A 57,671-nucleotide genomic window follows, 5' to 3' on the forward strand; every position below is an offset into this window, starting at 1 on the left:
ATCCGGGGATGCCGCGGCCGCAGCCGTTCCATGGCGGACCTACTTCACGGTCGCCTTGTTGAAGTTCGAACCGCTGTTGCCGTCGGGCCGGTAGTTCTTCTCGACGTTGCCGGACGAGTCGACCGAGAACCAGTTGATCTTCGTGCCGGCGGGCACGGTCAGCGTCTCAGCGCCCTCGCGGACGCCTGCGCTGCCGTACATCGTCGACTCGAAGGTCGGCTTCGAGCCGTCGAGGGTGTAGAACACCGATGCGGGCTCGGAGGTCTCGAACGTGACGTCGACCATGCCGGCCTCAGCGCTCGGTACGGCCGTGACCGTGCTCACCGGGCGCTGGTGATCCTTCTCGTGGTCGACCGCGACCTGGAGGAGTGCGATGAGCCCGTTCGAGAACTCCTGCGACTCGGCATGCGCCGATCCGCCGGTGGGGTCCTCGTTCTCGAACGGCGGCTGGAACGACGTGCCGACCTCGAAGTCCCACGCGTTGATCCCGTACTTGTACCAGAGCATGTCGCCCGAGTTGCCGGCGGCCGAGTACAGCACGTCAGCGACGGGGCCGGTTCGTGCCGGCGTCACCGACATGCCGCGGTACTCCTTGATCGCGGTCAGGATCCGCGACGAGGCGCCCCAGAAGAACGACTCCTCCTCGAGCGTCGGACGCGGCGCCGTGAGGCGGTCGCTCGACCGGTAGGCGCCCGGCGACCACATGAAGTAGTTGCCCGAGCTGTGCAGGTTCATCGAGAACGTGATGTTCGGGTTGTTCGCGGCGATCCAGTCGATGTTCCGGCTCTCCGACTCGCTCAACTCGCTCGGCCCGGAGTAGGTCCCACCGGTGCACGAGGTGCCGCCGCCGCTGAAGCCGTCGAACAGGCTGTACTCGTCGTAGTTGCGGTTGACGTCGACGCCCCAGGAGTTGCGGCCGTTGAAGTCGGCGTTGCCGGTGATCGGGCAGTAGTTCACCATGTTCTTCCGCTGCGAGGCGAAGTCGTAGAACGAGTACGTGCCGCCGTCGGGGTTCGTCGTCGGGACGATCCAGATCTCCAGGTTGTTCACGAGCTTCTTCGTCTCGGCGTCCGACGCGTAGTTGCGGAGCAGGCGCTCCGCGGTCTCGATCGTGACGAGCGGCGGAACCCACTCGCGCGCGTGCTCCTGGGCGTAGAAGAGCACGCCCGGCTTCGAGCCGTCGCGGACCTTGCCGATCTGCAGCGCGTACACCGACTGGGGTCCGCGCGCCACGCTCTCGGGCGCGTTGAGCCCGTCGTCGAGCGTCGCGGTCGCCGGCGCCACCGCACCCGTGCCCGCGTTCCCGCGGTAGGTGTAGGCGAAGACGAGGGCGGATGCCTCGGGCGAGGCGTTGATCGCGGAGACGACCTGGGCTGCGGTGCTGGTGACGGCGCCGCCCGCGTCCGTCGACAGGCCCACGGTGATCGCCGAGCCGGCGACCGAGACCGACAACGGTGCGTTCGCGGCGCCGGTCGAGGTCAGCGCGACGGTGACGTCGTTGCCGCCCTCATGGCCCCAGGCCTTCGAGTCGATCCCCACGCGGTTCTGGTTCGCGTTGCCGAGGACGGCCTGCGCATGACGCTGGTAGCCCGCGGTCTGGTTCGGCATCTCGACGATCTCGGCGAGGTCGGGGAACTCGGCCGCCAGCGACTGGATCCGAGCGGTGAGCTCCTGCGGCGTGAGGTACGACGTGATGAAGTCGCGCTGGTAGCTCGGGTCCGAGCTCTCCTCGCCGTCGAGCGGCAGCCAGTCGGTGACCTTCGCGGTGGCGACGTCGCCGGTCGGGCTGGTGATCTGGATCGTGTCCGGCCGGACGGCGACTTGTGCGGCGCCGCGGTGGTAGAGGTACACGCCCGCGTCGACGAAGCGGGTGATGTTCTGCGTGCCGCCCGACCCGCGCTCGGTTCCGGAGCCGCTGTCGCGGACGACCGTCAGGGGAGCGGTGCTGGTCTGGCCGTCCGCGAACTTCGCCTCGACCGAGAGGTATCCGACCCCGAAGGAGGTGTAGTAGTCGGCACGGATGATCCTCACGTCGGACGCATCGGCGGCGGCCTCCGCGGCGAACGTCGTGTTCGCCTGCTCCGCGGCCGCGATGGTCGCGGTGCGGTCGTCCATGACGGCAGCACTGTCGTTCTCGTCGTACAGCGTTTCGCCGACCGTGAATCCGCGGGCGCGCAGCCCGTCGGCTTCGCCGTCGCTGATGATCGCCTGCGCGGTCAGCGTGCCGTCCTCGTTCTGCCGGACGCCGTGATCGAGGTCGATGCCGGTGTCGACGAGTCGATCGAGTTCCGTGTGGTCGGCGACGATCACCTCGACGACGGCGACCGCTTCATCGGCGTCGTGGGTGAGATCGGGCAGCACCTCGGTGCCGGCCGCCGGGCTGAACGGTGTGAGCGTGGTGAGTGCCAGGCCTGCGAGTGCGGCGATGACCGCCGACCTGCCGAGCAGCCGAGTACGTTTCGATGTTGCCATCAGTGGTTCCCTCCTCGTTGAGTTGCATGATCGTGCAATCGAGCCGGAGCCGTGCGAGGGGGGTGGAGCTGGTACCTGGGGACTTCACTCCGACGGCACCGACACAGCGGGGATTGCCGGGTCGGTGCTTCGCTCTGTCTAGCGGGTGCCGAGACCACAAGTCAATACGTATGCAACGTACTTGCCAGAATGCGCAGTGTGACACATCACCGTGTGCGCGAAGTATGCATTTTCGAGGCGTTCGCCCGCCTGGAGCGGCACGCACTCGCCCGGTTCGCCCTGAAGAACTACGTGCGCGACGCCGGCAGCCGGATCGGCGAGGTGAGCGCCACTTCTTCGGAGAAGTCGGCGGGTACGAGGCGGTCGTTCGGCACGGTCGGCACGAGCTCGCGGTCCGCCTCACGATCCCGGCCGAATTCCCGTTCGAACTGGTCGACCCGCAGGGTCGGCACGGCCTGCGTGGTGACGGCCGCGATCGCGGCGGTCGGGGCATCCGCGAATCGTACGACGGGCCGCCAGGCGTATTCCGGATGCCGCGCGAGCCGCATTCCCCGTGACACCACGAGCCAGCCGGCGCCGATGAGGGCAGCGACGGTCGCCGCGACGGCCGCGAGGCCGAGCGCCCAGCGCGGACCCAAGCCGTCGGCGACGGCGCCCACGATCGGGGCACCGATCGGCGTGCCGCCCGCGAGGATCGCCATGTACAGCGCCATCACGCGGCCGCGGAGCTCGGGTTTCGTGGTGGTCTGCACGTAGCCGTTCGCGGTCGTGAGGATCGTCACCGCGCCGAGCCCGATGAGGATCGTGGAGGCGGCGAAGGTCCAGTAGTCGGGCATGAGCGCGGCGGTCAGCGTGGCGAAGCCGAGGAAGGCGCAGGCCAGGATGATCACCCGGATGCGGGCACGCTCGCGACGTGCCGCGAGGAGTGCTCCGGTCAGCGACCCGATCGCGAGGATCGACGACAACAGTCCGTACTCGCCGGCGCCGCGGCCGAACTCGACCGCCATCGTCGAGGAGAAGATCGGGAAGTTCATGCCGAAGGCGCCGATGAGGAAGACCATGACGAACACGACGACGAGATCGGGCCGCCCCAGTACGTAGCGGAAGCCCGCGACGAACTCCCCTCGGGCACGTGTGGCCCGGGGCATCCGCTGCAATTGCCGTCCGCGAAGCATCGCGAGCGCACCGAGCACGGCCAGGAAGCTGATCGCGTTGATGACGAACACCCAGCCCGAGCCGACGAGCACGATGAGCAGGCCCGCGACGGCCGGGCCGATCATGCGGGCGGTGTTGAACGACGCCGAGTTCAGGGCCACCGCGTTCGACATGTCGGCGTTCGAGACGAGGTCGGAGACGAAGGTCTGCCGTGCGGGGTTGTCGACGGCGTTCACGAGGCCGAACGCGAACGCGAAGAGGTAGAGGTGCCAGAGCTCGGCGTGGCCGAGGATGAGCAGGAGTCCGAGCGCGAGTCCGAGCAGCATGAGCAGGGACTGCGTGATCATGAGGATCTTGCGGCGGTCGAAGCGATCGGCGATGAGGCCGGTGATGGGCACGAGCAGCAGCTGCGGTGCGAACTGCAGGGCCATGGTGATGCCGACGGCGAAGGCGTCGTTGTCGGTGAGTTCGGTGAGCACCACCCAGTTCTGGGCGGTGGCCTGCATCCACGCGCCGACGTTCGAGACGAGGGCCCCGATGAACCAGATGCGGTAGTTGCGGTGAGAGAGGGAGCGGAACATTGCACTCACTGGGTGATGAGCCTCCTGAGGATGGTCGTGGCGGCGGTGAGGGTCTCGCGCTCGTCGGGCGTGAGGGCGGCGAAGCGCTTGGCGAGCCAGGCGTCGCGGCGTCGGCGGGTGGCGAGCACGATCGATTCGCCGGTGTCGGTGGCCGTGACGATGACCTTGCGGCCGTCGTCGGGGGATGCGGTGCGCGCGGCGTAGCCGGCGTCGACGAGGCAGTTGACGGTGCGGTTCATCGACGGCGCGGTGACCCGCTCGAGCTCGGCGAGGCGGCCGATCGTGAGCGGGCCCTCGCTTGCGATCCAGCCGAGGGTTGAGAACTGCGAGCCGCTGAGCTCGGTCTCGGTGCGCTCCTGCCGGAGCCGACGGGCGAGGCGCATGATCGCGATGCGCAGCTCGGTGCTCTGTTCGGCGAGCGTCTGACGGCGAGCGGATGTCGCGCGCGCAGGCGACTCTTCGGCAGGCGCCCCGGGTGCCGCTCGTTCGATCGAGGCAGTGGTCGAGGCATCCGTCATATTGCTTAGTCTAACAAATTAGCCATGCTAATTACCTGTGTAAATCGGGATGGGATCACCTCACGGGCCCGAGGGCAGGCCTGCCGGCGCGGGAGCAGGCCTGCCATGATGTCGGAATGGCGACCTTCACCGACGCGCACGGGGTCCGGATCCACTACGAGTCGTGGCGGGTGCCCGACGCGAGCGCGGTGATCCAGCTCGCGCACGGCGTCGGCGAGCACATCGGGCGCTACACCGAGCTCATCGAGGCGCTGAACGCCGCCGGGTACTCGGTGTGGGCCGACGATCACCGCGGGCACGGGCAGACCGGGTTCGAGCAGCACGGCGGCGACCTGACGCGCATGGGCCGTCTCGGCCCCGGCGGGCTCAGGGCCGCGATCGATGCGGTCGAACAGTTCAGCAGCGTCATCCGCGACGCCGAAGGCGGTGAACTGCCGCTCGTGCTGCTGGGCCACTCGTGGGGCTCGCTCATTGCGCAGATCATCGTGAACCGCAGCGCAGACGAGTACGACGGCGTCGTGCTCACCGGCACCGCCTACCGCACGCCGTTCGACATGAACGGCGGCGACCTGAACGCACGGCACAAGCACCTCGGGCCGACCTCGGTCGAGTGGCTCAGCCGCGACCCCGAGGTCGCGCCGGCCTTCATGGCCGACCCGTACACGACCGACGTGCCGCTGCGGAAGCTCTTCGGCACGATGGACGCGCTGCGCCTCGTCGGCCGACCGGCGCGGGGGCTGCCGCCCGAACTGCCGCTGCTCATCATGGTCGGGTCGGACGACCCGCTCGGCGGCGAGCGGAGTGCGGCGAAGCTCGCGAACGCGTACGTGCGCCGTTCAGGCCTCGTCGACGTCGAACTCATCGTCTACGAGGGCGCGCGCCACGAGGTCTTCAACGAGACCAATCGCGACGAGGTGCGGGCCGACCTCGTGGCGTGGCTCGATGAACGGTTCGCGGTCGACTGAGCCGGCGCCTCAGATCGCCGCGCGCCCGGGCGGCACGTCGAAGCCGAGCAGCCTGATGCGCGGGTGGCTCGTGAGCTGCGACTCCGTCGCCCAGGGGTAGACGATCGTCGTCACGTTGCAATTGCCGAGCACGGGCAGCAGGTCGCGGTAGCCGTCGGGATCCATGCCCGCGAGCTCGCAGAACAACAGCCTGATGAGGGTCGCATGCGCCACGATCAGCACGCGGCCGTCGGGAAACTCCTCGGCGAGCTCGTCGAAGACCGGCAGCGCCCGAGCGATGCCGTCGCGCCCGCGCTCGCCGCCGGGGAACGGGTCCGTCGCCGGCGCCCGGCAGAACGCCGCCCACTCGTCGGGGAACCGCTCGGCGAGCTCCTCGGGTGTGAGCCCCTCGCCGACGCCGAAGTCGATCTCGACCAGCCGGTCGTCGATGCGCAGAGCGAGTCCGGTGGTTTCGACCGACGGCGCGGCCGAACGCCGGGCCCGGCTGAGCGGCGACGCCACGATCGCGTCGAGCCGGGCGTCGACCGCCCACGCGCCGAGGGCGGCGGCCTGTCCGAGTCCGTGTCGCGTCAGCGCGACATCCGAATTGCCGGCGTATCTGTGTTCTGCATGCCAGATCGTCTCGCCGTGGCGTGCCAGGTAGAACGTCGTCATCTCAGGCCCCCTGCCGTTCCCTCGATCGTAGGCCGCGCGCGGTGTCGTGCGGTGTCCGTAGGCTGTACCGCATGCACGGTGAATACAAGGTGCCCGGTGGCAAGCTCGTGGTCGTCGACTTCGATGTCGCCGACGGCGTGATCGTGAACCCGCGGGTCGCGGGCGACTTCTTCCTCGAACCAGACGAGGCGTTGGGCGACATCGATGCGGCGCTCGACGGCCTGCCCGCGGCATCCGATGCCAAGCAGATCTCGGCCGCGATCACCGCCGGCCTCAGGCGCGACGCCGTCATGCTCGGCTTCTCGGCCGACGCGGTCGCGGTCGCCGTGCGGCGTGCCCTGACCGACGCCACGGCCTGGGCCGACTACGAGTGGGAGGTCGTGCACGACGCGGCCGTGCCGCCGCGCACCCACCTCGCGCTCGACGAGGTGCTCGCGACCCGCGTCGGCGAGGGGCGCCGCAAGCCCACCCTGCGGTTCTGGGAGTGGGAGGAGTCGGCCGTCGTCATCGGCAGCTTCCAGTCGGTGAAGAACGAGGTCGACCCCGAGGGCGCCGAGAAGTACGGCTTCGACGTCGTGCGCCGCATCTCGGGCGGCGGCGCGATGATGATGGAGAAGGGCAACGTCGTCACGTACTCGCTGTACGTGCCGGGCGAGCTCGTGCAGGGCATGAGCTTCGCCGACTCCTACGCGTTTCTCGACGACTGGGTGCTGCAGGGGCTGCGCGGCCTCGGCATCCAGGCGACCTACCAGCCGCTCAACGACATCGCGAGCCCCGCGGGCAAGATCGGCGGCGCCGCGCAGAAGCGACTCGGCTCGGGCGGCGTGCTGCACCACGTGACGATGGCGTACGACATCGACAACGAGAAGATGCTCGAGGTGCTGCGCATCGGGCGCGAGAAGATCAGCGACAAGGGCATCGCCTCGGCGGCCAAGCGCGTCGACCCGCTGCGCTCGCAGACCGGGCTGTCACGGGCGGCGATCATCGAGGCGCTGAAGCAGACCTTCACCTCGCTCTACGGGGCCGCGCCCGGCACGGTGAGCGCCGATGAGCTCGCCGAGGCCGAGGCGCTCGTCGAGTCGAAGTTCGCGACACGCGAGTGGCTGTACCGGGTTCCGTGAGCGCGGCGGATCTCGGGACGTCCGACCCCCGTTGCCCGACCTTCGCATTCGCGAGTTGCACGACGTTTCGCGCGACACGCCGGGGCGAGACGGCGCGTCGCCCGAATCTTCTTGCAACTCGGCACACGGGCGAACCGACGAGCACGTGGCGCGTGCGAGGAAGGCTCAGCGATCCCCGTTAGAATCGCCGGGTGGAACCCTGGATCTGGCTCGGCATCGCCGCGCTCGTCGTCGCCTTCGTGGTGTTCGCCGTGCGGCGCGGCTGGATCGACCTCTCCGACAAGACCAAGCGCGGCGGCGGTGGCGGCGGTGTCATGATGATCGGCGACGAGGTCTTCGCGCCGCGCAAGCACGAGGCCCAGGCCGAACTCGACCGGCAGAGCCGCTTGCCGGCTCCTGCGCCGCTTCCGGGTGACGGCGACAAGGGCATCGCCTTCGCCGACGACGGCACGGATGCCTCGCGGCCCGAGCCCGCCCGAGCAGACCGCTTCCGCGGCACGATCCGCCTCGACGTCTGAGCGCCCAGCTCCAGCCCCCTCCCTCCTAGCCCTCGCTCCCAGCCCTCGCATCGCAGCCCCGCGTCTTCGTTCCGAGAACAGGCACCTCGGTTGCACCACGCCGCGCAGGCACCTGTTTCGAATGCACCCGCGGCGTGTCGGCCTGTTTCCGCGACACTGGCAGACTGGAGCGCGTGAGCGCCGACGAATCGAACCGCATCATCCATGCGGACAACCTCGACGTGCTGCCGACCTTTCCCGACGGCAGCTTCACGCTCGTCTACCTCGACCCCCCGTTCAACACCGGCCGGGTGCAGTCGCGCCAATCGACCCGCCATGTGCGCGTGGCCGAGCCAGACCAGGGCGCGATGGATGACCCGGGCGCTGCGCCTGCGCCGGTGCACACCGCTGGAACCGTCACCGGCTTCGCGGGTCAGCGCTACGAGCGCATCCGCGGCGACCTGCTGCGCTACGACGACCGCTTCGACGACTACTGGGGATTTCTCGAGCCGCGGCTCATCGAGGCGTGGCGGCTGCTCGCCGACGACGGCACCCTCTACCTGCACCTCGACTATCGCGAGGCGCACTACGCGAAGGTGCTGCTCGACGCACTGTTCGGGCGCGAGTGCTTCCTCAACGAGCTGATCTGGGCCTACGACTACGGCGCGAAGACGAAGCGCAAGTGGCCGACGAAGCACGACACGATCCTCGTGTACGTGAAGAACCCCAAGGCCTATTGGTTCGACTCGACCGCCGTCGACCGCGAGCCGTACATGGCTCCGGGGCTCGTGACGCCCGAGAAGGCGGCGCTCGGCAAGCTGCCGACCGACGTGTGGTGGCACACGATCGTCTCGCCCGGCGGGCATGAGAAGACGGGTTACCCGACGCAGAAGCCCGAGGGCATCCTGCGGCGCATCGTGCAGGCGTCGACCCGCGAGGGCGACTGGGTGCTCGACTTCTTCGCCGGTTCCGGCACGACGGGCGCGGTGGCCGCGACGCTCGGCCGGCGTTTCGTGCTCATCGACTCGCACGCCGACGCGATCGCCGTCATGAAGGGCAGATTCAAGGATGTCGCGGGCGTGACGTTCGACGACGGCCGGGGGTGATCAGCGCCAGAACTCGGCGAGGCGAGGGGCGAGGGCCAGGCCCTGCTCGTAGCCGGCCCGAGCTGCGGCCGGGCGCAATGAGAGATCCATCCCGTTCGGGCCGAAGAGGTGCTCGGCATCGCTGACGGGGAAAATCGTCTCGACCCTGCTGCCGCCCGCGCGCAGCTCGTCGAGCTGCGAGGCGAGGTGCGTGCCCCAGGCCTGCGGCACCAGTGATCTGCCGCCGAACGGCGACAGCACCAGCACTCGGCCGTACGCGGCGGCCAGATCGGCGTTCTCGGCATTCGACCGGAACCCGCCGTCGAGGTATCGCTCGTCGCCGATGCGGTAGGGCAGGCCGTTCGAGCAGCTCGCGGCCACTGCGTCGACCAAGTCGATCCCGCTGTCGCGGTCGAACACGACCGGTTCACCGGTGCGAGCGTCGAGCGCGGTGATGAGCACGGTGCGCTCGGGCCAGTGCTGATCGGGCAGTCGCGCCGCCACGACGGAGCGCCATTGCGCCGACCACGAGCCATCCGACGCGGCATCCAGTTCGAGTGCGGTCGCAGCGAGCCTGCGACGCAGGTCGACCGCATCCGATGCCGAGGCGATGATCGCGAGGAGCCGCGCCAAGGGGTCGACCGCGGGACGGTTCGGTGCCTGAGTCCGGTCGGGCCCCGCGGCGGGTCGACCCGGCGCCGGGGGAGCGGCCCGCGGCGGCACCGGGGCGAGCGTCGCCGCGTACAGCTCGGGCGGTGCTGCGCCCGCCAGTTGCACCGCGGCGGTCGAGCCTGCAGAGGTGCCGATGGTCAGCTCGGCGGTGGTCAGGTCGAGTCCGGCGTCGTACAGGCCGGCGGCGACGCCGATGAGCCAGGCGTTGCCGGTGGATCCGCCGCCGCCGAGCACGAGTGCCCGCTGCGATCGGGTGGAAGCGGAGTCGTCGACGGCGGAGTCGTCGAGCGTGGTGTCGTTCAATGTGGTGTCGTTCATGGGAGTCGCCTTTCGCGAATGCCTGTGGGCGCTCCCGGTGGCGACTACCTCAGTCGCGCGATCGTGCACTGCAGGGGAGCACCCACTGCGGAAACTGCGTTCATGGGTCTCACCTCCTGCCGTCGGATCACGATCGACGGGAACGGTAGCACGCCCTCCCCGCGCCCCACAAGGGCTCCGCCGCGCGCGGTCTTGCGAAACGAGGCGAGCACGTTCGGGATGTCGCTGGCGAGAGCCACCCCTCGAGAATGAGCCGCCGCGCCGCGCTGTTCAACTCTCCGTCTCGTCGCTCAAGCGCATGCCGAGTCGGTCGAGTCGACGAGTCCGACTTCGGCCACAATCGAAGCATGGAGATTGCGAAGTGAAGGTCGCCGTCGCCGGAGGAACCGGTGTGGTCGGCACCCACGTCGTCGAGGTCGCGCGAGAACACGGCCATGACGTCGTCGTACTGACGCGGGGCAACGGCGTCGACCTGCGAACGGGAGCGGGGCTCGACACCGCGCTGCACGGCGTCGACGTCGTGATCGATGTCGCGGGTGTGCAGACGACTTCGGCCAAGGTGTCGACCGAGTTCTTCACGACGACGACGCGGGCGCTGCTCGACGCCGAACGTCGAGCGAATGTCAAGCATCACGTGGCGTTGTCGATCGTCGGGATCGACAGAGCACCCGTGGCGTACTACGCCGGAAAGGTCGCGCAGGAAGCCCTGGTCGAGGCGGGCACCGTGCCGTGGACCATCCTGCGCGCAACGCAGTTTCACGAGTTCGCCGCTCAGATGTATGCCCGAGCGATGGTGGGACCGATCCACCTGGCACCGCGCATGCTCATCCAGCCGATCGCCGCGCACGAGGTGGCCCAACACCTCGTTGAACTCGCCGTCGCGCCCCCCGCGGGAAGGGTTCCCGACTTGGCCGGACCCCGTGAGGAGCACATGCCCGAAATGATTCGCGCCTACGCGGGTGCGACCGGGCACACCGGGCGCATTCCAGCGGTGACGTTGCCCGGGGCCTTCGGGCGCGCGATGCGCGACGGATCGGTGCTCCCCGGACCAGGGGCGGTGCTGGGTCGCCAGACCTTCTCCGAGTGGATCGCCGACATGAGACCCGTTGTGTAGCGCGCCGCCAAGACGTCTCGATGACTGCATGTGATCGATCGCGCACTATGCGACCATGACCGCAGCGCGACACCTCGGACTCGACGTCGCTGATTCGGCGTAGCGGATTCCGCCACGCCCACGCTTTCACGCGACGGTTCGCGCCGCGGAGGTCATGCGCAGTTCGTCCTCTGGGGCGCAAACCATCGCGGGAGCGTGCGGAGGCGCGGAGGGAGGAGAGCCGGCGGCGCCTACGCCGAGGCGCGCCGCACGAGCCGGGTCGGCATGATGCTGCGGCGCGGCACCTCGGGGTCGCCGGCGAGGTGGCGCAGCAGCAGGTCGGCCATCTCGAAGCCCATCTGCTCAGACGGCTGGTGCACGGTGGTCAGCGGCACCGAGGACGAGGATGCCGCGGGGCTGTCGTCGAAGCCGACGACGGCGATGTCGCCCGGCACCGAGTAGCCGCGTTCGCGCAGGACGGCCAGAGCACCGGTCGCCATCAGGTCGCTCGCGACGAAGAGTCCGTCGAGGTCGGGCACCCGGTCGAGCAGGCGCCGGGTGGCGGCGACGGCGCCCGCAGCGGTGAAATCGGCGATCTCGACGGCGTCGGTCGGCAGCTCGACGGCCTCGAGCGCTCGACGGAACCCGGAGAGCCGGTCGACGCCGGCTGGCATGTCGAGCGGGCCCGCGATCGTGCCGATGCGACGCCGCCCGATGTCGATGAGGTGCTGGGTGCCGAGCCGCCCGCCCTCGACGTTGTCGACGTCGACGAAGATGTGCTCGTCGGCCCCCGACGACGGCCGGCCGCCGAACACGAGCGGCACGCTCAGGCCGACCGCGTGCTGCAGTTCGTCGCCCTCGTGGTGCGAGACGACGACCGCGCCGTCGACGATGCCCGACCTGAGGTAGCGCATGGTCTTGTGCCCGGGGTCGGTCGAGGCGACGAGCAGGTTCAGCAGGTAGTCGCTCTCGTCGAGGCGTCGCGTGATGCCCTGCACGATCGCGGCGAAGTACGGGTCGCCGAAGAACCGGGTCGTGTCTTCGGGCACGATGAGTGCGATCGCGCCCGAGGTGCGGCTCGCGAGCGAGCGGGCCGCGCGGTTGGGCACGTAGTTGAGCTTCGCGATCGCCGTGTTCACGGCCTCGACGACGTCGGGGCGCACTTTCGGCGAGCCGTTGACCACCCGGCTCACGGTCGCTCGGGAGACGTTCGCCTCTCGTGCGACCGCCTCGAGCGTCGGCGCCGTTGCGCGCATCCGTTCACCACCCCCTCGTCTGGGTCAGTCTATTTCCGCAGCGCTCGCCCGCGGATGATCTCGGCGTACGCGAGACCGCTGTCTTTCACGGTGCGCTCCTGCGTCTCGTAATCGACGCGCACGATGCCGAAGCGCTTGTCGTAGCCCCACGCCCATTCGAAGTTGTCCATGAGCGACCAGTAGAAGTAGCCGTGCACGGGCACGCCCTCGTCGATCGCGTCGAGGATCGCCCCGAGGTGCGCCTCGAGGAACTCGGTGCGCTCGGCATCGTGTACGGCGCCGTCAGTGGTCACGACGTCGTCGTAGGCGGCGCCGTTCTCGGTCACGAAGAGACGAACGCCGGCGGATGCCGCGTAGTCGCCGTGCACCCGCACGAGCAACTCGCGCAGCCCGTCGGGCTGCACTTCCCATTCCATCGCGGTGAGCGGCAGGCCCTGGGGGTGGTTGTAGACGCCGTCGGCCGCGGGGAACGGCGAGCGCACGGCGCGATCGGTCGGCGCCTGTGCGAGCAGCGGGTGCTCGGCGGGCCGGTCGCTCACGAACTCGCCGTGGTAGTAGTTCACGCCGAGCGTGTCGATCGGGGTCGAGATCACCTCGAGGTCGCCGGGCTGCACGACCGCGTCGAGGCCGAGCGGGCCGACGTCGGCGAGCAGGTCGGCGGGGTACTCGCCGCGGAAGATCGGGTCGAGGAAGAACCGGTTGAACTGACCGTCGATGCGGCGTGCGGCGTCGACGTCGCCCGGGCTCGCGGGGTCGACGGGCTTGGCCACCGTGAGGTTCAGGGTGATGCCGAGTTCGAGCTCGGGGGCGCGCTCGCGCAGCGCCTGCACTGCGAGGCCGTGCGCGAGCAGCAGGTGGTGGCCCGCGGCGAGGCCGGCCGCGACATCCTGACGCCCTGGTGCGTGCGCCCCGCCCGTGTAGCTCAGGAACGACGAGCACCACGGTTCGTTGAGCGTCGTCCACACGTCGACCCGGTCGCCGAGCGCGTCGTGCATCGCGAGCGCGTAGTCGCGGAACCGGAACGCCGTGTCGCGGTTCGTCCAGCCGCCGAGGTCTTCGAGCGCTTGCGGCAGGTCCCAGTGGTAGAGCGTCAGCCACGGCTTGATGCCGGCGCCGAGCAGCTCGTCGACGAGCCTGGAGTAGAAGTCGACGCCCTTCGGGTTCACGGGTCCGCCGTCGGGCTGCACCCGCGCCCACGAAGTCGAGAACCGGTAGGTTTCGAGCCCGAGCTCTCGCATGAGCGCGACATCCTGCGGCATGCGGTGATAGTGGTCGCACGCGACATCCCCGTCGTCGCCGTTGACGACCGCACCGGGAACCCGGCAGAAGGTGTCCCAGATCGAGGCCGTGCGGCCGTCTTCGAAGGCGGCGCCCTCGATCTGGAAGGCCGCGGTCGCGGCGCCGAAGAGGAAGTCCGACGGGAAGGGGCGCGTCGTGATGGCAGGGCCGGCGAGAGTGTCGGTCATGGTGGTGGTTTCAGCTCCGAGTTCGATGGTCATCCCTTCACGGCTCCCGCCATGATGCCGCTCACGAGCTGTTTGCCCGCGAAGACGAAGAGGATGAGGAGGGGGATGGTCGACAGCAGCACGCCGGCGAGCACGATCGAGTAGTCGACGAAGAAGTTCGACTGCAGCAGTGACAGTGCGACGGGCAGGGTGGGGTCACTGCGGTCGAGCACGATGAACGGCCAGAAGAAGTTGTTCCACGCCGAGACGAAGGTGAAGAGGCCGAGCATCGCGGCGGCGGGCCGCGCCGCCGGCAGCGCGACGGTGAGGAAGGTGCGGAACGAGGACGCCCCATCGACGCGAGCCGCCTCGATGAGCTCGTCGGGCACGGCCTGCTGCAGGTACTGCGTCATCCAGAACACGCCGAACGCGCTCGTCAGCGCGGGGATGATGATCGCGCCGATGTTGCCCGTCCAGCCGAGGTCGGCGAAGAGGATGTAGAGCGGCACGACGCCGAGCTGGGTCGGCACGGCCATGGTCGCGACGACGAAGACGAGCAGCCACTTCGAGCCCCTGAAGCGCAGCTTCGCGAACGCCCAACCGGCGAGCGTCGAGAAGAACACGACCGAGGCGGCGATGAGTGCCGAGCTGTAGATCGAGTTCCAGAGCGCGCGCCAGAAGTTGACGGCCGGGTCGTTCACGACGGATGCCGCGTTGGCGAGGAAGTTGCCGCCGGGCAACCACGACATGTTCGGGTCGCGGATCGTCGAGGCGTCGCCCGAGCCGATCAACAGCGACCAGTAGAAGGGGAAGAGTGCTGCGCCGAGCACGATCGCGAGGCTCGCGTAGACGAACCAGCCTGGCCGCTTCATCGGGTGCTCCCTTCGTCGCGCACCACGCGGCGGGTGACGAGCAGGTTGATGACGCCGATCGCGAGGATGATGAGGAACAGGATCCAGGCGAGCGCCGCCGCCCGGCCGAAGTTCCACTGGCCCCAGCCGATGTCGTAGAGGTAGAGGGTGATCGTCAGCCATTGCGAGTCGGCCCCGCCCGTGCCGTACTGGTCGTACATGCGCGGCTCGTCGAAGATCTGCAGGCCGCCGATCGTCGAGGTGATGATCACGAAGATGAGGGTCGGGCGCAGGCTCGGCACGGTGATGGCGAAGAACTGCCGCACGGCACCGGCGCCGTCGATGGCGGCCGCCTCGTAGTACTCGCGCGGGATCGCCTGCATCGCGGCGAGCAGGATGAGCGTGTTGTAGCCCGTCCAGCGGAAGTTCACCATCGTCGCGATCGCGATGTGGCTCGCGAAGGCGTCGCTGTGCCACATGACCGGAGAGAGGCCGATGTCTTGCAGGATCGTGTTCACGAGGCCGTACTTGTCGCCGAACATGTTGCTGAAGATGAGGGCCACGGCGACCGGGGCCATGACGTACGGCACGAGCACGCCCATGCGCCAGAAGGTCTTCGCGCGGATGTTCTGGTCGAGCATCGTGGCGATGAAGATCGCGAGGATGAGCTGCGGCACGCTCGAGAGCAGGAAGATGCTGAAGGTGTTGCGCAGCGCGATCCAGAACTTCGGCTGGGTGAGCACGTAGACGTACTGGTCGAAGCCGATGAAGGTGCCCGTGCCGCGCACGAGGTCCCAGTCCATGAACGAGATCACGGCGGTGAACGCGATCGGGAACAGCCCGACCACGATGAACAGGATGAAGAACGGCGAGATGTAGAGGTAGGGCGACAGCTTCAGGTCCCAGCGGCTGAGTCGCTGCGAGAAGGCCAGGCGACGGATGCCTCGTGGCGGGCGCGGCGGGGGAGCGGCCGGGCCGTTCGTGCGGGTGCCGGTCGAGGCATCCGTCTCTGTGGTGGTCATGTTGCTCTCTCAGGAAGCTGCGCGGTGGTCGGGAACGGGCGTGCCGCGCCGTGTCGGGGTCGACGCGGCACGCCCCAGGGTGCCTGGAAGGCTACCCGGCGATCAGCCGATCGCGTCGACTTCCGAGACCCACTGGTCCCACGAGGCCTGCTTGTCCTGCGTGCCGTCTTCGACCCGGGTCAGCGCCTTCTGCATGGCGTCGTTGATCTGGAAGTAGAACTCGCCCTTGAACGGCGCCACCGTGACGGCGTTGGCGCGATCGGTGAAGATCTGGCCGACGGGTGCGTTGTTGAAGTACTCGTTCGTGTAGTCGATGAGGGCCGGGTCGGTGAACGCCTCGGTCTGGCTCGGGAAGGTGCCGGCGTTGACGAACGCCTTGATCTGCTGCTCGGGAGCGGTCAGCCAATCGGCGAGCTTCTGGGCCTCGTCGACGTTCGCGCCGTTGGCCGGCACCGTCAGGTACGAGCCGCCCCAGTTGCCGCCGCCGTCGGGGAAGACGTTCGCGACGTCCCACGTGGTGACGCCCTCGGCGTTGCCCGAGATGACGCCGAGCATCCAGCCCGGGCAGAGCATCGTCGCGTACGCGCCGTTCGAGAGGCCGGCGAACCAGTCGTCGCTCCACTGGCCGAGGTGGGCCGACTGCGTTGCGCTGGCATCGAGCACCTGGTTGTAGGCGGCTTCGACGTCGGGGTTCTCGGTCGCGATGATCTCGCCCGTGTCGGGGTCTTCGTAGGCGGCCTCCATCTGGTTGACCACACCCTGGTAGGTGCCGCCGGCGGAGTCGAACCACGCCTTGCCGGTCGCGGCGGAGTACTGCGCGCCGACCTCGAAGTACTTGGCCCAGTCGCCCTCGAGCAGGGTCGCAACCGACTCGCGGTCGGTCGGCAGGCCCGCGGCCGCGAACAGGTCGGAGCGGTAGCAGACGCCCTCGGGGCCGATGTCGGTGCCGTAGCCGATCAGACGGTCGTCGGCGTCGGTCGCCGCCTGCACCTTCCAGTCGAGCCAGCGGTCGTTCAGGTCGGCGGGCACCTCGGCGAGCAGGTCGGAGTACTGCATGACCTCGGGCAGCCAGTCGACCTCGATCGCCTCGACGTCGGCGAGACCCTTCTTGCCGAGCTTCTGGAAGTAGTTGGCGCGGGCGTCGTTCGATGTCGCGGCCTTGTTCTGGACGACCGTGACGTTCGGGTTCGCGTCCATGTACTCCTGCAGGAGTTCGTCGGTGTAGCCGAAGTCGTTGAACGTTGCGACGGTCAGTTCGACCTTGCCCCCGTCTGAGCCCCCGCCCGACTCGCCCGCCGGCGAACACCCGGCGGCGATGAGGGCGATGGATGCGGCGCCTGCTGCGGCGGCGATCATCTTGGTCGGTCGTGAGAGTTTCACGGTCACTCCTTTGTGTGCGTGCGGTGTGTGGTGGCGGTGCGGTGTGCGTGCGTGGTGCGTGGTCGTGCGTGGTGTACGTGGTGCGTTTGCGTTCGGTGGGAGCGCGAGGCTGGTGAGAGCGCTCTCATCATCGCATGCACGATGCTGTCACGGAGCATTCCCGTTTGTCAAGAGAGCGCTCTCACGGATCGCACGGAAAGGCCCGAGCGTGCCCGGCGTAGACTCGCACGGTGTCATCGAGTCAGCGCCACGAGCCGTACGACGAAGCCGGGCAGAAGCGGCGTCTCGTGATCGCGGGCGCCCTGAGCATCGCCCTGATCGCCGTCGCGGTCGTCGTGATCGGCGCCGTCTCGGGCGGAGCCGCGGCCGGCGGACCGACGGGCGCCGCGGCATCCGCTTCGGAGACCGCCGCCCCTCGACCGGCACCCGATGCCGCTCCGCCGCCCGCGGGCGTCGACACCTTCGACCGCACCGCCCACTCGCTCGACGACCCGAACAGCATCTGGGTCGTCGTGAACAAGCTGCGCCCCCTGAGCCCGCAGGACTTCGAGCCCGGCGACCTCGTCGACGTCGACGTGCCGCACACGTGGGAGCCGATGCTTCGCCAGGAGGCGGCCGACGCGATCGTCGCGATGTTCCAGGCGGCATCCGACGAGGCCGGCCTCACGCTCGCCTCGAACAGCGCGTTCCGCTCGTACTCCTCGCAAGAGGAGATCTACGACGGCGACGACCTGCTGACCGCGCGGCCGGGGTTCAGCGAGCACCAGACCGGGCTCGTCATGGACATCGGTGCCGACAGCGGTGACTGCTCGCTCGACGTGTGCTTCGCCGACACCCCCGAGGGCATCTGGCTGCGCGACAACGCGTGGCGGTTCGGGTTCATCCTGCGCTACCCCGCCGACAAGACCCCGGTCACGGGCTACGAGTTCGAGCCGTGGCACTACCGCTACGTGGGCGTGCCGCTCGCGACCCAGATGCGCGACACCGGATTCACGACGCTCGAAGAGTTCTTCGGCCTGCCGGCGGCACCCGACTATGAGTGAGCGGATGTCGCGGCTCACCGCGACCCCGTCGACGCGGCCGCATCGCGGCCTCTCGATCACGGTGCTCGTCGTCAACCAGCTGCTCGCGGGCGTCGGCGTCGCCTCGGGCATCGCAGTCGCGGCGCTGCTCGTCGAAGAGATGACCGGCGTCGTCGCCCTCGCCGGCCTCGCCCAGTCGGCGAGCGTGCTCGGCGCCGCGATCGTCGCGATCCCGCTCGCGCGCCTCGCGATGCGTTCGGGGCGGCACGTGGCGCTCGCGACGGGATACGCGCTCGCGATGACGGGCGCCGTGCTCGTGATCGCCGCGGCCGCGACCGGCTGGGTGCCGCTCGTGTTCCTCGGACTCGCCGCGTTCGGAGCCGGCAGCGCCGCCGGCCTGCAGGCGCGCTTCGCGGCGACCGAGGTCGCCGCCGCGGGTTTCGAGGCGCGCTCGATGTCGATCGTGCTCTGGGCGACGACCATCGGCTCGGTCGCCGGCCCGCTGCTCGCGAGCACGGGCGACGAGGTGGGCGTCGCGCTCGGACTGCCGCCGCTCGTCGGCCCGTTCCTGCTCTCGGGCGTCGCGTTCGCACTGTCGACGCTGCTGGTCGCGACGCTGCTGCGGCTGCCGAAGCCGGGCACCATGGCGACGGATGCCGCGACGGATGCCGCGGCGGAGCCGCTGCCCGAAGCGGTTCCGCCGATCGCCGAATCCCCCGACTCGCTCCCTGAGCTTGTCGAAGGGGCACCCTCCGCTTCGACCAGCACAGCGAGCGCAGACCCCGCGGCGGCGCCCGCCGCGATCGGCTCCTGGCAGGCGCTTCGCATCGCCGCCCGTGAACCCCGCTCGCTCTTCGCGATCCTCGCGATCGTCTGCTCGCACACCGTGATGGTCGGCGTCATGGTGATGACCCCCGTGCACATGACGGCGCACGGCCTCTCACTCGCGCTCGTCGGCGTCGTGATCAGCATCCACATCGTCGGCATGTACGGCGCCAGCCCGCTCGTCGGCTGGCTCGCCGACCGCATCGGCTCGCCCCGCGTCATCCTGATCGGCGTCGGCATCCTCGTGACCGCCGCGCTCATCGGCATCCTCGCCCCGGCCGACGACATGCTGCTCGTGCCGCTTGCGCTGGGCCTCCTCGGCCTCGGCTGGTCGTGCGGCATGATCGGCGGCTCGACGCTGCTCACGACCTCGGTCGCTCCCTCGATGAGGGTGCCCCTGCAGGGGGCGACCGACGCCGTGATGAATCTCGCGGCCGCGGCATCCGCTGCCCTGTCAGGCGTGGTGCTGGGTCTCGCCGGCTTCGCGGGGGTCAACGTCGTGGCGCTGCTCGTGCTCGTGCCGCTCGTCGTCGCCGCCCTGTGGGCTGCGCGATCCCGCGGGGCCGAGGTCAGTCGCGAGGCGCACGAGCCCGTGCGCTGAGCGCCTCGAGCAGCGCCGCCGCGGTGGCGGCGTCGTCGACCGTCACGACGAAGCGGCGGCCGCCACGGCGCGTGACCTGCAGCGCCTCGCCCGCGCGCAGCACGATGCCGAACGCGCCGTCGGGCGCGAGCCTGATGCCCCAGCCGCCGAACTCGGCCGTCGGTTGCACGCTCGTGACGGCGACGGTCTCGACGTCGTCGATCGGCACGGCGAACCGCGGAAATCCGAGTGGCGAGCGCGCGACGAGTCCCCGGTCGTCGACCCGCACGACGAAGACCGTCGTCGTGGCCGCGAGCACGACGAGCAGCAGCGTCACGCCGAGCATGATCCACCATGACGACGAGCCGGTGGTCGCGACGACGGCGGTGCCGATCGCGAGGGCGACGATGGCGACGACGATCAGGACGACGGCGAAGGTCGCCATCGTCGTGGTGCGCACCCAGACCGCTCGCTCGCCGGCGGCGAGGTCGAGCGGTGGCACGGTGCGGGGCGGCACGTCGCCGACGGTGCTGACGCGCGGCTGCACGAACCAGGCGGCGACGCCCGTGGCGACGGCGAGCACCGAGACCACGAGGAAGGGCCAGCCGATGTCGGGGGCGTCGTGCGCGTCGACGAGCCCGCGCTGCATGCCGAAGCTCCAGGTCGCGCCGCCGACGATCAGCACGTTGGTGCCGATCGACAGGGCACCGAGCAGTCGCAGCATGGCGCCCCACTGGCCGCCGCGCGTGCCGGTGAGCATGATGCCGGTGAAGAGCGCGACGAGGCCGAAGCCGAGTGCGGCGGTGCCGAGCGGAACCGACCACGCGGGGCCGAACCCGTCGGGCCCGCTGCCGCCCCAGTGCGTGGCGACCGTCGCGGGCACCTCGGGCAGCCACGCGAGCATGAGGCCGACGCCGACGAGGGTGAATGCCGCGGGCAGGATGCTGCCCACGAGCAGGAAGCGGCGGCGAGCGGTGCGGACGGCGGCGGGAACGGTCATCGGTTCGGTCATCGGTAGGTCTCCTTGACGAGGGCTGCGAGGGTGTCGGCGCCGAGGCCGAGCGCGCGTGCGCGCTCGACGAGGGCGGTGATGTCGTGGTGCAGGTGGGCGAGGGGTTCGACGGCGTCGGTTGCGACGGCGCTGCGGCCGCGGCGCATGTCGACGAGCCCCTCGTCGCGAAGCATTTGGTAAGCGCGCAGCACGGTGTGCACGTTGACGCCGAGTGCGGCAGCGACATCGCGGGCCGAGGGCAGGCGATCGCCGGCGCGCAGCCGGCCGGCCGCGGCATCGGCGTGCACCGAGGCGGCGATCTGGGCGAAGATCGGCGTATCGCTCGCGGGGTCGACCCGGATCAGCATCGGCACTCCTTCTCTACTGTTCTATTCATACTAGAACAGTTATGGATGCCGCTGCACTCCGCTCTCATCGGCTTCCCAGAGTTTGAGAGGGTTCCTCACAAAATCGCGTGATGGGGTGTGAAGTCCCCCCTCCGTTTCACCTACCCGGAATCCCGCCTGTGCATCTCCCCTTCTTCTCGCGCGCCGTCGAGCCCGCCGATCTTCCCGCCCGCCGACGTTCCACCTACCGCGAGCCCGCGTCGGCCGCTGTCGAGGGTGCGCCGACGGGTGCGGTCTCGACCGCGGTCGTGGCCGGGCCCGAGCGCAATGCCGAGCACCACGCGCGCCATCGCGCCGATCGCGTGCCGAACCGGCGACCGTCGAGCGGCGCGCCTCGCCGATTCATGGCGCTCGGCTGCGCGAGTGCGATTCTGAGTGTCAGCGCGTTCGGCGCGGTCGCCGCGGCATCCGCCGATGACGTCTCGATGCTCGCGGCGGCCCGGCATTCGACCTCGACCTCAGGCGCGTCGGCGTCGGCCTCGGCCTCGGGCGACGGGGACGTGCTCATGCCGCCGCTCGCGATCGCGAAGCGTCCGACGGTGACGAGCGGGCTCTCGACGGCCGCCGCGCCGTTCACCGGCGGCACCCAGGTCACCGTCACGGGGGAGGCGCTCGACCAGGTCGGCCAGGTCGTGGTCGGCGGCGTCGCGGCACCGATCGTCGCCGCTGCGCCCGAGCAGTTGACCTTCCAGGTGCCGGCGGTCGCCGACACTTCGCTCGGCGACGTGCCGGTCGCGTTCACGGATGCCTCGGGCTCGCCGATCGCCGTCGCCGCACCCGGCACCGCGACGGTCGCAGGCGCGGCCGCGCCCGCCTCGCTCGCGGCGCAGCTCACCGAGATCGACGAGGCCGCGGCGCACGCGTCGTCCACGTCGCTCACGCTGACGTACACCTCGAACCCCGCGATCGACGCGCAAGTGGGCTATGTGCTCGCTTACTGGAGTGGTTACAACACAGCCCAGTACACCGTCTTGAGCGGTGTCGACTGCGCGAACTTCGCGAGCCAGTCGCTCGTCGCCCGCGGCTGGGCGATGGACGCGGGCTGGTACTACGACCAGGCGACCGGCGCGATGTCGCCGAGCTGGTCGAGCTCGACCGCCATGCGCGACTGGCTGTACAGCCGCCCCGACCTCGCGACGCCGCTCGACGACTCGCAGCGCGGGCTCGTGAAGGTCGGCGACATCGCCCAGTTCGACTGGGACGGCTCGGGCGACCGCGACCACACGGCCGTCGTCACCCGGGTCGACCGAGGCGCCGCCGGCACGACGGTCTGGGTCGGCGGTCACACGAAAGACATCGACTACTGGAACGTCGACGAGGCGCTCGCCTCGGGCGGCGGCAGCGTCACCTACTTCTCACTGAAGTAGCGCTTCTCACTGAAGTAGCGCCGCGTCGACGATCGCCTTCGCCTCGGCCTGCACGGCCCGCAGGTGCTCGGGCCCCTGGAACGACTCGGCGTAGATCTTGTACACGTCCTCGGTGCCGCTCGGGCGCGCCGCGAACCACGCGTTCTCGGTCGTCACCTTGACGCCGCCGATCGCCGCGCCGTTGCCTGGCGCGTGCGAGAGCTTCGCCGTGATCGGTTCGCCCGCGAGTTCGGTGGCCGAGATGGCGTCGCCGTCGAGCTTGGCCAGCACCGCCTTCTGGGCGACGGATGCCGCGGCATCCGTTCGCTCGTATGCGGGATCTCCGAAGCGCTCGACGAGGTCGGCGTAGAGCTCCGACGGCGACCGCCCCGTGACCGCGCGGATCTCCGACGCGAGCAGGCACAGCAGGATGCCGTCTTTGTCGGTCGTCCACACGGTGCCGTCGAAGCGCAGGAACGACGCGCCGGCGCTCTCCTCGCCGCCGAAGCCGACCGAGCCGTCGACGAGCCCGGGCACGAACCACTTGAAGCCGACCGGCACCTCCCAGAGGCGTCGCTCGAGCGCCGCGGCGACCCGGTCGATCATCGAGCTCGAGACGAGGGTCTTGCCGATCGCGGCATCCGCTCGCCATTGCGGCCGGTGCGTGAACAGGTACTCGATCGCGACCGCGAGGTAGTGGTTGGGGTTCATGAGGCCGCCGTCGGGCGTGACGATGCCGTGCCGGTCGGCGTCGGCATCGTTGCCGGTCAGGATGTCGTAGGCACCCGCGTTCGCGAGCACCGAGGCCATGGCGCTCGACGACGACGGGTCCATGCGGATCTTGCCGTCCCAGTCGAGCGTCATGAACGACCAGGTCGGGTCGACGCGCTCGTTCACGACCGTGAGGTCGAGTTCGTAGCGGTCGCGGATCGCGCCCCAGTACGAGACGGATGCGCCGCCGAGCGGGTCGGCGCCGATCTTCACGCCGGCCGAGCGGATCGCGTCGAAGTCGATGATGTTCGCGAGGTCGTCGACGTAGTTGCCGCGGAAGTCGTAGGTCTCGACGGCGCTCGGCTCGGCCTGCTTGACCTCGCGCAGTCCGCCCTCGATGAGTTCGTTGGCGCGTGCGGCGATCCAGCTCGTGGCGTCGGAGTCGGCGGGGCCGCCGTGCGGCGGGTTGTACTTGAAGCCGCCGTCGTGCGGCGGGTTGTGCGACGGCGTGATGACGATGCCGTCGGCCTCGCCCTCTGTACGTTTGGCCGGGTCGTTGTTCCACTTCAGGATGGCGTGCGAGAGCGCCGGGGTCGGAACATAGTCGTCGAACTCGTCGGCGAGCACGCGCACCCGGTTCGCGACGAGCACGTCGAGCGCGGTCGTCTGCGCCGGCGCGCTCAATGCGTGCGTGTCGGCGCCGATGAAGAGCGGGCCGGTGATGCCCTGCGAGGCGCGGTACTCGACGATCGCCTGCGTGATCGCGAGGATGTGGTCCTCGTTGAACGCGGTGTTGAACGCCGAGCCGCGGTGGCCCGAGGTGCCGAAGGCGACGCGCTGCTCGGGCACCGAGGCATCCGGATGCCGCTCGTAGTACGCCCTGACGAGCGCCTCCACGTCGATGAGGTCGGACTCGATGGCCGGGGTGCCTGCGCGCTCGTGCATGCCCCCAGTCTGGCACCGCGCGGCGGCTCACACGAGGGTGTGCACGGCGGTCGCGATCGAGAAGATCGCGAGGCCCGCGAGCGCCCCGACGACGGTGCCGTTGATGCGGATGAACTGCAGGTCGCGGCCCACCTGCAGCTCGAGCTTCTCGGTCGTCTCCCGCGGGTCCCACCGTTCGACGGTCTCGGTGATGACCCCGGCGATCTCGTGGCGGTAGTTGCGCACGACGTAGGCCGCGGCATCCGTCACCCAGGTGTCGACCTTCGCGGCGAGGCCCTCATCGGCGACGAGTCGCGCGCCCACTTCGACGACCGCCGCCGTCAGGCCGGCCCGCAGCTCGCTCGACGGGTCGGCGAGTGCGCCGTCGAGCGTCGCCTTCACCGAGGCCCACGCCTCGCCTGCGAATTCGCGCACGCGCGGGCTCTCGAGCAGCCCGGCCTTGAGGTGCTCGACCCGTGCGATCATCACCGGGTCGTGCTGCAGGTCGTCGGCGAGCTCGGCGAGGTAGCGGTCGATCGCGTAGCGCAGCGGGTGCCCCGGGTCGGCGCGCACGGCGCGCACGAACGCGAGCACCTCGCGTGCCGCGCGGTCGTCGACGAGCCGGTCGACGAATCCCGGCAGCCAGGGGGGCAGCCGGTCGGAGACCATGCTGCCGAACGCCTCGGGGTGCGCCTCGAGCCAGCCTTCGGCCTTCACGAGCACGGCGTCGACGGCGGCGCGCTGCTGGTCGGCGGCGACGAGCCGTGCGCCGACCCGGCCGATCGCCGGTCCCCACTCGGGTTCGAAGAGGTGGCGGCGGGCGAGTCGCTCGATCACGTCCTCGACGTCGTCGTCGCCGAGCAGGGTGAGCACGCCGCGTGCGGCGACGGATGCCTCGGAGGTCAGCCGCTCCGCATTGGCCGGCGCCCGGAGCCACCCACCGAGCCGGCGGGCGATGCCGATCGAGCGGAGCTTGCCGAGCACGACCTCGTCCGAGAGGAACTCGTGCTCGACGAAGGCGCCGAGGGTCGCGCCGATCTCGTTCTTGCGCCTCGGGATGATCGCCGTGTGCGGGATCGGAATGCCGAGCGGATGCCGGAACAGCGCCGTCACCGCGAACCAGTCGGCGATCGCACCGACCATGGCGCCCTCGGCCGCCGCCCGCACGTAGGCGAGCCACGGCACCTCGTCCTGCAGGGTGAACGACACCGCGAACACGACGGCCGCCGCGAGCAGCAGCCCCGTCGCGACGCGCTTCATCCGCCGCAGCGCCGCCGCCCGCTCGACGTCACTCGGCACGGCCCGGCGTTCCACCATCGTCGTCATGTGTCGACGCTAGCCGCTCCCCGCCCCCCGCCATGTTGCCCGTTCAGGGGATTTCCGGGACACGCCGTGCCGCCAGGCCCCGCGCGCGGCGTGTCGCCCGAATCCCCTGAACGAGCAACACAGCACGACGGGGGACGCGGGTGACGCGGGTGGGGGCGGTGGTGCGGGTTGCGGGTGGGGCGGCGCGAGGCGCATAGGCTGGCCTGATGACGGACGCCGCGCCCACACCGCCCGAGCAGACGTACTCCTACCTGGGGCCGGCGGGCACCTTCACCGAGGCGGCCCTCAAGCAGGTCGCCGCCGCGGTCGGCAAGCACTGGCGCCCGGTCAACAACGTCGGCGAGGCGTTGGCGGATGTCACGAGCGGGCGCTCGACCGCCGCGATGATCGCGATCGAGAACTCGATCGACGGCGGCGTCTCGGCCACGCAGGACGCGCTCGCCACGGTCTCGGGCCTGCGCATCCTCGGCGAGTACCTCGTGCCGGTGAACTTCGTGCTCGTGGCCCGGCCCGGCACCGCGCTCGCCGACGTGCGGGTCATCAACGCCCACCCCGTCGCCTACGCCCAGTCGCGCGGCTGGCTCGAGCGCGAACTGCCCGACCACGGGCACATTCCCGCGACGAGCAATGTGGCGGCCGCGGCATCCCTCTTCGAAGGCAGCCAGGCCGACGCGGCCGTCGCGCCGCCCGGCATCACCGACCATCTCGACGTCGAGGTGCTCGCCCGCGACATCGGCGACAACCCCAACGCCGTCACGCGCTTCGTGCTCGTCAGCCGCTCGCGCGAACTGCCCGAGCCCACCGGCGCCGACAAGACGAGCCTCATCGTCGAGCTGCCCGACGACGAGCCCGGCGCCCTGCTCGCGATGCTCGAGCAGTTCTCGACGCGGGGTGTGAATCTCTCGCTCATCCAGTCGCGGCCGATCGGCGACGCCCTCGGCCGCTATCGCTTCGTGGTCGACGTCGACGGCCACATCTTCGACGAGCGCGTCGCCGACGCGCTGCTCGGCCTGCGCCGCACGAGCCCGAAGGTCATCTTCCTCGGTTCGTATCCTCGGGCCGACGAGCAGGCGGTCGCCTACCACTCGAAGTACGATGACGGCATCTTCATCGAGGCGCGCGACTGGTTGCGCGGCCTCTTGAGCGGCGAGCCCGACTGATCGGGCGGCCCCGACCCGAGGAGTCTTGTGAGCGACGGCGCCACGACCGGTATCGATCCGCGGTTCGATCCGCGCTACCAGCGGGGGTACGCCGGGCACGGTTCAGATACAGGTGAGCCGGATGCCGCGGCGCCGCCGGTGCGGGAGGCATCGAAGCCGGCACGGGTTCCCGAGCCGCCGGCATCGGTGCTCGCACAGGTTTCTGCCGCGACCGACCCCGCCGCCGATTCTCCGGCGACGGTCGAGACCCCTCGATCGGTCCCCGGCCTCGCCGATGCCGATGCCGATCCCGGTCCCGGCGCGATCGCCCGCGACGAGCCGGTGTTCGAGCTCGACGCGAACGGAGGAGGCGAGCCGGAGTCGCATGACGTGCGGTGGTGGTTCGCGGCGGCGTGGGCGGTGCTGGGCATCTCGGTGGTGATCGGCATCGCGGTGACGTGGGCGGTCAACTCCGACCCCGCCACGTATACCGGTATCGACTCCAACGACCTGCTGCGCCAGATGTCGTGGGTGGTCGCCCCGAACCTCGTGCGCTTCGGCCTGATCGGAACGGTCGGCCTGACGGTGTGGATCGGCGTGCGTCAGGTGCGGGCGCAGCGCGCTCGGGTCGCGATCGACGCGGGCGACGCCGGCGACGCCGCCGAGCTGTCGCCGCAGCCCTCGCCGCACCGCCTGTTGCCGCGGGTGCGCGCGGTCCCGGCGCTCTTCGGCTTGATCGGCGCGGGGGTCGTCGTGTTCATCTGGTGGGCGGGCGTCTCGAGCGACCGCGACGTCTTCAACTACGGTGTGACACCGCGCGAGGAGCAGCTGAGTGCGATGGCGGTGGTCCAGACCGCGGGGTCGGTGGTCGGTCCGGCGACCGAGACCGCGCTGTGGTCGGTCTTCGGGATCATCGTGCTCGGGGCATCCGCGGCGATCGCGCGGCGCGAAGACCGGGCTGCAGCTCTCAGCGCGGCACGCGCACGATCAGCGCCGACGGATCGACCGTGAACCGCGCCGCGGTGACGAGCCCGAACTCGTCGCCGTCGATCTCGAACTCCTCGGCGTCGCCCTCGATCTCGAGCTCGACCGCACGGCCGCGCAGGTAGACGATCTCGCTGCGCCGGTTGCCGCCCGTGAGGTCGAGGAACTGCCTACCGAGCGCGGACTTCCGCAGCACTCGGTTCTCCCACGTGACCTTGCGCCAGATGAGCAGCCAGCCGAAGAGGTTGCGCGGCGCGAGCACCACCACGTCGAGCTTTCCGTCGTCGATCTCGGCGTCGGGGATCAGCTCGATGTTGCCGGGCAGGTAGCCGAGGTTCGCGACGAGAATGCTCGAGACCTTCGAGCGGTGGTGGCGTCCGCTGTCGACCCGGTGCACGACCCGGTAGGGCTTCGAGGCGGGCAGCGCCCGCAGGCCGGCGTCGACGTAGGCGAGCCAGCCGACGCGCTTCTTCAGGTCGGGGTTGGTGTTCGAGATCATCGCGGCGTCGATGCCGATGCCGCTCATCACGAGAGAGACGTGGGTCTCGTCGCTGCCGTCGGCGCGGCTGACGTCGGCCACGATGACGTCGACGGCGCGGTCGAGCCCTGCAAAGGCGAGCACGACGGCGTCGCCCTGGTCGTTGACGGGGATCTCGAGGTTGCGGGCGAAGAGGTTGCCGGTGCCGATCGGCACGAGTCCGAGCGGAACCCCGGTGCCGCGAAGCGTCGCAGCGACCGAGCGCACGGTGCCGTCGCCACCCGCGGCGATCACGAGGTCGACGCCGGCTTCGAGGGCCTCGCGCGCCATGCCCTTGCCGGGGTCGTCGGCCGTGGTCTCGATCCAGAGCGACGGGGCGAAGTGCTGTCGCGCCTCGGCCGCGGCGACGGCGGCGCGCAGGGTGTCGACGCCCTGCTTGGTGGGGTTGAAGATCACCGCTGCGCGCGGGCGTGAGCCCGCGGCATCCGTGGCCCCGTGCTGGTCTGCCGTCACGCAGCCAACGGTATTGCATCGCGCAGGGAATTCACCCGAGACACCAGCGACCGCGGGAGAGCCGGAACCGCAGATCAGCCGGTCGGATGCCGCGGCTAGACTTGCTCGGGTGATCGATCCCGTGCTGCTCCGCGAGAACCCCGACCTCATCAAGCGCTCGCAAGAGCTCCGCGGCGAGTCCGTGGGGCTCGTCGACGCGGCCGTCGAGGCCGATGCCGCGCGGCGCATCGCGATCACGGTCTTCGAGGCGCTCCGCGCCGAGCAGAACGCCTTCGGCAAGCAGGTCGCGCAGGCCCCGAAAGAGGCCAAGGCCGCCCTCGTCGCCGAGGCGAAAGAGCTCGCCGCGCGCGTGAAGGCCGCCAACCAGGCCGCGAGCGACGCCGAGGCCGAGTTCACGCTCGCCGTGCAGCGGCTCGGCAACGTCGTCATCGACGGCGTGCCGGCGGGCGGCGAAGACGACTTCATCGTGCTGCGCGAGGTCGGCGAGATCCCTGCATTCGAGTTCGAGCCGCGCGACCACCTCGAGATCGGCGAGCTGCTCGACGCGATCGACATGCAGCGCGGCGCGAAGGTCTCGGGCGCGCGCTTCCACTACCTCAAGGGCATCGGCGCCCGCCTCGAGATCGCACTCATGAACATGGGCCTCGACCGCGCGATCGCGGCGGGCTTCACCCCGCTCATCACGCCCACGCTCGTGCGGCCCGAGATCATGCAGGGCACCGGGTTCCTCGGCGCCCACTCCGACGAGGTCTACTACCTGCCCGAGCAGGAGCTCTACCTCACGGGCACGAGCGAGGTCGCGCTCGCCGGCTACCACGCCGACGAGATCATCGACGTCTCGAAGGGCCCCATCCGCTACGCCGGCTGGTCGACGTGCTACCGCAGCGAGGCCGGCAGCCACGGCAAAGACACCCGCGGCATCATCCGCGTGCACCAGTTCAACAAGCTCGAGATGTTCACCTACATCGACCCGGCCGACGCCGAGGCCGAGCACGAGCGCCTGCTCGGCTGGCAAGAGGGAATGCTGCAAGACCTCGGCCTCACGTATCGGGTGATCGACACCGCCGCCGGCGACCTCGGCTCGAGTGCGGCCCGCAAGTACGACGTCGAGGCGTGGGTGCCGACGCAGAACGCGTACCGCGAGCTCACCTCCACCTCGAACTGCACGACGTTCCAGGCGCGCCGCCTCGACATCCGCCACCGCACCGAGAGCGGCAAGACGGCCCCGGTCGCGACGCTCAACGGCACGCTCGCCACGACCAGGTGGCTCGTCGCCATTCTCGAGACGCACCAGCAGGCCGACGGTTCGGTCGTCGTGCCCGAGGCGCTTCGCGGCTACCTCGGCGGCCTCGAGGTGCTCGAGCCGACGGCGGCGCAGTGAGTGCCGACCGTCGGTCGAGTAGCGACGAAGGAGCGTATCGAGACCAGGTGGCAGGGTCTCGATACGGCGCTGGCGCGCCTACTCGACCAGCGACAACGGATGCACAGTGGTTCGTCGCGCTCGACGTCGACGGCACGATCATGCACGAAGACGGATCGATCGACGCGGCGGTCGTCGACGCCGTGGCATCCGCTCGCGACCGCGGCCATGTCGTGACGATCGCGACGGGTCGCTCGTGGGCCGGCACCGCGCCGGTGCTCGACCGCCTGGGCCTGCGCCCCGAGTACGTCGTGTGCTCCAACGGCGCCGTCACGATGCAGCGCGACGACTCCGCGCCCGACGGCTATGTGCGGCGCCACGTCGAGACCTTCGACCCGACACTCGTGCTCGAGCGCATCCGCGGGTTCCTGCCGGCGGGCAAGTTCATGGTCGAGCTGCCCGACGGCTACCGCCTCTACACCGAGGGCATGACCGAGTGGAATCTCGACAACGCCCGCGAGGTGCGCTTCGAGGAGCTGCTCGACCAGCGCGCCACCCGCGTCGTCGTGACGAGCCTCGAGCACGGGCTCGACGAGTTCTTCGGCATCGTCGACCAGATGGGCCTGCACCACGTCAGCTACGCCATCGGCTGGACGGCCTGGCTCGACATCGCCCCCGACGGCGTCAACAAGGCGACCGCGCTCGAACGCGTCCGCGGCTGGCTCGACCTTCCGGCCGGCCGCGTGTTCGCCGCCGGCGACGGGCGCAACGACCTCGAGATGTTCGCGTGGGCGCGCGCGGCCGGCCGCGCCGTCGCGATGGGCCAAGCTCCCGACGAGGTGCGCGACGCCGCGAACGAGGTCTGCGGTTCGATCGACGACGCCGGTCTCGCGGCGGCGCTCGACTCGCTGCCCTGAGCCGAACCTGACACGCCAGGTGGCGCGTGACGTTGGGCATGCTCCGAGGCCGCCAGCATAGAATCGGCCCAGTCAGAGGGGTGCGATGAGCGAAACGGGCGAGCAGCTTCGGGATGCCGCTGGGCAGGCGGGTTCTCTCGAGGTGCCGCGTCACGGGCGGATGCCACGGCGCAGCGCCGTCTCGACGTACCTGAAGCTCGCGGCATCCGTCGTCGCCGTGCTCGCGGTGAGTGCGGCGTCCGTCGTCGCATATGCCGCCGTCGACCTGGTGCAATCGGTCAAGCCCGGCACCGAGCTCGCGAGCGAGCACCTGCTCGACGATGTGCCCGACATCGGCGCGATGGACGGCGGTCTCAACTTCTTGCTCGTCGGCAGCGACAAGCGGCCCGAGAGCGGTGCGTTCGGCGACCCCGAAGAGGACTCGGCCGAACTCAACGACGTCACGATGCTGCTGCACATCTCGCAGGATCACTCGCACGTCGAGGTCGTGAGCTTTCCCCGCGACATGATCGTGTCGGTGCCCGAGTGCCCCGACCCCGAAGACCCCGAGGGCGAGCCCCTCTCGGCGATGTCGGGCGTGAAGATCAACACGCTGCTCGAGCACGGCGGCATCGGCTGCATCGCCCGCACCGTCGAGCAGCTCACCGGGCTGCAGGTGCCGGTCGGCGGCATCGTCGAGTTCGACGGCGTCGCGGCGCTCGCCACGGCCGTCGGCGGCGTCGAGGTCTGCCTCGCGGACCGCATCGACGACGACTACTCGGGGCTGCACCTCGACGCGGGAACCCACGCGATCTCGGGGTACGACGCGCTCGCCTTCCTGCGCTCCCGGCACGGCGTCGGCGACGGCAGCGACCTCGGCCGCATCTCGAACCAGCAGACCTTCCTCGCCTCGCTCATGCGCACCCTGCAGTCCGGCGGCACCCTGAGCGACCCGACGAAGCTCTACTCGATCGCGAAGGCCGTCACCTCGAACATGAGCCTGTCGCCCGCGTTGCAGGATCCGACTCGGCTCATCGAGATCGCCCGGGCGGTGCAAGACGTCGACCTGTCGAAGGTCGCATTCATCCAGTACCCGACCGGGTACAACGACGACCGATCCGCGGTCGTGCCCTCCGATTCAGCGGCGCAGCTCAACGCCGACCTCCAGGCCGACCGGCCGGTGGCCATCGATCCGAACGCCACCGGCAACACCGAGTTCGGCACGGCACCAGACGCGACGGCGCCTGCCCCCGACGTGCCCGCATCGTCCGACCCGGCCGCGCCCGCGGCATCCGACACGCCTGAAGCACCCACCGTGCTGCCCGGCGACGTCACCGGTCAGAGCGCGGCGGAAGTGCGCTGCTCGACGGCCAATGACGGGTGAGAGCCTCCGTTTCAGCACCTGTTCAGGCTGGGCTGCGAGTCTGTTCCGAAGACGTTTCGGCGAGATGTCCGCGGCAGCCCTGTCTCGGAATGAAGTCTTGACGGAGCATGCTTCGGCTGGATGTCCGAGACAGCCCTGTCTCGGAATGAAGTCTTGACGGAGCATGCTTCGGCTGGATGTCCGCGGCAGCCCTGTCTCGGAATGAAGTCTTGACGGAGCATGCTTCGGCTAGAATCGGGGCCTGTCCGCACGATCCCCACTCTTCGGAGTGTCGTGCGGGTTTGGAGGGCTGTCCGAGCGGCCGATGGAGCTGGTCTTGAAAACCAGTGGGCAGCAATGCCTCGTGGGTTCGAATCCCACGCCCTCCGCACATCACGACACGGCCCCCGCCCGACACGAGAGGACCCAGGTGCCAGAAGAGTTGCGCAGCAGCGCCCGCCGTTCCGCGGCCTCCGTGCCCATCGTTCGACACGGCCGTCTCAAGCGACGTTCCGTGTGGCGCACGGTCGCGAAGATCACCGCCTCGGTCGCAGCCGTGACGCTCGTCTCGGGCATCTCCATCGCCGCGTACGCCGCCTGGGATCTCGCCGAGACCGTACAGCCCACCGTCACGCTCGGCAACGAAGACGTGCTCGAGGGGGTGCCCGACGTCGGTGCGATGGAGGGCGGCATCAACATCCTGATCGTCGGCAGCGACAGCCGTCAGGGCCAGGGCATGGCGTTCGGCGACCCCGAAGAAGAGACCGCCGTGCTCAACGACGTCACGATGCTGCTGCACATCTCGCAGGATCACTCGAACGCCTCGGTCGTGAGCTTTCCGCGCGACATGCTCGTCGACGTGCCGGAGTGCGACGACCCCGACGACCCCGAAGAGCCGTTCTCGGAGCTCTACGGCGTGAAGATCAACTCGGTGCTGTCGCACGGCGGTCTCAGCTGCGTCGTGAAGACCGTCGAGAGTGAACTCGGCATCCAGATCCCCTTCGCGGGTGTCGTGCAGTTCTTGGGGGTGGCCGGTATCTCCGAAGCCGTCGGCGGTGTCGACGTCTGCGTGGCCGAGCCCATCGAAGACGAGTACACCGGCACCTTCCTCGACGCCGGCACGCACAGTCTCTCGGGCATGGCTGCGCTGCAGTTCCTGCGCACGAGGCACGGCGTCGGCGACGGCAGCGACCTGGCCCGCATCTCGAACCAGCAGGTCTTCCTCTCCGCGCTCGCCCGCACGTTGCAGTCGAACGGCACGCTGGCCGACCCTGTGAAGCTCTACGGCATCGCGAAGGCCGCGCTCGCCAACATGCAGCTGTCCGACAAACTCGCCGACCCGACCTTCATGGTGTCGATCGCGAAGGCGGTCAAAGACACTGATCTCGCGAAGATCGCCTTCATCCAGTACCCGACCGCGTACGTCGATGGCGGCGCCGTCGCGCCGACCGACTCGGCCGAGTACGTCAGAACGGCACTGCAGAACGATCTGCCCGTGACGTTCGACGCCGCGGCGCAGGATTCGGCGTTCGCGTCGGCGGGCGACCCCAATGCGCTGCCGCCGGCTGATGCGCCGGTCGCCGAGACTCCGGTCGACCCGGCTGCGCCCGCCGACCCTGCAGCCCCCGCGCCGACGGTCGAGGCGCTGCCGAGCGACATCACCGGTCAGACCGCCGCCGAGACGCGCTGCTCGGCCGGCCGCACGCTCGACGAGCAGTAGCGTTCGCGCGATCCGCTCCGGCTCACGCGCTGACCCTTCGACCCCTGGTCGGGCGCCCGAGCCCCCTACCGCACCCCGTGAACGCTCGGGACACCCCCCGATGCCGACCATCGCACCTCGCTCGTACCGTGGGACTCGTAACCGACAACAGGGCGTGAGAGCGTCCGGGGAAGCGAAGGAACACACTCATGGCTTTCGATGACAACAACGTGTGGTCTCGAGTCCGCGACTCGTTCAACGTGAACGTGGTGCCGATCACCGACAACAACGTCGACTCGCTCAACGACAACAATGTCGACTCGCTGAACGACAACAACGTCGATTCGCTGAACGACAACAACGTCGACTCGCTCAACGACAACAACCTGGACTCGTTCAACGACACCGACTCGTTCAACGACACCGATTCGAACAACGACAACTCGACCAACGACTCGTACAACGACAACTCGGACAACTCCGACAACTCGGACAACTCCGACAACTCCGACAACTCGATCCACGACTCGGGCAACACGACACTGAACGACCACTCGATCAACGCGGGTGTTCGGCAGTACAACGTGGGCTTCGACGACCTCAACATCATCGCCGGTGGCGGCGGTGCTGCTGCAGCTGCTGCTGGCGGCGGCTGGGGCGGCGGCGACACCGAGGTGAACATCGACAACCGCTCGACGGTGGTCGACCAGTCGGTCAACCAGAACATCGTGGCCAGCGGCGGCGCCGGAGCTGCCGGAGTGGCGGTCGCGGACGCGTCCGGTGGCGACGGCAGCGGCGGCAGCGGCGGCACGGGAACCGGTGGCGCCGGTACCGGTGGCGCGGGCGGCACCGGTGGCGCGAACCTCGGTCTGGGCACCGGCTCAGCCGGTACCGGTGGTGCCGGTGGTGCCGGCGGCCTCGGCGGCCTCAGCTCCGGCGGTGACGGCGGTGCCGGCGGCGCGGGCACGGGCGGCTCGGGCAGCGCAGACGGCGACGGCGGCGCGGCCGGCAACGGCGGCAGCGGCTCCGGCGGTCTGGGCGACGGCGGTGCCGGCGGTGACAGCGATGGCGGCGAAGGCGGCAACGTCGGAGCCATCGGCGGCGACGGCGGCGGCGGCAACGTGATGCAGTCGTTCGAGAACGAGGCGAACGTCGCCTCGGGTGACGGCTCGGTCGCTGCGGGTCACAACGCATGGGTCGACAACTCGAGCACCGACATCTCGGTCGGCGACGTCTCGATCGGCAACACGATCGACTCGTACAACACCGAATGGGACGTCGACGTCGACATCGAGGATTCGTTCAACGACTACTCGACCGACGTGGATGTGGACGTCGACAACGCCAACATCCTGAGCCCCGACGCCGTCGCCGTACAGGTCGACGACATCACGCTCTGAGGCTGTTGCAGTTCTGCCCGGTCGCCCGCTCGGGCGGCCGGGCACACCCCCATCCGGTCGCGTGATCTGCAATGCTGACTGAAGTTCCCCCACAGGTCTGAAGGTGTCCGAATGTCCAGTGACGAGGCCCCGAGCGGCCAGAGCGCCGACGGGTTCGACGACGGGCTCGCCGAAGGGTTCGACGAGGCGGGGCTCGACGACGGCATGTGGGAGGCCGATCCCGACCCGGTCTCCGACCCGGCCGCGGCGAACCTCTTCACCGCCGAGATCGAGCACGTCGATGCATCCGACTGGGATGTCGACGCCGCGCTCATCTGGGGTGACGACATCGACGACCTCGATGTCGACGGGGGCCTCGACGGGGGACTCGGCGGGGGCGCGGGACTCGACTTCCCGCTCTGAACGGCTCGGAAGCGGGGCGCATCGGGGCGGGTGCGGTCGATCCCGCCTTCTGTCACGATGGAGAGACGAGGGATCCGTGCCGGACGCAGTCAACACCGAGGAGTCTGCAGTGGTCGAGGGCGAGCACACGGCGATGATGGAGGTCGTCCGCGATGTCGGGCGGCTCGCCGCCGCTTCGGGTCGCGCCGACCTGGCCGGGCGCATCGAACAGACGCAGGCCCGGCTCGCCGATCCCGACATCCGAGTCATCGTGGTGGGCGAGTTCAAGCAGGGCAAGAGCAAGCTCATCAACGCACTCGTGAACGCGCCGGCCTGCCCCGTCGACGACGACATCGCGACGAGCGTGCCGACGGCCGTGGGGTACGCCGACGAGCCGTCGGCATGGGTGCTCGAGCAGCACGTCGACCCGGCGACGGGCGCGACCACCGTCGAACGCAAGCAGATCCCGCTCGAGGAGATCTCCGAGTTCGTGTCGGAGCGAGGCAATCCGCGCAATGAGCGGCGCATCGTGTCGGCCGAGGTGCTGGTGCCGCGCGAGATCCTCAAGGGCGGGTTGAAGCTCGTCGACTCGCCCGGCGTGGGCGGCATGGAGTCGTCCAACGCGCTCGCGACCCTGTCGGCACTGTCGACGGCGCACGCCGTGCTGCTGGTGTCGGATGCCTCGCAGGAGTACACCGAGCCCGAGGTGCAGTTCCTCAAGCACGCGATGCGCATCTCGCCGAACGTGGCCGCCGTGCTCGCCAAGACCGACCTCTACCCCTCGTGGCGCGAGATCGAGCGGATCGACCGGGGCCACCTCCGCGCCGCCGGCGACGTGCCGATGTTCTCGGTCTCGAGTGATCTGCGTCTGCTCGCCGCCGAACTGCGCGACAGCACCATGAACGAGGAGTCGGGCTTCCCGGCGCTCGTCGCGCACCTGCGCCGCGAGGTGCTCGGCCGCGCCGAGGTGATCCACGAGCGCAGCGCCGTGCACGACCTCGTCTCGGTGGTCGACCAGCTCACGATCTCGCTGCGTTCCGAGCTGAATGCGATCCTGCACCCCGAGGACACCCCCCGCATGATCGCCCAGCTGGAGGCGGCGAAGGCGCGCGCCGACGAGTTCCGCGGGCGGTCGTCGCGCTGGCAGGTGACGCTCACCGACGGTGTCGCCGACCTCATCGCCGACATGGAGCACGACCTGCGCGATCGGTTGCGCAAGGTGCAGCGCGAGGCCGAGGAGGCGATCGACGAGGGCGATCCCGGACCGATCTGGGATCAGATCACCGAATGGCTCGACCAGCGGGTGACGAGCGCGGTCTCAGAGACCTTCGTGTGGACGGATGAGCGCTCGCGCTGGCTGTCCGAGGAGGTGGCCGAGCTGTTCAGCGCCGGGGAGGCTGCGCTCCCGGCGATCGACGTCGGCGACACCCAGGGCCTGCTCGACCCGGTCGAGGGCATCGCCGAGCTCGACTCGGGCCGCCTCGGCGCCGGCGAGCGGATCTACATCGGCGTGCGCGGGTCGTACGGCGGCGTGCTCATGGTGGGCCTCGCCACGGGACTCATCGGGCTCTCCCTGATCAACCCGCTGTCGCTGCTGGCCGGCGTGCTGGTGGGTCGGCGTGCCTACCGCGAGGACATGAGCTCACGGCTGACCCGTCGCAAGCATGAGGCCAAGGGCCACGTGCGCCGTTACATCGACGAGGTCACCTTCCAGGTCGGCAAGCAGCTCAAGGACCGGTTGCGGCTCGTGCAGCGCGCCGCTCGCGACCATTTCGGGGCGATGGCCGAAGAGCTGCACCGCTCGCTGTCGGAGGCGCTCATGACGGCGAAGCAGACCGCGACGACCTACACCTCCAAGCGCGACCAGCGGGTGGCACAGCTGCAGGCCCAGATCCGTCAACTCGAGACGCTCCGGGCCGAGATCCCCGAGCTTCCGCCGATGCGCGCCGAGACCGTTCAGCGATGACGGTTCGAGCGGGGGACGACGCAGCGGGCCTGCTGCGCATCGCGCGCGCCGTGTACGACGACGACCCGGCCGCGACGGCCTCGATCGAGGAACTCGAGCGGCGCCTGCGCGAACCCCTGCGGTTGGCCGTCGCCGGCATGGTGAAGGCGGGCAAGTCGACGCTCTTGAACGCCCTGCTCGGCGAGCAGATCGCCCCGACGGATGCCGGTGAGTGCACGCGGGTCGTCACCTGGTACCGCTACTCGGCGACCCCGACGGTCACACTCCACCCGAAGGAGGGCGAACCCCGGCGGCTGCCGGTGCGACGCGAAGACGGGCGACTGGTGCTCGACCTGGGCGGCACACCCGCCGAGGAGGTGGGATGGATCGACGTCGGGTGGCCGCTCGGCGGCCTGAAGTCGATGATCCTCATCGATACGCCAGGCATCGCATCCCTGTCGGAGGACGTCTCTGCGCGGGCGACCCGGTTCCTCACCCCCGATGAGGCGCCGTCGTCGGCCGACGCCGTGGTCTACCTCATGCGGCATCTGCACGCCTCGGACGTCAAGTTCCTCGAGGCCTTCCGCGACACCGCGGCCGGAGCGGCGCAGACGGTCTGCGCGGTCGGTGTGCTCTCGCGCGCAGACGAGATCGGTTCCGGCCGCATCGACTCCCTGCTGTCGGCCGGCAAGGTGGCTCGGCGGTACGAACTCGACGGCGAGCTGGCCTCGCTCGTGCTGGGAGTGATCCCGGTGGCGGGGCTCGTCGCCGAAGGGGCTCGCACGCTCCGCGAGCACGAGTACACGGCCTTCTGCGAGCTCGCGGGGCTCGAACGCGACGACCGCGAACGCCTCCTCGTGTCGGCCGACCGGTTCACCGGGGCATCCGATGCCACCGATCTGAGCCCGGCCGAGCGCCGGAGCCTGCTCGGCCGGTTCGGGCTGTTCGGCGTACGACTGGCCACCGCCCTCATCCGCGGCGGCGCCGCGACCTCGTCGGACCTGTCGGAGCAACTGGTGCAGCAGAGCGGATTGATCGAGCTGCAGCAGTTCGTGCGGGATCAGTTCCGCACACGCGCATCGACCCTCAAGGTGCGCGGCGTGCTGCTCGAGCTCGATGCGATCATCCGCGAGCATCCGCGCGACGGGGTCGAAGAACTCCGCGGCGGCATCGAGCGCATCACCGCCGGCGCGCACGCACTGCGAGAACTCTCGCTGATGGCGGTCGCGAGATCGGAGGGGCTGCCGCTGGCCGAACAGGATGCCGCGCAGGCGCAGACGATCGTCGGGGCGAAGGGCACTCCGGCTCGGGTGCGTGTGGGTCTGGCGGAAACCGCAGGGGACGACGAGGTGCGTGAACGCGTGGGCGCACTCCTCGTGCACTGGCGCCGACTGGGCGAGTCTCCGCTGACCGACCGGGCGGCCGTGAACGTGTGCCGGGTCGTGGTGCGCAGCCTCGAGCAGATCGCGTCAGAATTCGGGTCTGCGTCAGAACTCGGGTCCGCGGCGGATGTCGTGCTGCCGGGCGGACCAGGCGATGGCGCTCGGCAGCACGCTCGCGAGCAGCGCGAGCAGCACGAGCCCGCACTGGGCGGCTAGCAGGAGCCGCACGGGTTGGCCGCGCTCGCCGATCGCCACGAGCTCCGCCGACAGCAGCAGCAGGAGCACCTGCACCACCAGCGTGGCGAGCTGCCACCAGCGCACTTTGGGGCGCCGGCTCATGAACGACACCAGCAGCGTGATCTGCGTGAGGAGCGCTGCCACCATCACGCCGAACACGATCCAGAACACGACCTCGGCGGCGGTCTCGTACGTCTGTTCGGCGCGTCCGTCGCCGACACCGCGCACGACATCGGCGATCAGGGGCAGCTGGGTGCGACGGATGACGAAGAAGTACACCACCGTGAACCCGCCGACGGCGAAACTGATGATCCAGAGGAACTGGCTCGCCCGCACCGAGAACGGCGGGGTCAGCTTCACGAGCACGGGCGCCGCGTTGGGGTTCGCGACGGGAGGGCGTTCCGGCGCCGCGCGCCCGCGCCCCGTGGTGATCGCCGGATTCACCGCCGGTGCGCCGGCGCGTGGATTCGTCTGTTCGGTCACGGAGCCGGGGTCACTGCTCCTCGGCCGCGTCTTCGGGATACGGCTCGGGCTCGGGTGCCGTGAGCGGCTCGCTCGTGTCGTACGAATCCGCAGCGGTCAGGTCGGCCATCAGTGCGTCCGGCTGCGCGTCCTCGACGGGCGCGGGCTGCTCGGGCGCCGGGGCATCCGTCGTCAGGCTCTCGGCCACCGCACCGACGGCCACCGCCTCGATGGGCGCAGCCTCGACCGGCGCAGCCTCGACCGGTGCAGCGTCGTCGGGTGCATCGTCCGCGGCATCCGTCGTGGTGGTGTTGCCCGAGCCGATGGTGTTGCCCACCGAGATGTCCCCGGTCGTGATGGTGGTGTCGGAGTCGTCGACCGTGGCGTCGTCGCCCGCGGCGACGGCGTCGTCTCCCGAGGCCACGACAGCGTCTTGATCGAAGATCTGCGTCACGTCGCCATCGGCCCAGATGTTCTGATTGACCGACTGGTCGATGAGCGTCGTGCGGTTGTCGATCGTCGTGAACTGGTTGATGATGCGGTTGATCTCGTTGATCACCTCGTCGGGTTCGTCGGGCGTCACGGGCGTCGTTCCCGGCGGCTTCGGGGTGACGGCCGCGTTGTCGACGATCACCGGTGCCACCGCCTTCACGTCTGCACCGCAGACGTTCTGGAGGCCGTGATCGGCGAGCACGGCCTGCGGAGACGAGTGGAACTCCTCGACCGCGGCCGGGTCGCGTAGAAGACTCAGGATGAATGCGATCAGTGCGTCGGCGATGGTCGCCACCGGTGTGCTCATTGTCGACTCCTCAGCGGTCGAAAGGGTGTGCGCGCGAGTAGGAAGCTGTCTGTTCCACGGTAGGCCGGTCGATCCGGCACGGCATCGGGGGTAGTCCCGAACGTCGCGTGGGGGCTCTAGGGGGGTGCGTCCGGTGTTCCGCCGCCGCCGGGCGTGGCGTACTCCCCGGCCTCGGATCGTTCGATCAGCACTCGCAGTCTGGCGATGACCTCGGAGCGCGACGAAGCGCCCAGCCGGCGACGGATGTGGGCGATGTGATGCTCCGCCGTGCGGGGCGAGATGAAGATGGTCTCGCCGATCTCGGCGTAGGTCTTGCCCTGCAGCACGAGCCTGGCCACCTCGAGTTCGCGATCGCTCAGCATCTCGACGGCCGGTGTCGACGAGGCTGGGGCCGGGTCGGAATCGGTTCCGGATGCCGCGGGGCGGCGGGTTGCATCGTTGGGGTGCAGGTCGCGCGCGCACGACAGCAGACGGGCGGCGATCTTGCGGTCGGTCGTGCGCCCGGCGCCGTGCCCGGCCAGTCGGGCCGCGTCCCAGGCGAGACCGGCGGCGGCGAGTCCGCGCGCTGCGCTCTCGACGGCGTCGACGTTCACCGTGCCGGCGAGCACCGAGGTCCACACCCGGCCGGCCTTCGCCATGACCGCCGCGATGCGGCTGGTGCGGGCCGCCGCCACGAGTGCGTGCGCGTGCGGGGCGAGATCGTCGGGCCGGTTCAGCAGAATGCCCTGCTGAATGCCGGCCCAGCGCAGTTGCGCAGCCCACAGCGCGGGGGCCCCGAGCCGGTCGACGATCTCGAGACCGCGGTCGAGGTGCGCTTCGATGTGCTCCGAGTCTCCGACCTTCGCCGCGGAGCAGACGAGTTCGACGAGCGGGAGCAGCAGGTAGAGGTCGATCTCGGTGCGCACAATGCTCGGTCTCGCTCCGCGCCATGCGGCCTCGAGGCCGGCCGCATCCTCGTATCGGCGCGCGATCGCGACCTGTGCGGCATGCGCGAGCAGCGCGTCGCGAGGCGACATGGCCGGTGCCCGGTCGAGCGCCCCAGCGAGCGACTCGCGTGCCTCGACGGGCCGGGCGAGTAGCACCGCGATCCAGGCGCGCCACAGCAGCAGGCGGGCCCGCGCCCACTCGCCGCCGTGCCCGCCGGCGATCGCGTCGTCGATCACGGAACGCGCAGTGGCGAGGTCGCCGAGGTTGATCGCGACCGTCGCGGCGATGACCGCCGGCAGTTCGGGGATCGCCGCAGACGTGCGCGACGAGGTGTACATCTCGGAGGCGCGCACGAGATCGACGAGCATGGTCGGGGCGCCGTCGGGGTCGCCCTCTCCGGCGATCGAGGCGACGAGCCCGCGACGGAGCAACTGCATCGAGACCCCCAGAGCGGATGGCGCACCGGCGCGCTCGGGGGTGGCTTCGTCGGCGATCGTGTCGGCGGTGCGCTCTGCAGCGTGCTCGTCGGCGCGGTCGGCGGCGCCGATGCCGTACTCGGCGATCATGGCGCGCACGGCCGACTCGGGGCCGTCGGGGGGCGATGCGCGGTACACGGCGGCGCTCTGCTGCATCATCCCGCGGGCGGCCCAGGTCGCGGCTGCGACATCCGCAAGTCGGGCGCCGTCTGCGTCGCGCGCCTCACGTGGCGCCGCGTCGATCAGCGAACTCGCGCCATCGAGGTCGTTCGCGGCCCACGCCGCCTGCGCTCGGCGTGCGGTGACGGTCGCCGCGGCGACGCCCGAGTCGACCGCGGCGCGATAGAGCTCGCCCGCACGGCGGGGGTGATCCTCCAGCATCACGTCGCCGTGCTGCACGAGCGTGGCGCCGACGTGCGGATCGCCGACGAGGCCGGCCCAGTCGTCGCCGCCGAGGTCGCCCGATTCGACGGAGCGCGCGATGACCTCTGCCAGATCGGCGCTCACCTCGATGAGACGGCGGGCGGGGATGGTCGCCTTGACCGTCGCGCGCACCACCGGCACCGGCCGGCCGTTCCGCAGCAACAGGCCCTCGGCATACCCCCTCATGACGTCATCGTCGCCCTGTTCGAGGGTTCCGGGCACCGGTTGCATACGCCCGTCCGCGATGGCGGCCACCTCGATGGTTCGGCGCAGCCCGGGGTCGAGCGTGTCGAGCCGATACGCGATCCGCTCCTCGAGCATCCGGTCGAGTTCACCGTGGGTCTCGTCGTCCACGCAATCGCGCTCGTCGTGTGCTGCCAGCGCTTCCGACACCAGCCACGACACGCCGCCGGTGGCCACGAGGATGTGGTCGAGGCACTGGTCTGGAATCGACTCGCCGCGGCTCTCGAGATCGCTCAGCACGTCGGATCGCGAGACGTGGCCGAGCACGATCGCCGGACGCGTCTGCTCGAGCCGTCGTGCGATCGTGCTCAGGGCCTCCGACGGCAGCCACGGCCGGCTGGCCACGACCAGCGCGGCTTCGGGATCGTCGGAACGGATGCGAATGTGCTCCAGCTGCTCGGCGTCGAGCAGGTGCAGGTCATCGACCAGGAGCACGTGCGAACGCGGAACCCGAGCGACATCCAGGTCGTCGCCGGCCATCAAGCTCGCATCGCGATCGTCTTCGGTGAGCATGCGATGCAGATGGCGCAGTATGGCCGACTTTCCGGAACCGGCGTTGCCCACGACCATCGCTCGGGCAGACCCGGCGCGGGGTGCGACGATCGCATCGACGGCGGGACGAAGCCGGCGCTCCAAGCCGAACGGCGCCCCGGATCTCGGGAGCACAGCGTTCGACATCTGCAGTCGGGTCATGTGGTGGCCGCTCGTCGATGCCTGATCAGGCGGGTTCGGTGGTCGTCGGCGCCGGATCGGGTGGGGCGGGTTCGGTGGTCGACGGCGCCGGATCGGGTGGGGCGGGCTCGGTGGGCGGGTCGGTTGCGGGGTCGGGTACGGGGTCGGTCGTCGGGTCCGTTGTCGGGTCCGTTGTCGGGTCGGGTGGGGGCGGGTCGCTCGTCGGCGGGGTGGTGGGGTCGACCGTCGGCAGGATCGGATCATCGGACGGCGGAGTGGTACCGCCCGGCTCGTCGACCGCCTGCACCGGGGCGGGCGACGTCGCGCCCGGCACGCCGGGGCGAGCCTGGGGCTGGTCGTCGACGGGGCTGAGGCGGGTACTCGGTCGCCGCTCGCCGGCGGAGTCATCCACTCGTTCGAAGACCTCGGAATCGGTGAGCGGGGCGACCGGCGACAGCGCCTTCGCGAATGGCGAGATCGCCTTCGACGCCGTGTCCGTGCCGGGTGACGGCGCGGTCTCGGGCGAGTCCGATCCGCCGTCATCGCTGGAGGAGGCGGTCAGGTCGTAGGCGGTCATCCGCCAGCCGGCGGCCATCGTGCCGCCGAAGACGATGGCCCCCGAGAGCAGTGCGACGGCGCCCGCCAGCAGCCACGGCGATCGGCGCCGTGCTGCGCGGTCAGGTGTCGGACGCAGGAGCGCGAACGCGCCGGCCAGGCGTGCGACGAGCAGCCCGCGGCCGGGGCCCTCGACCGCTTCGGCATCGATGTCTGCATCGATGCCGACGTTCGGGCCGGCGGTCGGTTCGGCGGTCGGGTCGGCCACGGTGTCGTCGGCCTCGGCATCGAGGGTCGCGAGAGCGGATGACGCGGCGGCCACGCCTCCCGGGTGCAACTGGCCGATCGCCGTGCGTGCCGCGCCCATGGCGATCGACGCCTTGGGGTCCGCGTCGACCGCGAGCGGGCGGTCGAACCGCTCCGAGAGGCGCTGAGCGACGAGCGGGATGCGCGAAGACCCCCCGATGAGGAGGATCGCCTCGAGCTGATCGGCGGTGAGGTCGGCCGAGTCGATCGCCTTCTCGAGCACGCCGAGCGTCGTGTCGAGTTCGCCGTCGATCATGCGCTCGAACTCGGAGCGGGTCAGTCGCACGCTCGATCGGCTCGGCGGGATCAGCACCGGCACCGTGGCATCCGAATCGAACGACAGCGCCTCCTTCGCGTCGACGGCCTCACGGCGCAACTGTGAGAGGGCGAGTCGGGTGTCGGGGTCGTCGACCGCCAAGGCGGATGCATCCAGGCCGGATGCCGCGATGACATGCCGGAGCACGCGGTCGTCGAAGTTCGCTCCTCCGAGGTCGTCGAGGCCGGCCGGCTCGCCGGCCAAGGTGAACTCCGAGTCTGCGCCCTTGCGCAGCACCACTGCGTCGAAGGTGCCGCCGCCCAGGTCGTACACCGCGAGCGCCTGCCCTGGCTCGAGCGGTCGAGTCGACTCGTAGTGGCGCGCCGCGGCCTCGGGCTCCGTGATCAAGGCCACCTCGTCGATGCCGAGGCGGGCGAGCGCCGCTCTGATCAGGCCGAGGCGGTGCGATCCCCAGGCCGTGGGGTGGGTCAGCGAGATCGAATCGGGTCGCGAGCCCATCCGCTCGGTGACAGCCGCCACGACCGACGCGAAGGTCTCCGCGTACAGCGTCTCGGGGGAGAGTGAGCGCCCGCCGACAACGAGTGGCACGCCATCGCCGATGCTGCGCTTGAACTCGCGCACGAGCCGTTCGGGTTGCGTGACCCCTCTGCGCTCCGCCGCGTCGCCGAACAGCAGTTCGCCGTCACCCGAGACGAAGACGACGGTCGCAACGCAGTCGCCCTTGCGCCCCAGCGTGAACGGTACGGTGCTGATGCTTCCGTCGTGCTCGACGCGTGCAGTCGCCGCCGCGACCCGGCTGGTTCCGATGTCGACCGCGAGCACGTATGCGTTGTCCCCCATTTTACGTGAACCACATCCCCGACTCGGTGTGAACAGCGCCACTATGTGTGAACAGCGCCACTATATGGCGATGCGCAAGAGTCCGCGAGAGGGCGGGCACCTTGGGGTGTACCCCAGTTCGGGCGACACGACGATGATCGGGGATCGGGTGCGAGAGAGTGCGCCGATGCCCGGATGCGGTGCCGGCGCGGTGCCGGAATCGTCATACCGAGGGTCAGCGGGTTATGATGACTTTCGCGCGTGCGCACCAGCATTCGCAAGGAGACGTCGCATAGTCCGGCCGAGTGCACCACCCTGCTAAGGTGGAGTCCCCGTAAGGGGACCAGGGGTTCAAATCCCCTCGTCTCCGCACTCTCCACATCTCATCGAAGGCCTCCGCGCGCTGCGGAGGTCTTTCGTGTTTCCGCGGCGGTGGCTCCGCCGGTCCGCGGAACCGCCCGGCCCGCTTTCGCCCCCGAAATGGGGCTTGTCGGTGGCCGTCGCTACTATTGACTGGTCAATCGACCTTTAGGGGCATCACACATGCAACGAATCATCACTTCAACGGCGCTCGTCTTCGCGGGCGCCCTGCTTCTCTCGGGCTGCGCCACAAGCGGCGGCACCGAGGCGAGCGCGACCGCCGACTCGTGCGAGGTCGTCCGCGTCGAGGTGCGCGACGTCTCGAACGGCGCGCAGAACGCGATCCTGACCGCGTCCGACCCGGCCGAGCTCGAGGCCTACCTCGCCTCGCTCTCCGAGCGTGTCGACGCACTCGACGAGCAGGCGGCCGACGACTCGGCGCTCGCCGATGCACTCGACGCGTTCGACGAGAAGATCGACGCGGCGAGCGAGTGGGCGCAGACGCTGCCCACCGAAGCCGAGGTCGAGGCCGGCGCCGAGATCGACGCCGACGCGCAGGCCGCGCAGACCGCGGACATCCAGGCCGCAGCGGTCAAGGTCACCGAGGTCTGCACCGCCGAATAGGCGGCCGTCGAGGCCGCCGCTGTTCGGCAGCGCCGAACGGGCAGCCGTCGAGGCCGCCGCTGTTCGGCACCGCCGAACGGGCAGCCGTCGAGGCCGCACCCGTTCGGCAGCGCCGAGCGGCCCGACCCGTACCGCACGCGTGAGCGCGCGGCATCCGTTCATTCGGAGGCCGCGCGCTTTCGCGTGCCGGCGGCCTTCTTCTTCGCATCGGCGGCCGAGCCCGACTTCGCGCCCGAGCCCGCCCCCGAGCCTGCCCCCGCACTCTCTCGCGCGTCGCGCTTTGCGGCGATCGACTGGCGCAGCGCCTCCATGAGGTCGATGACCTCACCGCCGGCCTCCTCTTCGGGCTCCTCGCCGAAGGTCGCCGCGGTGTCGATGCCCTCGCCCTGCTCGAGCTTGGCCGCGATGAGGGTGCGCAGCTCCTGCTGGTACTCGTCGACGTACTGCTCGGGGTCGAAGTCGGCGACGAGGCTCTCGACGAGCTGCTTCGAGAGGTCGAGCTCTTTCGCCGAGATCTTCACCGGCTCCGAGAGAGAGGCGAAGTCGGCGGCGCGCACCTCGTCGCTCCAGAGCAGGGTCTGCACCATGAGCACGTCGCCGTGCACCCGCAGGGCGGCGAGACGCGTCTTCTGCCGCAGCGCCATCTGCACGATCGCGGTGCGGTCGGTCGACTCGAGCGTCTCGCGCAGCAGCACGTAGGCCTTCGACGAGGCCGAGTCGGGCTCGAGGTAGTAGCTGCGGTCGAACATGATCGGGTCGATCTGATCGCTCGGTACGAACTCGAGCACCTCGATCTCGCGGCTGCGTTCGGCCGGCAGCGACTTCAGGTCGTCATCGGTGATGACGACGGTCTGCTCGCCGTCGTCGTACGCCTTGTCGATGTTCTTGAAGTCGACGACCTTGCCGCACACCTCGCACTTGCGCTGGTACCTGATGCGCCCACCGTCTTCATCGTGCACCTGGTGCAGTGACACATCGTGGTCTTCGGTGGCGCTGTACAGCTTGACGGGCACATTGACGAGGCCGAATGTGACCGCCCCCTTCCAGACGGCTCGCATGCCTCCAGTACACACCAGTGGCACGCATGCGCGATACCCCTCGCGCTTGGCGATCGGATTTGTACGAGTCGCACGATGATTCGGGCGACACGCCGGTCGTGGGCGGCGTGTCGCCCGAATCACCCTGCAACTCGCGAGCCGGTGACGCACGAGACGTGACGGTATGGCATCCGGCCCGGCACGGGCATGATGGGGGAATGGTCGACGGCGCGCGCCAACTCGTCGAGGTCGACGGCCGCCGCCTGCGGCTGACGAACCTCGACAAGATCATGTATCCCGAGACGGGCATGACCAAGGGCGAGGTGATCTCCTACTACGCGGAGATCGCCGCCGTCATGGTGCCGCTCGTCGCCGGGCGGCCGGTCACGCGCAAGCGCTGGGTCCACGGCGTCGGCACAGTGGATGCCCCTGCGCTCCCGTTCTTCGAGAAGAATCTCGCCGAGCACGCTCCCGAGTGGGTGCGCCGCGGTGTGCAGCACCATGCCGACGGCGACAAGTCGTATCCCATCGCCGGCGACCGGGCGACCCTCGTCTGGCTCGCGCAGCAGGCGGCGCTCGAGCTGCACGTGCCGCAGTGGCGATTCGACGCGCGCGGCGAGCCGGCGAATCCCGATCGCATGGTCTTCGACCTCGACCCGGGCGAGGGCATGGGCCTCGCCGAGTGCGCCGAGGTCGCGAGACTCGTGCGCGACCTCATCGCGGGCATGGGCCTCGACGCGGTGCCGGTGACGAGCGGCAGCAAGGGCATCCACCTCTACGCGGCGCTCGACGGCTCGCAGAGCTCCGACCAGGTCTCAGCGGTCGCGCACGAGCTCGCGCGTGCGCTCGAGGCCGACCACACCGAGCTCGTGGTCTCGAGCATGCGCAAGACGCTGCGCGCGGGGCGCGTGCTCATCGACTGGAGCCAGAACAACGGCAAGAAGACGACGATCGCGCCGTACTCGTTGCGGGGGCGCCCGCGCCCGACCGTCGCGGCGCCGCGCACGTGGGAGGAGCTCGAGGATTCGGGGCTGCGTCAGCTCGAGGCATCCGAAGTGCTCGAACGCGTCGCGCAGTTCGGCGACCCGATGCGGGCGCTCGGCGAGCACTCACACGGCGGGCCGCTCGCGCAGTACCTGTCGATGCGCAGCGCGGGCGCCACGCCCGAGCCCATGCCGTCCTCGGCATGGGGCGAGGCGAGTGCAGGGGACCCGCGGTTCGTGATCCAGGAGCACCGCGCCCGGCGACTGCACTTCGACCTGCGGCTCGAGCGCGACGGCGTGCTGAAGAGCTGGGCTGTGCCGAAGGGCGTGCCGGACTCGTCGGGCACGAACCACCTGGCCGTGCAGACCGAGGATCACCCGATGGAGTACGCCGCGTTCGAGGGCACGATCCCGAAGGGCGAGTACGGCGCCGGCTCGATGACCATCTGGGACGCGGGCACCTACGCCACAGAGAAATGGCGCGACGACGAGATCATCATCGATGTCGACGGGCGGCCGGGCGGGCCGCTCGGCGGGCCGGTGCGACTCGCACTCATCCGCACCGATGGCCAGGGCGAGAAGAGTTCGTGGCTGCTGCACCGCATGAAGGACCAGCGGAACGCCGCCGACGGCGGGTCGTCGACGCGAAAGCCCGCTGAGTCGCCCGACGTCGAGTCGCCCGACTCTGTACGAAGTCGGGCGACTCGAGAGGGCACCGGGGGCGGGGGCGGGGTCGGCGCGATCACGCAGCGGCCGATGCTCGCGACCGCCGCGACGCTCGGCATGCTCGCGGGCGAAGACTGGGCGCTCGAGTGGAAGTGGGACGGCATCCGCGTGCTCGCCCGCGTCGAGGCGGGCGCCGTGCGGCTCGTCAGTCGTAACGGCATCGACATCACCGCCCGCTATCCCGAGTTCGCCGCACTGCCGTCGGTCGTGCGCGGCGATGCTCTGCTCGACGGGGAGATCGTCGCCCTCGACGCCGACGGCCGCCCCGATTTCGGGCGTCTGCAGCATCGGATGAACCTCACTCGGGCGCGCGAGATCGAGCGGGCCGCGGCATCCGTGCCGGTGCGTCTGCTGTTGTTCGACGTGCTCGAGGTCGGTGGCCGACCCGTCGTCGACGAGCCCTATCGGGAGCGCCGCGCGCGGCTCGCCGGACTCGTTCGGGCCAAGCGCGGCGTGCCGATCGAGGTGCCGGCGCCCGCGACCGGCGGCGCGGCGCTCGGCGACCCCGCCGAGGCGCTCGAAGAGAGCCGTCGGCTCGGGCTCGAGGGGCTCGTCGCGAAGCGACCCGACTCGCCGTATCGCCCCGGCGCCCGCAGCGGCGACTGGCTGAAGCTCAAGCTCACCCTCACGCAAGAGGTCGTGATCGGCGGCTACCGGCGCGGCGTCGGCACGCGCACCGGGCGCATCCGCTCGCTGCTCGTCGGCATCCCGGGCGAGTCCGGTCGCGAGACCGCGGGCCGTGAGACCGCGGGCCGTGACGCCGCCCTTCTCGAGTACGCCGGCCGCGTCGGCTCGGGGTTGGGCGAGCGCGAGCTCGATCGGCTGCTCGCCGCACTCGAACCACTCGTGCAGGCCGAGTCGCCGTTCGCAGAGGTGCCCGCGGCCGACATGAGCGACGCGGTGTGGGTGCGCCCCGAGCTCGTCGGCGAGATCGAGTTCGGCGGCTGGACCAGCACGGGTGTCGCGCGGCACCCGCGCTGGCGGGGGCTGCGCCCCGACAAGTCGCCGGGCGAGGTCGTGCGCGACGGGTGACCGGTGATCGGGACAGGCGGCACTCGGGACCCCCGCTCGCGCGCACCCGCGCGTAGGCTGAGCGGCGTGGGCACTGAAACGCGCAGCGGGCCCGCGCTCGATCCCGAGCGCTGGTGGCCGCACCTGTCGATCGAGGCGAAGCACCGGCTCCTCGCCGATCTCGACGCGAAGATCGATGCCGAGACGGCGGCCGAGATCGAAGCGCTCTGCGGCGGCGCCCCGGCCGAACATCTCGACGAGGCTGCGAAGGCGTTCATCGCGACCCAGATCGAAGCCGTCGACTGACGCGCGCGGCCGCCGAAGGTCGCGAGGGGCGCTTCAGTAGCGGGATGCCGCGGCTCGCGCCGTGTCATGGGTGCGGCGTACCGTGGGCTCGTGGAGCATCCCCGAGTCGTCGATCCGCGGCATCCGCTCGTCGAGCGCGTGCGCGCCCTGTGTCTTGCGCTGCCCGAGGCCGTCGAGGTCGAGGCGTGGGGGCGCCCGACGTTCCGTGCCGCGAAGCCGATCTTCGTGCACGTGAGCGCTTCGATGGACCGGCCGCTCTCGATCGTGCTGAAGACCGATCCCGATGAGCACCTGGCCCTCGTACAGGACGCGCGCTTTTTCGGCCCGCCCTACTACGACCGCGACCACTGGGTCGGGGTCGACCTCGATCGACCCGACACCGACTGGGCGCTCATCGCCGAGCTCGTCGAGACGTCGTACCGGCAGGTCGCGAACCGGCGGCAGCTCACGGCGCTCGATGCGCTGCGGCCCGAGCACGCCGAGCGTTGAGGCGCGGTGGTTCAGCGCTGCTCGAAGTGCGGTGCTCGAGAGCACGGTGCTCGATTGGCGAGATCTGAACGCGTGCGTTAGAGTTACGTGGTTGCCTGATCGCGAAGTTAGCGCGGGCGACATCCCATGCGCCCGTAGCTCAACGGATAGAGCATCTGACTACGGATCAGAAGGTTGGGGGTTCGAATCCCTCCGGGCGCACACTGGTTGAGACAGTAGCAGAACGGCTCGCGAAAGCGGGCCGTTCGTGTTTTCCGGCCCGCCCGGGCCCACCCTCGCGTCCGCTCGCGGCCCGCCCGCGGGCTGTACAGCCGCTCTGCGCGACCGCGAGTTTCCCTGAGAGTCCACTGAGCAGCGGCGTCGTTCGTACGATCGACACGAGACACGGCGGTGCCGCGGCGATTAGGATCGCCTCACGTCTGATTCCCGGGATCGAGAGTTCGGCTATGAGGGGTGCGTACGCCGGGGTCGACCCGGTTTCGTTGAACCGGATCGTTGTCGCTCCACTGCGTGCGATGGTTGCCGGCACCGCCGAGCGTGTGGGGCACGCTCGGCCCAGAGGGCTGCGCTCGCCAGGGCTGCGCCCGCCAGAGCCGAGCCTGCAAGAACTGCATTCGCGACGGCTCCGCTCGCGACGGGTGGCCTCCCACCTCCGTCGCATGTACGCGCTGCTGATCGCCCTGGCGGTCTCGATCGTGCTTTATCGCGCCCTCGACCCCGGGTACTCGGCGTCGGCCGGCGCGCACCCGATCGACGTGTTCTGGATCCTGCCGGCACTGGCCGGGGGCGCCGCCGTCGGGGCGTGCCTCACCGTGGCATCGGCGTCGAGCGCCGGCATCGTCGGTCTCGCGCGGCTCGGTCTCCCGGCCGTGCGCGTCGCGTCGCGCTCGATCGCCAACGGTCTGACGTGGGCCGCGATCGCCGTGCTCGCGGTGCACTTCACGGCGGGGGCGTTCGAGTGGTTCCCCGGCGGGCATGAGTGGGCAGGCGTCCTCCTCGGCATCGGGTTCGGGCTCGGCACATTTCGCCTGCACCGTCACGCGATCGAGCACGAGGCGTACCGCACGTTCAACCTCGTGGCGATGCTGCTCGCCGCCGGCAGCCTCGCGAGTATGAGCATCACCCCGACCGGCGACTGGTGGCGGCACAACTTCAGCACCCTCGGCACCTCGAACGATCTCGCGGCGGCGTGCTTCAACACCGCCCTCATCGTGTCGGGGCTCGGCATGGCGGGCCTCTCTGCACTGCTCACCCGTTCGCTCGCGCACGGGCCGTTCGGGCTCCGGCCCGGCGCCCGCAGCACGATGCGGCTGCTCATCGCCCTCGTCGGCGTCGCGCTCATGGGGGTCGGCCTCGTTCCGATCGACACCGACACCGCACTGCACAACACCTTCGCGATCGCCGCCGCCGCGGCATTCGCGTTGCTGTGCCTCTGCGTGCAGGTCTTCGCCCCGAGCATTCCCCTCGGGTTCGCCTGGTTCTCGTACCTCTCGCTCGCGGCCGAGGCGCTCGCGATGGTGGCGTACGACCTGTTCGGGGTCTTCAACCTCACCGTGTTCGAACTCGTGGCGTTCACACTCGTGTTCGCCTGGCTCATCGCACTCGTGGTCGCGACGGTGCATCAGCACGGTGACGGCGAAGCGGATGTCGCGGCACTGCCACGAGGCATCCGTCGCGGGTCTGCACGGCCGGCCGTGGCGATGCACGGCGTGCCGCCCGGTGGTCGCTCCCGTGCACGGCGCAGCGGCCAGGTCGCCCCACCCCGAACGGTGCGTCTCCGCTCGGTCGCCGCACCGTCGACACCGACGCGTCGACGCCGGAGTCTGCGCCGCGCTCGGCGAACCGGCCGCAGCGGTCGGGTAGAGTCACGCCATGGCCACCGACATCGTCGACATCGTCCGCAACGATGACCGTCACCGTTACGACCTCACGTTCGGGGGTGAGCGTGCGGGCTTCGCGCAGTATCGCCTCGACGATGGCGTGATCGTCTTCACGCACACCGTAGTACTGCCCGAGTTCGAGGGTCGAGGGCTCGGCAGCAAGCTGGCCCGGTTCGTGCTCGACGATGCGGTCGCCCGGGGCGAGCGCATCGTGCCCGTGTGCCCGTTCATCGCCGCCTACCTTCGTCGACACGAGGAGTACGAGGCATCCGTCGACTGGCCTGACGCCCCCTGACATTCGCCGCCTCCACGGCGTGGCGGCGCACTCGCAACCGCGTGACTCACCCCCCAATCGGGGCAGTACCGACGATGCACGCGGGCGGATACGATTCGATCAGACCCGAGTCGGAACCCGTACCGACCTACTCGCCCTGAACCGGTGAGTCGCGCGACCGACTGCCGTCGTTCGCCCGGGACAAGCTCGCCGAGCTCAGTTCGGGTCGCTCGGCGGGAGTGGTCTCCCTCGGAGACCGCGGTGGGGCGGGAGGTAGGGTTCCCGCCCCACCGTCACGCCCGCCGGTGAGCAGTTCAGCGGGTCTTGTCCGTGCGCTTCGCGCGCCGGGCAGCGGCCTTCCAGATGACGTCGACCGCGATCGCGAGCACGATGATCGCGACGAGGGCGTACGCGGTCGCCGGCTCGTCGACGAGGGTCGTGGTGCAGAAGATGATGAAGGTGCCGAGCGTCGCGATCAGCGCGATGACGAGAACGATGATGCTCGCGCCGGTCTGCCGGTACAGCCGGAAGTGGGCAACCGTCACCGCGGAGAACACGAGCAGCGCCACCGCGCTGCCGATCGAGGCGATCTTGTTCAGGTCGAATCCGAGCACGAGCACGGTCGCCAGCAGGGCCATGACGATCAGTCCGACGGGGAAGCGCCCGAGGGAGCGGCCGAACACGGGAGGGAATTGCCCGACGGAGGCGAGATGCTGCGTCATGCCGATCGAGGGGTAGAGGCCAGCATTGACCGCACCCGTCGTCGAGAAGAGCGCCGTGATCACCATGAGCACATAGCCGGCCTGGCCGAGCGAGGGCTTCGCGGCCTCTGCCAGTGCGGTCGTGCCGTACGCCACGACCTGGTCGGCCGTGAGGGTGCCGAAGACGCCGAGCGACACGGCGACATAGATCGTCGTCGCGATGGCGAGCGCCAGGTAGATCGCGCGCGGAAGCTGCCGCGAGGGGTTCGGAAGGTCTTTCGCCGTGAACGTGATGACGCCGAAACCGAGGAAGGCGAAGAAGGTGAGCGCAACGCTCGCCACGATTTCGCGTGGGTCGGGATAGCCGGCTGGTGCGAGCAGAGCGAGATCGATGTTCGCGATGGTGACGGCCGCGAACACGACGAGGATGCCGAGCACCACGATCACGATGACCGACTGCACGCGGGCGACGGCGGTGGCGCCGACCGTGTTCAGCACCGACATCACGGCGATCAGCGCCACGGCGAGCACCTTCGTCCAGGTCGGATCCCCGCCCGCGACGACCGACGAGGCGTAGCCGCCGAACGCGCTGGCGATCATCGCGACGACGATCGAGCCCGCGGTGAAGAAGAGCCAGGACCCGATGCCCGTGATGTGACCCTCGCCGAAGCCGCGGGAGAGGTAGGTCAGGATGCCGCCGCCCGACGGGTACGTCGCGCCGAGCTTCGCGAAGGAGTACCCCTGGAGTCCTGCGATGATGCCGGCGATCAGGAACGACACCCAGACGGCCGATCCCGCCACCGCGCCGGCGGCGCCCAAGAGGGCGAAGATGCCGGCGCCGACCATCGAGCCGACCCCGATGAAGGTCGCCTGCAGCACGGTCATGCGCTTCTCGGACTGCGGAGCAGACACGGACCCCTCGCCTTCGCCTGAGGTCGGGCGTGGCCGGCCGACCTGTTCGTTCAGCTCTGTTCGATCAGTGATGCTCGGCCGCCGCGAGGCCCTGGATGAAGAGGGTCTGCGCGGCGATCATCCGCTCGATCTCGCCGGGGTCGACGGACTCGTCGGACGCGTGGATGCGCGACTGCGCGGTGTCCTCCGCGCCCCAGAGCACGATCGCCGAACCCGGGGCGACCTTCTGCAGTGACGCCACGAGCGGGATGGAGGCGCCGCTGCCGATCGATTCGACGGGCGCGCCGTAGGCCGCTTCGAGCGCGGCCTCGGCGGCGACGATCGCGGGGTGCGAGGAATCGACGGCGAACGGATGACCCGTCTTCACCTTCTCGACCTCGACCTCGCAGTTCCACGGCCGCTGGGCGCGAAGGTGCGCCATGAGCGCATCGAGCTGCGCGTCGGCGTCGGCACCGGGCACGATGCGCATCGAGAGCTTCGCGGTCACCGAGGGCAGCAGCACGTTCGACGCCTCGGCCGTGTTGGGCAGATCCATGCCGAGCACCGTGACCGAGGGCTTGGCCCAGATGCGGTCGGAGAGCGAGCCGGTGCCGAGGTAGTCGACCCCGGGCAGGATGGCCGAGCCCTCGCGGTAGACGTCCTCCTCCATGTCGGCGCCGGCCCAGTGGCCGCTGTCGACACCGGGGACGACGGTGTCGCCGTGCTCGTCGTGGAGGGTGTCGAGGATGCGGATCATGGCCGTCATGGCGTCGGGGGCCGCACCGCCGAACATGCCGGAGTGCACGGGGTTGGCGAGAGTGCGCACGGTCACCGTGCACGCGACATCCCCTCGGAGGGCGGTCGTGAGACCCGGCCGGCCGACGCGCTGCGGGCCGATGTCGGCGATGACGTAGGCGTCGGCGGCGAAGAGCTCGGGGTTGGCCTCGACGAAGGCCTCGAGGTGGGAGATCGTCTCCTCCTCGCCCTCGACGAGGATCTTCACGCGGCACGGCCGATCGGCGCCGAGGAGCTTCAGCGTGCCGTAGTGGATGACGAGTCCGGACTTGTCATCGGCGGCGCCGCGACCGTACATGCGGCCGTCGTCCCGCGTCACCGGTTCGAATGGCTCGCTCGACCAGCCCTGGCTCTCGGCCGCGGGCTGCACGTCGTAGTGCGCGTAGAGCATCACGGTGGGTGATCCTTCGGGCCCAGGCAGGTCGGCGTAGACGCAGGGGTAGCCGTCGGGGACGTCGAGCAGCTTCACGCCGGCGGCCCCAGCCGCTTCGAAGAGTTCGACGACGGCCGCCCCCATGCGATGCACGGGCTCGGGATCGAACCCCGGAAACGCGACCGACGGGATGCGCACGAGCGTCTCGAGGCGTTCGAGCACTTCGGGCATGAGCCCGGCGGCGGCTGCCTTCACCGTATCGGCGTCGGTCATGGGTTCCTCCTTGACTTGATCTGCGTCGATCGACGACGCGAAACACTCTCTGATGCACTGCTGATCGTGCGACGCATCCGCTCAGGCCGGAACGAGGAGCTGGATCAGGAGCCCCGACCCGACGACCGCGACCCACGAGACGAGCATCGGGATCGTGAACGAGTGCCAGACCGGCACCTGGGTCAGCTTGGTCGAGCCCGTCAGGTCGGTCTCGACGGCGGCGATCTGAGATCCGTTGGCCGGGAAGAGCCAGACGCCGATGAGCGAGGGCCACATCGCCGTGATGATACCGGGGGCGAGGCCGGAGGCGAGGGCGATCGGGATCAGTGTGTTCGTCGTCGCCGACTGACTCGTGGTGAGCCCGCAGACGAGGAACAGTGCGACCGCGAGGAGCAAGGGGTTCGCCTCGATCATCGCGCCGAGCGGTTCGATGATCGTCGCCTCGTTGGCGGAGATGAAGGTGTCGGCCATCCAGGCGATGCCGAACAGCGCCACCGCCGCGACGAAGCCGGCGCGCAGCAGCGGCTGCTCGACCACCAGCGAGGGCTTGACCTTGCGCACGAGGATGATGACGAGCGCCACCGTGAACATGATCATCTCGATGATGGTCGACATGCCGATCGGCACGAGCTCGCCGGCCTCATCGGGGAAGCTCGGGCGGAGGCCGGGGAAGAGTCCGAGGAGCACGATCACCAGGGTGCCGGCGACGAAGATCCATGCGGCCGTCGCACCGCCCGGAGGCACGGGGTGCTCGATGCGTGCGGGCGGGATGTCGGCCGCGGCATCCGAACCGCCCGTGGTCGTCGCCGTCGCACCGGCCGTCGCCGGCGCACCGACCTTCGCGGCGTAGCGGGCCTTCAGCGCGGCCGGCACCTCGACGGTGCCGTCGGCGACCCGCTTCATGAACACCGGGTCGTCGAGCAGGTCCTTGCCGACGCGCTGCTGCACGAGGGAAGCGGCGAGGCAGGCGATGATGGCCGCCGGCACCGTGATGAGGAGGATCTGCGGCAGCCCGTAGCCCGTTCCCTCCATGAGCACGAGGTAGGCCGCCATCGCCGCCGACACCGGGCTCGCCGTGATTCCGAGGCCGGAGGTGACGGTGGAGGCCGCGAGCGCCCGCTCCGGGCGCTGCCCGTTGCGGTATGCCGTCTCGTAGATCACCGGGATCAGCGCGAAGAAGATGTTCGAGGTGCCGGAGAGCACGGTGAAGACGAACGCGACGATCGGTGCGACGTAGGTGAGCCGCTTCGGATTGCGCTGAATGATCTTCGATGCGATCGACACGAGATAGTCGATGCCGCCGGCTGCCTGCATCGCCGACGACGCGGTGATCACCGCGATGATGATGAAGAACGCGTCGATCGGGATGGCGCCGGGTGGCAGTTGGAACACGAACACGAGGATCACCGTGCCGACGACGCCCCAGAGCCCGAGGCCGATGCCGCCGGTTCGGACACCGAGCACGATCGCGCCGATGACGATGCAGCCTTGCAGGATGACGAGCGCAGTGTCCATGACTTCCCCCTGAAGTCCAGCAGACCAACTTCTAGGCTGACAGTAGCGCTGAGGAATGCTGCGCGTCCAGAGCGACTTCTGGCCGCTGAATTCTCGGGGTCGCGCAGATCAGGGTGCTGAGCGGGCGCTACGGTTCGTCGACCTCGGCGCGCAGCCGATTGCAGAGTTCGGCGAGTTTGCGCAGTTCGTCTTCAGAGAGGCTGTCGCCGAACTGGCGGTTGATCGCATCCATGTGGGTGATCGCGACGCGTCGGAACAGGGCGAAGCCCTCTTCAGTGATCGCGACGACCGTGCCGCGCCCGTCGTGCGAGTCGGGCAGCTTCTCGACCAGACCACGGGCGGTGAGCCGGTCGACGAGCCGGCTGACGCTCGGCTGCGTGATGAGCACGTTTCGGTTCAGGTCTTTGAGGCGCAGGCGGCGGCCAGGGGCGCGCGTGATGTTGAACAGCACGTCGTATTCGTTGAGCGAGATGATGTCGC

General features: G+C 69.9%; 48 protein-coding genes and 3 tRNA genes (1 of these 51 running past the window's edge). 27 read left to right on the forward strand and 24 right to left on the reverse strand.

Annotated elements, in window-relative coordinates:
• Window positions 1-39 precede the first annotated feature (39 nt).
• The 3 genes from ACWGST_RS01655 to ACWGST_RS01665 all read right to left on the reverse strand — a co-directional run bounded on the left by ACWGST_RS01655 (window position 40) and on the right by ACWGST_RS01665 (window position 4,726).
• A complete protein-coding gene (locus ACWGST_RS01655; protein WP_452044901.1) occupies window positions 40-2,472 on the reverse strand; it encodes a M14 family metallopeptidase in 2,433 nt (810 codons plus the stop codon).
• A gap of 287 nt (window positions 2,473-2,759) precedes the next feature.
• The gene (locus ACWGST_RS01660; protein WP_452045059.1) at window positions 2,760-4,208 is read right to left on the reverse strand and encodes an MFS transporter; all 1,449 of its coding nucleotides are present in this window, start codon (window positions 4,206-4,208) and stop codon (window positions 2,760-2,762) included.
• Window positions 4,209-4,213: 5 nt separating this feature from the next.
• Window positions 4,214-4,726, reverse strand: a complete 513-nt coding sequence (locus ACWGST_RS01665; RefSeq protein ID WP_452044902.1) for a MarR family winged helix-turn-helix transcriptional regulator — start codon at window positions 4,724-4,726, stop codon at window positions 4,214-4,216.
• 116 nt (window positions 4,727-4,842) lie between these two features.
• On the opposite strand from ACWGST_RS01665, the gene ACWGST_RS01670 reads away from it, so the two are divergent.
• Window positions 4,843-5,691, forward strand: coding sequence for an alpha/beta hydrolase (locus ACWGST_RS01670; protein WP_452044903.1), 849 nt, complete (start codon window positions 4,843-4,845; stop codon window positions 5,689-5,691).
• Between the two features lie 9 nt (window positions 5,692-5,700).
• On the opposite strand, the gene ACWGST_RS01675 is transcribed toward ACWGST_RS01670, so the two are convergent.
• Window positions 5,701-6,345: a histidine phosphatase family protein gene (locus tag ACWGST_RS01675; RefSeq protein ID WP_452044904.1), complete on the reverse strand. Its 645-nt coding sequence runs from the start codon at window positions 6,343-6,345 to the stop codon at window positions 5,701-5,703.
• A 71-nt stretch (window positions 6,346-6,416) separates the two neighbouring features.
• Between ACWGST_RS01675 and ACWGST_RS01680 the strand changes: the two genes are divergently transcribed.
• The 3 genes from ACWGST_RS01680 (at window position 6,417) to ACWGST_RS01690 (ending at window position 9,069) form a co-directional block, all read left to right on the forward strand.
• Window positions 6,417-7,466, forward strand: coding sequence for a lipoate--protein ligase family protein (locus ACWGST_RS01680; protein ID WP_452044905.1), 1,050 nt, complete (start codon window positions 6,417-6,419; stop codon window positions 7,464-7,466).
• 191 nt (window positions 7,467-7,657) lie between these two features.
• The gene (locus ACWGST_RS01685) at window positions 7,658-7,984 is read left to right on the forward strand and encodes a hypothetical protein (RefSeq protein ID WP_452044906.1); all 327 of its coding nucleotides are present in this window, start codon (window positions 7,658-7,660) and stop codon (window positions 7,982-7,984) included.
• A 173-nt stretch (window positions 7,985-8,157) separates the two neighbouring features.
• Window positions 8,158-9,069, forward strand: coding sequence for a DNA-methyltransferase (locus ACWGST_RS01690; RefSeq protein WP_452044907.1), 912 nt, complete (start codon window positions 8,158-8,160; stop codon window positions 9,067-9,069).
• On the opposite strand, the gene ACWGST_RS01695 is transcribed toward ACWGST_RS01690, so the two are convergent.
• The gene (locus ACWGST_RS01695) at window positions 9,070-10,038 is read right to left on the reverse strand and encodes a patatin-like phospholipase family protein (protein ID WP_452044908.1); all 969 of its coding nucleotides are present in this window, start codon (window positions 10,036-10,038) and stop codon (window positions 9,070-9,072) included.
• A 298-nt stretch (window positions 10,039-10,336) separates the two neighbouring features.
• Here ACWGST_RS01695 and ACWGST_RS01700 point away from each other — a divergent pair, with 298 nt between their 5' ends.
• Entirely contained in the window at window positions 10,337-11,152 is an 816-nt protein-coding gene (locus ACWGST_RS01700; RefSeq protein WP_452044909.1) for an SDR family oxidoreductase, read from the forward strand.
• 230 nt (window positions 11,153-11,382) lie between these two features.
• Here ACWGST_RS01700 and ACWGST_RS01705 read toward each other — a convergent pair whose 3' ends face one another.
• From ACWGST_RS01705 to ACWGST_RS01725, 5 genes are all read right to left on the reverse strand, one after another.
• Complete coding sequence (locus ACWGST_RS01705; RefSeq protein ID WP_452044910.1) at window positions 11,383-12,387, reverse strand: LacI family DNA-binding transcriptional regulator; 1,005 nt, start codon at window positions 12,385-12,387, stop codon at window positions 11,383-11,385.
• Between the two features lie 29 nt (window positions 12,388-12,416).
• The gene (locus ACWGST_RS01710; RefSeq protein ID WP_452045060.1) at window positions 12,417-13,853 is read right to left on the reverse strand and encodes a GH1 family beta-glucosidase; all 1,437 of its coding nucleotides are present in this window, start codon (window positions 13,851-13,853) and stop codon (window positions 12,417-12,419) included.
• Window positions 13,854-13,882: 29 nt separating this feature from the next.
• Complete coding sequence (locus ACWGST_RS01715) at window positions 13,883-14,704, reverse strand: carbohydrate ABC transporter permease (protein WP_452044911.1); 822 nt, start codon at window positions 14,702-14,704, stop codon at window positions 13,883-13,885.
• Window positions 14,701-15,705 (reverse strand): carbohydrate ABC transporter permease, encoded by a 1,005-nt coding sequence (locus tag ACWGST_RS01720; protein WP_452044912.1) that lies wholly within the window; start codon window positions 15,703-15,705, stop codon window positions 14,701-14,703. The genes ACWGST_RS01715 and ACWGST_RS01720 overlap by 4 nt, the downstream gene beginning before the upstream one ends.
• Window positions 15,706-15,807: 102 nt before the next feature.
• The gene (locus tag ACWGST_RS01725; protein ID WP_452045061.1) at window positions 15,808-17,061 is read right to left on the reverse strand and encodes an ABC transporter substrate-binding protein; all 1,254 of its coding nucleotides are present in this window, start codon (window positions 17,059-17,061) and stop codon (window positions 15,808-15,810) included.
• A 254-nt stretch (window positions 17,062-17,315) separates the two neighbouring features.
• On the opposite strand from ACWGST_RS01725, the gene ACWGST_RS01730 reads away from it, so the two are divergent.
• Entirely contained in the window at window positions 17,316-18,128 is an 813-nt protein-coding gene (locus ACWGST_RS01730; protein ID WP_452044913.1) for a M15 family metallopeptidase, read from the forward strand.
• Between the two features lie 4 nt (window positions 18,129-18,132).
• On the forward strand, window positions 18,133-19,533 hold the full coding sequence (locus tag ACWGST_RS01735; RefSeq protein WP_452044914.1) for an MFS transporter: 1,401 nt from the start codon (window positions 18,133-18,135) through the stop codon (window positions 19,531-19,533).
• Here ACWGST_RS01735 and ACWGST_RS01740 read toward each other — a convergent pair.
• Window positions 19,502-20,524 (reverse strand): DUF1648 domain-containing protein, encoded by a 1,023-nt coding sequence (locus ACWGST_RS01740; protein ID WP_452044915.1) that lies wholly within the window; start codon window positions 20,522-20,524, stop codon window positions 19,502-19,504. The two genes, ACWGST_RS01735 and ACWGST_RS01740, sit on opposite strands and share 32 nt — an antisense overlap.
• Window positions 20,521-20,871: a GntR family transcriptional regulator gene (locus ACWGST_RS01745; protein ID WP_452044916.1), complete on the reverse strand. Its 351-nt coding sequence runs from the start codon at window positions 20,869-20,871 to the stop codon at window positions 20,521-20,523. Before ACWGST_RS01745 ends, ACWGST_RS01740 begins: the two co-directional genes overlap by 4 nt.
• 158 nt (window positions 20,872-21,029) lie before the next feature.
• Between ACWGST_RS01745 and ACWGST_RS01750 the strand changes: the two genes are divergently transcribed.
• Window positions 21,030-22,277: an amidase domain-containing protein gene (locus tag ACWGST_RS01750; protein WP_452044917.1), complete on the forward strand. Its 1,248-nt coding sequence runs from the start codon at window positions 21,030-21,032 to the stop codon at window positions 22,275-22,277.
• Between the two features lie 6 nt (window positions 22,278-22,283).
• On the opposite strand, the gene pgm is transcribed toward ACWGST_RS01750, so the two are convergent.
• The gene (pgm, locus tag ACWGST_RS01755; RefSeq protein ID WP_452044918.1) at window positions 22,284-23,912 is read right to left on the reverse strand and encodes a phosphoglucomutase (alpha-D-glucose-1,6-bisphosphate-dependent); all 1,629 of its coding nucleotides are present in this window, start codon (window positions 23,910-23,912) and stop codon (window positions 22,284-22,286) included.
• Between the two features lie 27 nt (window positions 23,913-23,939).
• The gene (locus ACWGST_RS01760; protein WP_452044919.1) at window positions 23,940-25,217 is read right to left on the reverse strand and encodes a DUF445 domain-containing protein; all 1,278 of its coding nucleotides are present in this window, start codon (window positions 25,215-25,217) and stop codon (window positions 23,940-23,942) included.
• 206 nt (window positions 25,218-25,423) lie between these two features.
• On the opposite strand from ACWGST_RS01760, the gene pheA reads away from it, so the two are divergent.
• Window positions 25,424-26,377, forward strand: coding sequence for a prephenate dehydratase (pheA, locus tag ACWGST_RS01765; RefSeq protein WP_452044920.1), 954 nt, complete (start codon window positions 25,424-25,426; stop codon window positions 26,375-26,377).
• Window positions 26,378-26,404: 27 nt separating this feature from the next.
• The gene (locus tag ACWGST_RS01770; RefSeq protein WP_452044921.1) at window positions 26,405-27,367 is read left to right on the forward strand and encodes a hypothetical protein; all 963 of its coding nucleotides are present in this window, start codon (window positions 26,405-26,407) and stop codon (window positions 27,365-27,367) included.
• Here ACWGST_RS01770 and ACWGST_RS01775 read toward each other — a convergent pair.
• Window positions 27,324-28,331, reverse strand: coding sequence for a diacylglycerol/lipid kinase family protein (locus tag ACWGST_RS01775; RefSeq protein ID WP_452044922.1), 1,008 nt, complete (start codon window positions 28,329-28,331; stop codon window positions 27,324-27,326). The genes ACWGST_RS01770 and ACWGST_RS01775 overlap by 44 nt on opposite strands.
• A gap of 109 nt (window positions 28,332-28,440) precedes the next feature.
• On the opposite strand from ACWGST_RS01775, the gene serS reads away from it, so the two are divergent.
• The 9 genes from serS (at window position 28,441) to ACWGST_RS01820 (ending at window position 38,973) form a co-directional block, all read left to right on the forward strand.
• Entirely contained in the window at window positions 28,441-29,712 is a 1,272-nt protein-coding gene (gene serS / locus ACWGST_RS01780) for a serine--tRNA ligase (RefSeq protein ID WP_452044923.1), read from the forward strand.
• A gap of 47 nt (window positions 29,713-29,759) precedes the next feature.
• Complete coding sequence (locus ACWGST_RS01785; protein ID WP_452044924.1) at window positions 29,760-30,608, forward strand: HAD family hydrolase; 849 nt, start codon at window positions 29,760-29,762, stop codon at window positions 30,606-30,608.
• An 85-nt stretch (window positions 30,609-30,693) separates the two neighbouring features.
• The gene (locus tag ACWGST_RS01790; RefSeq protein ID WP_452044925.1) at window positions 30,694-31,971 is read left to right on the forward strand and encodes an LCP family protein; all 1,278 of its coding nucleotides are present in this window, start codon (window positions 30,694-30,696) and stop codon (window positions 31,969-31,971) included.
• 283 nt (window positions 31,972-32,254) lie between these two features.
• Window positions 32,255-32,339, forward strand: a tRNA-Ser gene (locus ACWGST_RS01795).
• Between the two features lie 125 nt (window positions 32,340-32,464).
• Window positions 32,465-33,670 carry an LCP family protein gene (locus ACWGST_RS01800; RefSeq protein WP_452044926.1) on the forward strand — a complete coding sequence of 402 codons (1,206 nt, stop codon included), beginning with the start codon at window positions 32,465-32,467 and terminating at the stop codon, window positions 33,668-33,670.
• Between the two features lie 188 nt (window positions 33,671-33,858).
• On the forward strand, window positions 33,859-35,049 hold the full coding sequence (locus ACWGST_RS01805; RefSeq protein WP_452044927.1) for a hypothetical protein: 1,191 nt from the start codon (window positions 33,859-33,861) through the stop codon (window positions 35,047-35,049).
• Window positions 35,050-35,160: 111 nt separating this feature from the next.
• Complete coding sequence (locus ACWGST_RS01810; protein ID WP_452044928.1) at window positions 35,161-35,451, forward strand: hypothetical protein; 291 nt, start codon at window positions 35,161-35,163, stop codon at window positions 35,449-35,451.
• 76 nt (window positions 35,452-35,527) lie between these two features.
• Window positions 35,528-37,396, forward strand: a complete 1,869-nt coding sequence (locus ACWGST_RS01815) for a dynamin family protein (RefSeq protein WP_452044929.1) — start codon at window positions 35,528-35,530, stop codon at window positions 37,394-37,396.
• Entirely contained in the window at window positions 37,393-38,973 is a 1,581-nt protein-coding gene (locus ACWGST_RS01820) for a dynamin family protein (RefSeq protein ID WP_452044930.1), read from the forward strand. Before ACWGST_RS01815 ends, ACWGST_RS01820 begins: the two co-directional genes overlap by 4 nt.
• Here ACWGST_RS01820 and ACWGST_RS01825 read toward each other — a convergent pair.
• The 4 genes from ACWGST_RS01825 to ACWGST_RS01840 form a co-directional block, all read right to left on the reverse strand.
• On the reverse strand, window positions 38,863-39,477 hold the full coding sequence (locus tag ACWGST_RS01825) for a hypothetical protein (protein WP_452044931.1): 615 nt from the start codon (window positions 39,475-39,477) through the stop codon (window positions 38,863-38,865). The genes ACWGST_RS01820 and ACWGST_RS01825 overlap by 111 nt on opposite strands.
• A gap of 10 nt (window positions 39,478-39,487) precedes the next feature.
• On the reverse strand, window positions 39,488-40,255 hold the full coding sequence (locus ACWGST_RS01830) for an IniB N-terminal domain-containing protein (RefSeq protein WP_452044932.1): 768 nt from the start codon (window positions 40,253-40,255) through the stop codon (window positions 39,488-39,490).
• A 116-nt stretch (window positions 40,256-40,371) separates the two neighbouring features.
• Window positions 40,372-42,804, reverse strand: coding sequence for a LuxR C-terminal-related transcriptional regulator (locus ACWGST_RS01835; protein ID WP_452044933.1), 2,433 nt, complete (start codon window positions 42,802-42,804; stop codon window positions 40,372-40,374).
• 238 nt (window positions 42,805-43,042) lie between these two features.
• Window positions 43,043-44,974, reverse strand: a complete 1,932-nt coding sequence (locus tag ACWGST_RS01840; protein ID WP_452044934.1) for an Hsp70 family protein — start codon at window positions 44,972-44,974, stop codon at window positions 43,043-43,045.
• Between the two features lie 260 nt (window positions 44,975-45,234).
• On the opposite strand from ACWGST_RS01840, the gene ACWGST_RS01845 reads away from it, so the two are divergent.
• Both ACWGST_RS01845 and ACWGST_RS01850 read left to right on the forward strand, forming a co-directional pair.
• Window positions 45,235-45,323: transfer RNA gene (locus ACWGST_RS01845), tRNA-Ser, on the forward strand.
• Window positions 45,324-45,496: 173 nt separating this feature from the next.
• Window positions 45,497-45,937: a hypothetical protein gene (locus tag ACWGST_RS01850; RefSeq protein WP_452044935.1), complete on the forward strand. Its 441-nt coding sequence runs from the start codon at window positions 45,497-45,499 to the stop codon at window positions 45,935-45,937.
• 158 nt (window positions 45,938-46,095) lie between these two features.
• Here the strand turns inward: ACWGST_RS01850 and ku are convergent, their stop codons facing one another.
• Complete coding sequence (gene ku, locus ACWGST_RS01855) at window positions 46,096-46,995, reverse strand: non-homologous end joining protein Ku (protein WP_452044936.1); 900 nt, start codon at window positions 46,993-46,995, stop codon at window positions 46,096-46,098.
• A gap of 197 nt (window positions 46,996-47,192) precedes the next feature.
• Between ku and ACWGST_RS01860 the strand changes: the two genes are divergently transcribed.
• The 6 genes from ACWGST_RS01860 (at window position 47,193) to ACWGST_RS01885 (ending at window position 52,664) form a co-directional block, all read left to right on the forward strand.
• Window positions 47,193-49,715 (forward strand): ATP-dependent DNA ligase, encoded by a 2,523-nt coding sequence (locus tag ACWGST_RS01860; protein ID WP_452044937.1) that lies wholly within the window; start codon window positions 47,193-47,195, stop codon window positions 49,713-49,715.
• 66 nt (window positions 49,716-49,781) lie between these two features.
• Window positions 49,782-50,000, forward strand: a complete 219-nt coding sequence (locus tag ACWGST_RS01865) for a hypothetical protein (protein WP_452044938.1) — start codon at window positions 49,782-49,784, stop codon at window positions 49,998-50,000.
• A gap of 90 nt (window positions 50,001-50,090) precedes the next feature.
• Window positions 50,091-50,489, forward strand: a complete 399-nt coding sequence (locus ACWGST_RS01870) for an MmcQ/YjbR family DNA-binding protein (RefSeq protein WP_452044939.1) — start codon at window positions 50,091-50,093, stop codon at window positions 50,487-50,489.
• A 128-nt stretch (window positions 50,490-50,617) separates the two neighbouring features.
• Window positions 50,618-50,690, forward strand: a tRNA-Arg gene (locus tag ACWGST_RS01875).
• 437 nt (window positions 50,691-51,127) lie between these two features.
• Window positions 51,128-52,399: a DUF998 domain-containing protein gene (locus ACWGST_RS01880; protein ID WP_452044940.1), complete on the forward strand. Its 1,272-nt coding sequence runs from the start codon at window positions 51,128-51,130 to the stop codon at window positions 52,397-52,399.
• Window positions 52,362-52,664: a GNAT family N-acetyltransferase gene (locus ACWGST_RS01885; protein WP_452044941.1), complete on the forward strand. Its 303-nt coding sequence runs from the start codon at window positions 52,362-52,364 to the stop codon at window positions 52,662-52,664. The genes ACWGST_RS01880 and ACWGST_RS01885 overlap by 38 nt, the downstream gene beginning before the upstream one ends.
• A 293-nt stretch (window positions 52,665-52,957) precedes the next feature.
• On the opposite strand, the gene ACWGST_RS01890 is transcribed toward ACWGST_RS01885, so the two are convergent.
• The 4 genes from ACWGST_RS01890 to ACWGST_RS01905 form a co-directional block, all read right to left on the reverse strand.
• Window positions 52,958-54,256 carry an APC family permease gene (locus tag ACWGST_RS01890; protein ID WP_452044942.1) on the reverse strand — a complete coding sequence of 433 codons (1,299 nt, stop codon included), beginning with the start codon at window positions 54,254-54,256 and terminating at the stop codon, window positions 52,958-52,960.
• Window positions 54,257-54,320: 64 nt separating this feature from the next.
• Window positions 54,321-55,676, reverse strand: a complete 1,356-nt coding sequence (locus ACWGST_RS01895; protein ID WP_452044943.1) for a M20/M25/M40 family metallo-hydrolase — start codon at window positions 55,674-55,676, stop codon at window positions 54,321-54,323.
• Window positions 55,677-55,757: 81 nt separating this feature from the next.
• Window positions 55,758-57,191 (reverse strand): anaerobic C4-dicarboxylate transporter family protein, encoded by a 1,434-nt coding sequence (locus tag ACWGST_RS01900; RefSeq protein ID WP_452044944.1) that lies wholly within the window; start codon window positions 57,189-57,191, stop codon window positions 55,758-55,760.
• Window positions 57,192-57,318: 127 nt separating this feature from the next.
• Window positions 57,319-57,671, reverse strand: the 3' portion of a protein-coding gene (locus tag ACWGST_RS01905) for a MarR family winged helix-turn-helix transcriptional regulator (protein WP_452044945.1). Its footprint extends 91 nt past the window's final position; only the last 353 of its 444 coding nucleotides appear in the window; its start codon lies beyond the right edge, outside the window; its stop codon occupies window positions 57,319-57,321.

The sequence above is a fragment of the Agromyces sp. NPDC055520 genome (genome assembly GCF_053619715.1).

Coding starts and splice junctions, on each gene's coding strand:
- ACWGST_RS01655 (WP_452044901.1), bottom strand. CDS start 2,472: ATGGCAACATCGAAACGTACTCGGCTGCTCGGCAGGTCGGCGGTCATC.
- ACWGST_RS01660 (WP_452045059.1), bottom strand. CDS start 4,208: ATGTTCCGCTCCCTCTCTCACCGCAACTACCGCATCTGGTTCATCGGG.
- ACWGST_RS01665 (WP_452044902.1), bottom strand. CDS start 4,726: ATGACGGATGCCTCGACCACTGCCTCGATCGAACGAGCGGCACCCGGG.
- ACWGST_RS01670 (WP_452044903.1), top strand. CDS start 4,843: ATGGCGACCTTCACCGACGCGCACGGGGTCCGGATCCACTACGAGTCG.
- ACWGST_RS01675 (WP_452044904.1), bottom strand. CDS start 6,345: ATGACGACGTTCTACCTGGCACGCCACGGCGAGACGATCTGGCATGCA.
- ACWGST_RS01680 (WP_452044905.1), top strand. CDS start 6,417: ATGCACGGTGAATACAAGGTGCCCGGTGGCAAGCTCGTGGTCGTCGAC.
- ACWGST_RS01695 (WP_452044908.1), bottom strand. CDS start 10,038: ATGAACGACACCACATTGAACGACACCACGCTCGACGACTCCGCCGTC.
- ACWGST_RS01700 (WP_452044909.1), top strand. CDS start 10,337: ATGCCGAGTCGGTCGAGTCGACGAGTCCGACTTCGGCCACAATCGAAG.
- ACWGST_RS01705 (WP_452044910.1), bottom strand. CDS start 12,387: ATGCGCGCAACGGCGCCGACGCTCGAGGCGGTCGCACGAGAGGCGAAC.
- ACWGST_RS01710 (WP_452045060.1), bottom strand. CDS start 13,853: ATGACCGACACTCTCGCCGGCCCTGCCATCACGACGCGCCCCTTCCCG.
- ACWGST_RS01715 (WP_452044911.1), bottom strand. CDS start 14,704: ATGAAGCGGCCAGGCTGGTTCGTCTACGCGAGCCTCGCGATCGTGCTC.
- ACWGST_RS01720 (WP_452044912.1), bottom strand. CDS start 15,705: ATGACCACCACAGAGACGGATGCCTCGACCGGCACCCGCACGAACGGC.
- ACWGST_RS01725 (WP_452045061.1), bottom strand. CDS start 17,061: ATGATCGCCGCCGCAGCAGGCGCCGCATCCATCGCCCTCATCGCCGCC.
- ACWGST_RS01735 (WP_452044914.1), top strand. CDS start 18,133: ATGTCGCGGCTCACCGCGACCCCGTCGACGCGGCCGCATCGCGGCCTC.
- ACWGST_RS01740 (WP_452044915.1), bottom strand. CDS start 20,524: ATGACCGAACCGATGACCGTTCCCGCCGCCGTCCGCACCGCTCGCCGC.
- ACWGST_RS01745 (WP_452044916.1), bottom strand. CDS start 20,871: ATGCTGATCCGGGTCGACCCCGCGAGCGATACGCCGATCTTCGCCCAG.
- pgm (WP_452044918.1), bottom strand. CDS start 23,912: ATGCACGAGCGCGCAGGCACCCCGGCCATCGAGTCCGACCTCATCGAC.
- ACWGST_RS01760 (WP_452044919.1), bottom strand. CDS start 25,217: ATGACGACGATGGTGGAACGCCGGGCCGTGCCGAGTGACGTCGAGCGG.
- pheA (WP_452044920.1), top strand. CDS start 25,424: ATGACGGACGCCGCGCCCACACCGCCCGAGCAGACGTACTCCTACCTG.
- ACWGST_RS01790 (WP_452044925.1), top strand. CDS start 30,694: ATGAGCGAAACGGGCGAGCAGCTTCGGGATGCCGCTGGGCAGGCGGGT.
- ACWGST_RS01805 (WP_452044927.1), top strand. CDS start 33,859: ATGGCTTTCGATGACAACAACGTGTGGTCTCGAGTCCGCGACTCGTTC.
- ACWGST_RS01810 (WP_452044928.1), top strand. CDS start 35,161: ATGTCCAGTGACGAGGCCCCGAGCGGCCAGAGCGCCGACGGGTTCGAC.
- ACWGST_RS01820 (WP_452044930.1), top strand. CDS start 37,393: ATGACGGTTCGAGCGGGGGACGACGCAGCGGGCCTGCTGCGCATCGCG.
- ACWGST_RS01830 (WP_452044932.1), bottom strand. CDS start 40,255: ATGAGCACACCGGTGGCGACCATCGCCGACGCACTGATCGCATTCATC.
- ACWGST_RS01835 (WP_452044933.1), bottom strand. CDS start 42,804: ATGGCCGGCGACGACCTGGATGTCGCTCGGGTTCCGCGTTCGCACGTG.
- ACWGST_RS01840 (WP_452044934.1), bottom strand. CDS start 44,974: ATGGGGGACAACGCATACGTGCTCGCGGTCGACATCGGAACCAGCCGG.
- ACWGST_RS01850 (WP_452044935.1), top strand. CDS start 45,497: ATGCAACGAATCATCACTTCAACGGCGCTCGTCTTCGCGGGCGCCCTG.
- ku (WP_452044936.1), bottom strand. CDS start 46,995: ATGCGAGCCGTCTGGAAGGGGGCGGTCACATTCGGCCTCGTCAATGTG.
- ACWGST_RS01860 (WP_452044937.1), top strand. CDS start 47,193: ATGGTCGACGGCGCGCGCCAACTCGTCGAGGTCGACGGCCGCCGCCTG.
- ACWGST_RS01885 (WP_452044941.1), top strand. CDS start 52,362: ATGGCCACCGACATCGTCGACATCGTCCGCAACGATGACCGTCACCGT.
- ACWGST_RS01895 (WP_452044943.1), bottom strand. CDS start 55,676: ATGACCGACGCCGATACGGTGAAGGCAGCCGCCGCCGGGCTCATGCCC.
- ACWGST_RS01900 (WP_452044944.1), bottom strand. CDS start 57,191: ATGGACACTGCGCTCGTCATCCTGCAAGGCTGCATCGTCATCGGCGCG.